We start from the raw sequence: 56,075 nt of genomic DNA, 5'->3' as shown, positions 1-56,075 counted from the left end.
CGCGGCAGGCCCGTCACGTCGCCGATTTCATCCGGTACGTTAATCCCGTCAAAGTCCGAGCCGAACGCCACGCGGTCTTCCCCCAACTTTTCCAGCAGGTAATCAAGGTGTTGCACCATCACGCTGAGCGGCGTATTGCCGTCACGTTTACCGTCACTGCGCAGGAACGAGGTGCCGAAGTTCAGCCCGACCAGCCCGTCGCTTTCTTTAATCGCCGCCAGCTGGCTATCCGTCAGGTTGCGCGGCTGCGGGCACAGCGCATGGACGTTAGAATGGCTGGCCACCAGCGGCGCGTCGCTAAGCTCGGCGGTCTGCCAGAAGGTTTTCTCATTCATATGCGACAGGTCGATCATCAGCCGGTGCTGGTTGCAGGCGCGGATCAGCCGCTTACCGGCCTCGGTCATCCCTTCCCCGGTATCCGGTGAGCCGGGAAACGTACCGTTAATGCCGAAGCCAAAGCGGTTAGGGATATTCCAGAACGGCCCGATGCTGCGCAGCCCGGCAGCGGCCCAGCCTTCCAGCTGGCTCAGATCCTCATCCAGCCCTTCGGCGCCTTCAATGTGCAGCACCATCGCCAGCACGCCCTGCGCCATGCACTGCTCAATATCGCTGACGCTGCGGCAGATGCGCGCCTGTCCCGCCGACTGCTGGGCGATCTGTTGGAAAATGGCAATTTGCTGCTCGGTGATCGCCAGCGGATCGTGGCGCAGCGCTTCCTGCTCCGCATCGCGCTTGAAGAATTTCGCCACATACTCCGCAGGCGGCACAAACACGGCGAACAGCCCCCCGGCAAAGCCACCCTGCCGCATGCGCGCCAGGTCAAGGTGGCCGCCAAGACGCTGCTGGAGAAAGGCCTCGGCCGGGCGTTCAGGATGATGCAGCCACAGGTGCAACAGTACGTCGTTATGGCCGTCAAAAATTGATTGGGGGGTATCGCTCATTCACACTGCCTTTGTCGCGCGGGTAACACCAAAGCATAACGCAGTTTTCGCCGTTGTCAGAAGTGCCAGTCAGATGGTTTCGCCCATAAAGATTTGATAGCTGAGGTCCACCGAGTCGGCGGTAAAGCTTTCATCGCTGATTTTTTTCAGCAGCAGCTCTGCGGCGGTGTAGCCGATCGCATAGCGCGGGGTGATCACGCTGGCCATGGTCGGGTACATTTCCCGGCTGATATCCAGCCCGTGGAAACCGGCAATGGCAATGCGGCCCGGCACCGCAATCCCCTGCCGCTGGCAGAAGAGCAGCGCACCGAGCGCCAGGTCATCATTGGTGCAGAATACCGCATCCAGATCGGGGTACTGCTCCAGCGCGGTGGTGAGCATCGCCGCGCCCAGCTTCTGCGAGGAGATGGCTTTCGGGTTAATCCGCCGCCCTTCTCCGCCTCGCTCGCTCATCGCCTGGCAGTAGCCGCGATAGCGAAACTCATCGCGACGGTCATCCTGTGAGCCAAAATAGATAATGCTTTTCCGCCCCTGATCGAGCAGCGTGCGCGTCATATCGTAGCCCGCGCTGTAGTTGTTAAAGCCGACCTGCATATCCAGACACGCGCCCTGGGTATCCATCACCTCCACAATCGGGATTTTCGCCGAGCGCAGATACTTCACCGCCCGCAGGGTGTGGTCTTTTTCGCTGAGCAGAATGCCGTCGATATTGTAGGACAGCAGATTGATGATCTGTTCCTCTTCCACCTGCTTATCGTAGTTGTAGTTGGCGATCAGCGTCTGATAGCGCCCCTCTTTGGTCGCCGCTTCAATACCGCTGAGCAGGTCGGCGAATATCTGGTTTTTAAACGACGGGATCAGCACGCCCAGCGTATAGCTCTTCGCGTTGAGCAGCATCTCCGGCGCGCGGTTGGGAATGTAGTTAATCTCTTCAATGATCTGGGCAATTTTCGCCCGGGTTTCCGGCGCAACGCGTTCTGGCGTCCGCAGATAGCGGCTTACCGTCATCCGGGTTACGCCAGCCAGCGTGGCGATGTCCTGTAACGATATGCGGTGCGATCTCATAAGCTTCCATGGAATCAAATAAAAGTAAAAAGGGCCAGGCAAGCCTGGCCCCTTACGGGACGACGACGGAAGTAACCGGCCGTCTGACAGATTAGTGAATAATGGCGTTCAGAATCAAGACGCCCGCCAGGCCGAGGAAGGAAATCAGCGTTTCCATCACCGTCCAGGTCTTCAGCGTTTCAATCACGCTGAGGTTGAAGTAGCCCTTGAACAGCCAGAAGCCAGGGTCGTTAACGTGTGACGCGATCACGCTACCGGACCCCACTGCCAGCACCATCAGCGCCGGGTCGGCGTGGGTGATAGCAATAATTGGCGTGACGATACCGGCGGTGGTGATCGCCGCGACGGTCGCAGAACCCAGCGCGATACGCAGCATGGCTGCCACGGTCCAGCACATCAGCAGCGGAGACAGCGACGAGCCTTTCATCATATTCGCGATGTAGTCACCCACGCCGCTGTCCACCAGCACCTGCTTAAAGGCACCGCCACCGGCGATAATGAACACGATCATCGCAATCGCGCCAATGGAGGAGCTGCACATCTCCATCACCTCGTCCATCTTACGGCCGTTGCGCAGGCCCAGGGTGAACACCGCAATCACTACCGAGATAAACAGCGCCACTGCCGGGTTACCGACAAATTCAAAGAACTGGCGCAGCACGTTCTCTTTCGGCGTGGTCAGCTCAAATACCGCCGCTACCGCCATCAGGATTACCGGGATAACCGCCGCGAAAATGCTGGTCCAGAAGCCCGGCATTTCATGGTCTTCAAACACTTTCGGGTTATACAGCCCTTCCGGCGGTGATTTTTCAAAGTTTTTCAGGAATTTCGAGAACACCGGTCCGGCAATAATGACCGTCGGGATAGTGATGATCATGCCGTACAGCAGCGTGGTACCGAGGTTAGCACCAAAGATAATGGCGATAGCGGTCGGGCCCGGGTGCGGCGGCAGGAAGCAGTGGGTCACCGACAGCGCGGCCACCATCGGCACGCCGACGTACAGCAGCGGCAGGCGAGCGGCAGCCACCACGGTAAACACCAGCGGCAGCAGCAGCACGAAGCCGATTTCATAGAACATCGCCAGGCCAACCACCAGGCCGGTGACCATCAGCGCCCACTGCACGCGCTGTTTACCGAAGGCGGCAATCAGCGTGGTCGCCACGCGCTGCGCGGCCCCGGTGTCGGACACCAGCTTGCCGAGCATGGCACCAAAGCCGAGGATCAGCGCCAGCCCACCGAGCGTGCCGCCAACCCCTTTCTGGATCGAAGCGATAACCGCCAGCGGCGTCATCCCTTCGGCCACGCCGACTACGGCAGAGACAAAAATCAGAGCGATGAAGCCGTTGACCTTAAATACGATCATCAGCACCAGAAGCAGAATGACCCCAAAGGCTATTATTGTAATGGGCATAGAAATTCCTGTGTTTTAAAAGGTCCGGTGTCTTAAGGTGTAGCCGCTTACACTGCTACGCGCATCCCGCCGTCGACAAAAAGCAGGTGCCCGTTCACAAAATCAGAGGCTTTTGAAGCAAGGAACACCGCAGCACCGATCAGCTCTTCCGGGTTGCCCCAGCGCGCGGCCGGTGTGCGTTTACACAACCATGAGGTGAAGGCTTCATCATCCGCCAGCGCCTGGGTCATTTCGGTTTTAAAGTAGCCCGGCGCAATGCCGTTTACCTGAATGTTGTAGCGCGCCAGCTCAACGCACATACCGCGCGTCAGCATGGTCACCGCGCCTTTTGACGCAGCGTATGGGGTGATGGTGTCGCGGCCCAGCTCGCTCTGCATCGAGCCGATATTGATGATTTTACCCTGCTTGCGGGTCACCATCTGGCGTGCCACCGCCTGAGAAACCAGGAATACCGCAGTCTGGTTGACGGCGATAACGTCGTTCCAGTCCTGCTCCGGGAACTCCAGGAACGGGCGACGGCGCTGAATACCGGCGTTGTTCACCAGCACGTCGATCGGCCCGATCTCGCTTTCAATTTTTTCCACTGCCGCATTCACTGCCGCTGATTGAGTCACGTCAAACGCTACCGCGTGTGCCTTAAAGCCCTGCTGCTGCAGCGCAGCGGCGGCTTTATCCGCACCTTCCTGCGTCGTGGCGTTGATGATCACTTCGGCACCGGCCTCGGCCAGCCCTTTTGCCATCAGAAAACCAATACCGCGGCCGGAACCGGTGATCAGTACACGTTTGTTAGCGAGTGAGAAAAGCGTTGTCATGATTTGTCCTTAAAAAGTCAGCTGCACTTTGGCGGCTTTTTGTTTATCACCGGCAAACACCAGTGCAGCATCGATATTCTGATAGTCGTATTCACCGCTGAACAGCGGCAGCGGGTTCACCGTACCGTTGCCCAGCCACTCCACCGCCGTGTTGAATTCGGTGGTAAAGCGGAAGGAACCGACCAGTTTTATTTCTTTGGCGATCAGCATCATGATCGGGAAGCCCGGCACGTCGCCGCCCATACCGACCTGCACCAGCGTGCCTTTTGCACGGGTCACTTCCAGGCAGCGGGTCAGAGAAGAAGGATGACCGGAGGCTTCAAACGACACGTCGAAATAGCCTTTCTCCGCCAGATAAGGGGTGAAGTCGCCGTTGGCCGCGTGAATGGTGTCGGTGGCACCCATCGCCACCGCCATCGCCAGCGAGCGCTCGCTGATATCGGCACAGACCACTTCCGCCGCGCCCTTGGCTTTAGCCGCCGCGGCGATCAGGCAGCCGATAGGACCCACACCGGAGATAAAGACTTTTTTGCCCTGCAAATCGCCGCCCTGATTGGCCGCGTGGATGCACACCGCCAGCGGTTCGGCAAACACCATCACCTTCTCATCGGCCTGGTTGTCGAAAGGAATGCACTGGCTGCTGTCGACCACTTTGTACTGAGTGAAGCCGCCGTCAACGTGTGGGAAGTACATCGCGCTGCCGAAGAAACGCATGCCGGTACACTGGTTCTCTTCCTGCGCTTCGCAGTACTTGCAGTGGCCGCAGGGCTTGGACGGGTTCACCGCCACTTTTTGATTCTCTTTCAGCGCCGGGTTATCACTTTTCACCACGTAGCCAATCACTTCATGACCGAGGATCATCGGCATTTTCACCGCAAAGTTGCCGACCTTGCCGTGCTGATAGTAGTGCAGATCGGAACCGCAAATGCCGCCGCGCGTGATGCGCACCAGCGTGCCTTCGCCCTGGTAATCCACCTGCTGGCTGACAACCTCGACCTGCTCTTTACCGTTGATCATGCAGGACTGCGTGGTAGTACTCATGAGAAACCTCTAATACGTATTCATTGAGGCGCCTATGAGAACGATTTTACAGATGCAAAACTGTGAACAAGATCACTAAAAATCATGTTACTAAACTCATGTTACGCATAACGTGACGCTGCTACCTTTTCGGAGAAACCTTAATCAGTGGCATACATCACAAAGCCAATAACTGCACTTTCGTTGCGGTAATATGATCGCTACAGTTAACTCATCCGACCACTTCCGGGATTTACGATGAGCGTGTCACTGTTCTCTCCGCTGGACCTGGGTTTTACCCAGCTCAAAAACCGTTTTCTGATGGGTTCGATGCATACCGGGCTGGAAGAGCATCCGCAGGGTGCAGAACGGCTGGCTGCATTTTACGCCGAGCGCGCGCGGGCCGGAGTGGCGCTGATTGTCACCGGCGGCATCGCCCCCACGCCGGAGGGCGTGGTCAGCCCCGGTGCATCGGTGCTGAACGATGAGTCGCAGCTGGCACACCACCGCCGGGTCACCGACGCCGTGCATCAGGCCGGCGGCAAAATTGCTATGCAAATCCTGCACACCGGCCGCTATAGCTATCAGCCCGGCCTGGTTGCCCCTTCGGCGATTCAGGCTCCCATCAATCCCTTTACCCCACGTGCGCTCAGCCACGAAGAGATCCTGGCGCTGATCGCCGCCTATGCCCACTGCGCGCGTCTGGCACAACGGGCCGGTTACGACGGCGTAGAGATCATGGCGTCCGAAGGCTATCTGATTAACCAGTTTCTGGTGACCCACACCAATCAGCGCGACGATGAATGGGGTGGCGATGACGTGCGCCGCCGCCGCTTCGCGCTGGATATTCTGCGCGCGGTACGGGCGGCGGTAGGCGACGAATTTATTATTATTTTCCGCCTGTCGATGCTGGACCTGGTGGACCAGGGCGGCACGCTGGAGCAAACCATCACTCTGGCGAAAGAGGTGGAACAGGCCGGTGCCACGCTGATCAATACCGGTATTGGCTGGCACGAGGCGCGTATTCCGACCATTGCCACTGCCGTGCCGCGCGCCGCTTTTGCCTGGGTGACGCAGGCGCTGAAGCAGCATCTGCGCATCCCGCTGATCACCACCAATCGCATCAATCACCCGGATGTGGCGCAGGCGGTGCTGGATGACGGCTGCGCCGATATGGTGTCGATGGCGCGACCGTTCCTTGCCGACGCCGAATTTGTGCTGAAGGCGCAGCAGGGGCGCAGCGATGAGATCAACACCTGCATCGGTTGTAATCAGGCCTGTCTGGATCAGATTTTTGTCGGCAAGCTCACCTCCTGCCTGGTCAATCCCCGCGCCTGCCACGAAACCACCCTGCCACTGATCCCCGCAGCCGTGCGGAAAAACCTCGCGGTGGTCGGTGCCGGGCCAGCCGGTCTGGCGTTCGCGGTGAATGCCGCCGCGCGCGGGCATCAGGTGACGCTGTTTGACGCGCTGCCTGAAGTGGGCGGGCAGTTCAATATCGCCCGGCAGATCCCGGGGAAAGCGGAGTTCAGCGAAACCCTGCGCTATTTCCGCCGTCAGCTGGATATCCACGGCGTGAACCTGCGGCTCAATCAGTACGTCAGCGCCGCGCAGCTTGCAGACTTTGATGAAGTGGTGCTGGCAACCGGTATTGAGCCCCGCACCCCGGCCATCCCGGGCATCGATCACCCTTCGGTTCTCAGCTATCTGGACGTGATCCGCGATAAAAAACCGGTCGGCCTGCGGGTGGCGATTATCGGCGCGGGCGGCATCGGTTTTGATACCGCAGAATATCTGGTGCAGCCTGAAACATCAGAGCCGCAGGATATCGCCAACTTCTGCGAAGAATGGGGCATCGACCGCACGCTGACCCGGCCCGGAGGCCTGACGCGCCCGGTCGCGCCTCACAGCGCCCGCCAGGTCTGGCTGCTGCAGCGCAAACCCGGTAAGCCCGGTGCAGGGCTGGCGAAAACCACCGGCTGGATACATCGTGCCAGCCTGCAAATGCACGGCGTGCAGATGTGGGGCAGCGTTGAATATCAGCGAATTGATGATGACGGGCTGCATATTCTGCGCGATGGCGAAGCGCAGCTGCTGGCGGTGGATAATATTATTATCTGCGCCGGACAGGAGCCAAGGCGGGAACTGGAAACGCAGCTCCTCGCCCAGGGCAAGCCGCTGCATATTATCGGTGGCGCAGATATAGCCCAGGAGCTGGATGCCCGCCGGGCTATTGCGCAGGGAACTAAACTGGGGCTGGGGATTTAGCCTCAGCGCCCGGCGGAGGTGGCAAGGCGCTCCTCGGCATCCCGGGCGCGGGTTATGCGGTTACGCAGGTCGCGGCGGAATATTTCAATCGTCCACATCCAGAGGATATGGCCGAAGGTTTCGGACAGGATTTCATCGGCGGGCAGATCCCACAGGGCCGGTGCCCAACCCGCAGCCGGTAAAACCACGCCGTGAAAAATTACGGTGATGACCAGCGCAAATGCCACGCCCTGCCATAGCTTAATCGACGGGAAGATCTCCGCCAACCAGCAGTAGAGCATGGCGAAAAAAACCGAAAACAGGTGGTGAACGCCCGCCACACCCCAGTTCACCACGTGCCCGGACCAGTGATAGATCATCGCTTCGGTGTTCAGGCCCAGATCGTTGAGCATTTCAACAGGCGGAATCGCCCGATCGGCCGTGCGCGGCGGGAAGGGGTTCTCACTGCCCCACTTAACGAAGCTGGCAACATTACCCCCTGCAAAGCCCGCCAGCAGTGCGGCAGAATAACGGCGATACGATTTATTGGTCATGCGGTAAAGCTCTCCATGCAAAAAAATCCTTTAAGTTCCCGGAAATACCGTTCCGGTGGTGCAGCATAACCTTTTTTGTACTCGGAAGATTGTTATTGCAGGCGGCAAGCTAAACCCGCAGCATCAATCCATGCACGGCCAGCGAAAAATATTTTGGCAAAATGTCGTAAAACGTTAGCCTCGAAGGCGTATAAAAAATCTGTCGCCCGTCCCTTAAGGAGCATTTTGATGTCGTATTCCTGGCGTTCTGCGCTACTTTCCCGCTTCGACTGGCTCGATCACGCCTTTTTACCCGCCGGAGAACGGCCCCCGGTAGAGACGATTTACAACCAGCAGCGCCACAGCGCCCGCGTGGTGCCGAGCGCAACGGCGCTACCGGTAAAAAGCGTGGAGGCCGACGGGCTGATCGCCAGCGATAATCGCCCCGTTGCGGTCTACACCGCGGACTGTCTGCCGATCCTGCTGACAGACGCTAAACAACACCAGGTGGCAGCGGTGCACGGTGGGCTGAAGGGCATCCTCGGCGGCGTGCTGGCTAATGCCATCCGCCAGCTGTGCCAGAACGGCAGCGCGCCGGAGGAGCTGTTTATCGCTATCGGTCCGTCGATTGGCCCCTGCTGCTACGAACTGGGAAAGGACCTGATTGCCCGCGCGGAGCAGGACGATCCGCACCATCTGGCACCGTTAATGGCATGGTCTGAGCAGCCGTCGACAAATCCGGCGGCAGTCCGCCCGCAGGCACAGGGAACGACCGATGGCGTGTGGTTCGATTTGCCGCTGTTAGCAAAACGCATCGCGCTGAGAGAGGGGGTTCCGGAGGGGCAAATTGAGCTCAGCGGGATCTGCACCTACTGCATGGCGGAAGAGCAGGCCAGCTACCGGCGCAACACGCACCGCCAGCACGGCTACCAGCAGCGTTTTTCGTGGATTCGCGTAAAAAATTAACGCGCGGCGGTAAGCATCGCAGCCCATCGATCACAGCTGCGGAGTGGTATGCACGCAGGGTGCGGCATGGCTGCCGCACCGCTGGCGATCAGCGCATTTTCACCGAACGCAGGATCACAAACTTCTGATTGGTGGCGACGGTGGTGCAGTTGCCAAACAGCTTCTTCATTTTGTGGTAGTAATCCAGGTGGCGGTTGCCGACGATGCGCAGTTCGCCGCCGTACTGCAGGCAGCGGCGGGCATCGCGAAACATCTGCCAGGCAATATGATCGGTGACCGCGTTCTGCTGATGGAACGGCGGATTGCACAGTACCGCGTGCAGACGGTCGGACGGATAGCCCGCCAGCACGTTATTTACGCGAAACTCGCAGCGCGCTAAGTCGTCCGGGCAGTTTGACTCCACGTTCAGGCGGCTGGATGCCACTGCCATATAGGACTCGTCCACAAAGTGAACCTGCGCCAGCGGGTTCTGCCGCAGCGCCGTCAGGCCAATCACGCCGTTGCCGCAGCCGAGGTCAACGATCTCACCGTCAATATCTTCCGGCAGATTTTCCATAAAGAAGCGCGCGCCGATATCCAGCCCGCCGCGAGCGAATACGTTGGCATGGTTGTGAATCAGGTAATCGGTGCCGTCCAGCGGCCACGTGGCGATCACATCGCTGTCCGCCAGCTTCGGAGCGCTGAAAGTGGTGTAAATCAACCGTGCCTTTTTCCATGCCAGCGAGGTGGTGGTTGGACCAAGAATTTTCTCAAACAGCTGTAGCGTGGAAGTATGGATATCCTTCGCCTTGCCGGCGGCGATAATCTGCGTCTGTGGCGTGACGACTTTACGCAGCGCACGCAGCTGCTGCTCTAATAACGCCAGAGTTTTCGGCACCTTAATCAGCACCCGCGTTGGAGCCGCGGGAAGCGGTGCCAGGCTGTCCAGCAGCTGCACATCACACTCGTCCAGCTCGTTCAGTGCCAGGTTTTGCCGGGTCGCCTGCTGGTTAAGCCAGGAATCGCTGATGCTGTAGACGCCCTCGCCCGCGACCGCACAGGCCAGAGCCCCAAAGGTGTCATTGAAAATCAGCGTGGGTCCGCCGGTCACCTCATCGCCGATGTGTTTCAGCAGATATTCATCGGCCGAATCCCAGGCCTGCAACGGGCTTTCTTCGCGCATTTGGGGAAAACGATGCAGCGTCAGCATACGGTTGCTTAGTTCAAGTTGGCTCATGGGAACACCTTAGTGGTAAAATTTCCGCGTTTTATCCCCTAAAATGAGCGAACAGTAAACGTTTTTCTTAAAATTACCCGTAATGGATATCGCGTATCGGGTAACACAGCGCAAATTAATTAGAGAGTTATGACAACATTACGCTATCTCAATGGCTATCCCACTGAACTGATTGCCCGCGTGCAGCAGCTGTCCGATCGCGGCCAGCTGGCAACATGGGTAGAGAAGAAGTATCCCGGCCAGCACAGTATTCAGGACGATAAATCGCTTTATCAGTACGTCGGCGGGCTGAAGCAGCGCTATCTGAAGAACGCCCCAGCGCTGTCGAAAGTGATGTTTGATAATAAGCAGAACCCGGTGAAGGGCACGCTGGGCACAAACACCTTCGTTTCCCGCGTGCAGGGCGGCAAGCTGAAAAGTAATAACGAAATCCGCATCGCCACGCTGTTTCGCGACGGGCCGGAAGAGTTCCTCAAAATGATCGTCGTGCACGAGCTGGCGCATCTGAAAGAGAAGGATCACAACAAAGCGTTCTACCAGCTGTGCTGCCATATGGAACCGGACTATCACCAGCTGGAGTTTGATATGCGCATCTGGCTGAACTTCCGCGATCTGAAATAGCCCCGAAGCCAAAAAACTGGCTAATTTTTTGGCTGAAAATAGTTAATTAACGTGATATTTACGCTGATTTATTAAGCGAAATAGTGCGAAGCAGATCAAATAAACATTCCAAAAAGCTCCATATCGGAAAATAAATTCTATAAGTTGCATTGACGACTTTACCGATAACATGATCTCTGGAGCTGGCTATGCCTGTATTAATTGTCGCGATAGGAATCGCAATATTACTGATACTCATCATGGCGTTAAAATGGAATACCTTTGTATCGCTGGTCATCGTTTCGTTTCTGGTGGCGCTGTTTCTGGGAATGGACCCGACGCAAATTGCGCTAACGATTGAGAAAGGGATTGGCGCACAGCTGGGCCACCTGGCGCTGGTGTTTGGTTTTGGTGCCATGCTGGGCCGCCTGGTGGCCGATGCCGGAGGCGGCTACCGCATTGCCGCCACGCTGATCGCCGTCTTTGGCAAAAAGAACACTCAGGTGGCCGTGGTGATTGCCTCGTTTACCGTGGGTATCGCGCTGTTCTTCGAAGTGGGTCTGATCCTGCTGCTGCCAATTATTTACGCCATCGCCCGCGAGCTGAAGCTGCCGTTTCTGTATCTTGGCATTCCGATGGCCGCCGCGCTGAACGTCACCCACGGTTTCCTGCCGCCTCACCCGGCCCCCACGGCGATCTCGCTGGCCTATAGCGCCGATATCGGTCACGTGCTGCTGCTCGGTATTGCGGTCGGCATCCCTACCACCATTGTTTGTGGGCCGCTGTTTAATAAGGTGCTTTATCGTCTGGCTCCGGCGGTGTACCAGGGGCAGAGCGACCTCAGCGCCTTCGGCGAGCAGAAAAGCTATCGCCTGGAAGAGACGCCGGGGTTCCTCTCCAGCGTGCTGACTTCGCTGGCACCGGTGCTGTTTATGGCGCTGGCGACGGTGGTCGACCTGCTGTTCCCCGGCAGTGATGCTGCGGCAGTGAAAGCGGTGAAGTTTGTCGGCACACCGGCGATGGCAATGCTGATTTCGCTGATTATCGCCTTCTGGACCATGGGCTTTGCCCGCGGCCGCAGCGCGGAAGAGATTGGCAAAACGCTAACCAGCGCCATTGCGCAAATTTCCATGATGCTGCTGATTATCGGCGGCGGCGGTGCCTTTAAGCAGGTGATCGTTGACGGCGGCGTGGGCGATTATGTCGCCGGGCTGTTTGCCGCCTCCACCCTGTCACCGCTGATTATCGCCTGGTCGATTGCCGCGATGCTGCGCGTCTGCCTGGGTTCGGCCACCGTGGCCGCGCTGACGACCTCCGGCATTGTGGCGCCGATGCTGCCGATGTTTCACATCGACCCGGCGCTGATTGTGCTGGCGACGGGCGCAGGCAGCGTGATTGCCTGCCACGTTAACGATGCCGGATTCTGGATGGTGAAAGAGAGCTTCGGCCTGACCATGAAGCAAACCTTCTGTACCTGGACGGTGCTGACTACCGTGCTGTCGGTTTCCGGGCTGATCTTTATTCTGATTGCGGAAAGGCTGTTCTACTGAGGCAGCCGTTCGTCTGAAGAACATGCTGAGGGATTGTGCTGCAGGCCAACCGGCCTGCAGCGGGTGCTGAACATCACGGCAGCGCGTAAGCCACCGGGGTGATCGCATTACGGTCGAGGTTTTTACTCAATGCTTTCACGGTGGAACGCAGCGGGCACAGCGTACCCACGTCGGTTACCCGGCAGTCCGGCTGACGCCACTCCTCACGCAACAGCGGATGTTTGCCATCCACCTGCTGTAAATTGCGCAGGTCGTCCAGGCTCTGCCCCTGGAAGTAGACATGCAGGAAACGCTCTCCGGTTTTGCTGTCACGCCAGCGCTCCAGCACCAGGCTGCTGCCCGGCGGGATATTGCCGCGCGTGTAGCCGGGCAGCGTCCAGCTGAAATCCATCAGCGTGCGCACCATCGCGATGTTGGTATCATGTGCCACCAGCAGCAGCCAGCGCGTATCCGGCATGTTATCCGTCGGCTTATTTACACCCTGCTCAACGCCCTGCAGCATGGCGTTAAGCAGGATGGAGCCGCGCTTCTGCGCGGTATAAAGCACGTCGTTGCTGAGATCGTAATTAGCCGTTAACAGCGGCAAAACGGCGGTGATCTGCGCCGATGAGGTGATATTGCCCCAGGCCAGCTGGGCCACCGGCAGATTCTCGTTCCAGCCAAGCCGCAGCGTTTCCACCATATTGGCCAGCACGCTCAGGCCATCAACGGAGGCTTTGCCGCTTTTACTCTGTTTAATCTGCCAGGGCTTATCAAAGAAGGTGCAGGAGGCATCGTCCCGGCACACCGCTTTTTTCAGCGCCTGCACCGCAGGCTGTAACGCCTGCTGACGGGCCGCCAGATCGCCCGCCGCCTCTTTCACCTTCGCCAGCTGCGTTGCCGGATCGGTGTTGGTCGCCGGGAACGCTTCGGTCTGGAACAGCGGATCGTGGTCGCCCTCAACCCGATGAACGGCTACGCCGCAGCCGGGAAATGCACCGTCCACCAGCGCAGCGGCGGTTGCCCGGGTGCGCTGTAGCGGGCTGGCCCGCACATAGACGTCCTGCGGCTGCGGGCAGCCCGCAGTGAGCAGCCCCAGCTGACGATAGTGCTCGCCCTGCCAGCGCCCTTTGTTCACCACCGCCGCATAGCCGTGGCCGGTCAGCTCGCCGTCGGCGGTATTCCACTGCGTCCACGGACGGTTGGTTGCGGCCTCAATATCCGTGCGGTTACCGGGCGTCGGCGGCCGGATGCCGTGGCGGCTAAGCTCCACCACTTTTTCCAGCTCATAGGTGGCCTCCGCATGTGCCTGAGCGGCGCTGAACCACAGCGTTCCGGCGATAAACAGGCGTGCAGCAGCCTGATGTCTTTTTGCCATCATTGTGTCTTCCTTCTGTTGAGGTAATTAAGATGAAAACAGGGTGCGGCGCTCGCTGGCGTTGCGTCTTGCCACCATCACGGCGGTGACAAAGCACAACAGCGCAGAGATAAGACCGGCTGCCACCCAGAACTGGGACAACGTGTGGAAATCGTAGAGTTTGGTGCCATTTTCCATCACCGACGTTTTATCGATGATGATGCCCGTCAGGAATTCACCGAATCCGGCCCCGGCGTAGCTGACAATGCCGATGGTTCCGAGCGCCGCCCCGGCCGCTTTCCGCGAGGAGATATCCACCGCCAGCAGGCCACCGAGGAAACAGGTCAGTGCGCCGATAGTCGCGCCGAAGATAACCATCGACAGAATATCGGTGTAGTAATTGCGCGGCAGCCACAGCATCAGCGCGAATCCGGCAGTATTCAGCAGGCTGATAAATCCGGCCATAATACTGCGATTGCGCGAGAAGAAGCGGTCGGAGAGCATGCCCGCCACGATGGTGCCAACAATCCCGGCAACGGCATTCACGCCGATAATCGCCGAGGCTTCAACCGTGCTGTAGCCCTTACCCTGCTGCAAAAAGAAAATGCCCCAGGAATTCACGCCGTAGCGGTCGATGTACATAAACGCCGAGGCCAGCGCCAGCGTCCACAGCGCCGGGTTGCGCAGCGCCATCAGCTGATTGCTAAACACCGAGCCTTTGGCCTCTTCTTCTTCCTGCGGTTCGTTGCTGATGTCATGAATCGACGGGAAGCCGCTGCTCTGCGGTGAGTCGCGCATAAACAGCAGCATCAGCACCACGCCCGCCGCGCCCAGCGCTGCGGTGGAGAGGTAGCCCATATGCCAACCGTAGCCCGCAATCACCGCCGCGATCACGATGTAGGTCAGCGCCTCGCCGATGTTATGCGCCGTCGACCAGATGGAATAGAAGGTGCCGCGCTCTTTGGTGCCGTACCAGCGCGCAAGGGAAACCGCACATGGCCCCACCCCCATCGACTGCGCCCAGCCGTTGATGCCCCAGAAAATGGCCAGCATCATCGCGTTGGTGGTCATGCCCATCATCAGGTTCATCCCCGCGCTGAGCAGCAGCCCAAGACTCATAAAGCGCACCACGTTGGCGTGATCGGCCAAAAATCCGTTAACCAGTTTGCCGATGGCGTAGCTGAAAAACAGCGCCGAGCCGATCATCCCCAGCTCAGAGGGCGAAATACCCAGCTCCACCAGCGCGGTTTTCGCCACGGTGAACGAGAGCCGACAGACGTAAAACGTTACGTAGGCCAGCGTCATCGCCAGAAACGTTTGCCAGCGCACGCTGCGGAAGCGCTGTTCATTGAATACGGCGGTAGTTTTCGCCGGGCTGGCCCGGAAAAAACGGATTAATCCAGACATCATCTTGTCTCCGTAGGGCGGAGGCGGTGCTGATTGATTTTGTCTTCGTCCCTGAAGGCTGTTTCCGTGTTATGTAGAGTACGCAATCAGATGCCAGACCCGTGCAGGTTAGTTTAAGGGTTGAACAACCCATTGTTTTAAGTGTGGATAGAGCGTTTTACTGGCCAACAGCACCGGATTGCCTTGCGCAATGCCGTCCGCCGCCAGGTAATCGTTGGTGGCCCCGCCCGCTTCGCGCATCAGCACGATCCCCGGCAGGCCATCCCACGGATTCATATGCGGTTCGTAATAGCCAATCAGGCGACCGGCGGCGGCCCAGGCGCTCATCAGCGCGCCGGAACCGTTGCGGACAAACATCCCGCCGTGCTGCAGCAGCTGGTCGAGAAACGGCAGGAAATCAGCCGCCGTCACGCGATGCGAGGTCCCCACGCCCATCACGCCACCGGCGACCGTTTCTGCCGGATGCGGCGCGATTCTCCGATCGTTGAGCCAGGCCCCTTCCCCTTTCAGGGCATGGAAGAGCTCCTGGTGATTGGGGTCATACACCACGCCAATCACCGGTTCACCGTCAACCACCACCGCCAGCGACAGGCACCAGGTGTGCAGACCGTTGAGGAAACAGCTGGTGCCATCGATCGGGTCAACGACCCACAGCACGCGCTGGTGTGCATCGGACGTGCCGCTCTCCTCGCCCAGAAATCCGTCTTCCGGGAACGCCTCTGCGATGCGTGATTTGACAAAGGACTCCACCTCGCGGTCGGCCAGGCTAACCACATCCTGCGCATCGCTGCCCTTGTGTTCGACCCGCAGGCTGTCGCGCTGCTGATAGAAGCCATAAGCCAGTTTTCCCCCGGACTCAGCAAGACTGCAGGCGAAGCGGTAGCGCGCCAAAAGCGAATCGTTTTCTCGGGTTGTCATAACATCTCCTGAAAATGCACACGTGTGCATTTGTTAACAAAAAATAAGCCCCGTAGGGCAAAAGAGAGTGTGACGGCAGTTCACAGAATAATCTGTGAGCTACCGCATAAAATTAATTTTTCATTACGCGCTCTGGCGAATGATTAATTTCACCGGCACGGCGCGATGGCGGGAAGGAAGGTCGAACTGGGCAATGCGGGTCATCAAAAGATCCACCGCCTGCTGCGCCAGACCTTCAGTATCCTGTTGAATTGTCGTCAAATGATAGGGGTCCCAGTCCGCCTGGGGAATATCATCAAAGCCCATGACGGCGGGTAGCGGATTGTCGCCGTTGAGCGTTCGCAGGCCGTCGATCGCGCCTAATGCCAGCATATCCGTGGCGCAAAGCAGCACCTGGCTGGAACGTAATTCAAGCGCCGCCGCCTTGCCGGCCGCATAGCCGCCGCCGGGGATAAACCGCGTGGCAATAGTCAGGTCCGGGGCGCAGGCCAGCAGCGCCTGATAGCGATCTTCCGTACTGAAATTACGCCGCTCTTCGCCGATAAACCCAACGTGTTTCCAGCCGCGCTGGCGGCAGTAATCCGCCATCAGCTGCATACCCTGCGCGTTATCGCTGGCGACACGATCGCAGCCTGCCAGATCGGCATCCCGGTTGATTAAGGTCACCGGGATCTTACGCTCCAGATACTCTTCGGCCAGCGACAGCGGCGGCGCGCCGGAAGTGATAATCACCCCGGCCACGTGGTAGCTGAGCAGCTGTTTCAGTGAGGGAGCCAGCTGTTCCGGATCGTCGGCATTCATCAGCAGCGGCATAAAACCGTGCAGCGCCAGCTGATGAACCAGCGGCGACAGCAGCTTGCTGCGGAAGGGGTTATCGAAACCGGCGGTGACGATACCGATAAAGTTGCTGCTGCCGGTGATCATCGTGCGGGCGATGATATTGACCTGGTAGCCCAGCGTTTCCGCTGCGGCGAGGACTTTTTTCCGCGTTTTTTCCGCCACGGAGGCACCCGGGGTAAACGTGCGGGAAACCGCAGAGCGTGATACCCCTGCCAGGCGGGCGACATCTTCGGCATTGACCCAGTTTTTTTTCTTCTCGCTCATGCTCACTCTGCGCGGGTTACGGTGTGCGTGAGCCTATGTTAACCTCCCCGCACCGATCCGCGCCACACCACATCCGCCTGGTACACCAGGCTGTCGTGCTGCTGCTCGCTCTGCGGCGTAAAGCCGCTTTCCGCCTGCTCGGTCTGGATCAGCCACTGTACCGCGTCGCGGGCAAAGCGCTCTACCGGCTGGGCGAAAGTGGTCAGATTGAAGGATGACCACCCGGCCTGCACGATATTATCGAATCCTATCAGACAGATATCCTCCGGCACGCTAACCGCAAAGCGGTGCCGTGCTTCATCCATAAAGCCGCAGGCCACCAGATCGGTGACGCAAAATACCGCATCCGGGCGCTGCTGGCGGGTCAGCAGGCGGTGCGCCAGAATCTGACCGCTTTCATAGGACGTGGAACCAAAACGCTCGACCGTCACCGCTAATCCGGCCTGTTCCGCCACCGCGACAAACGCGGCTTCGCGCTTCATCAGGCTGGGCGTTCCGGCCAGTGAGTTGGCAAACGCCAGATGCCGACAGCCCGCGCGCTGAAAGGCCATCACCGCCGTTTCGGCCGCCGATTGTGCATCCAGATTAATACTCAGCGATCCGGGCAGCGACTCATCGCGGTTAATCAGAATAATGCGCTGTCCGTGCTTATAGCACTGGCGGGTGATGGCGCGGTCCGGCATGCCCGAGAGGATAATCGAAGCGTCGGCGCGGAAATTAATCGCCTGCTGCAGCGCCGCCGAGACGCTGTTGTCCGAGCGGTCGGTGTTGATAAGCATCGCCACTTTCCCCGCCTCCTGCAAAAACTGGGTCAGCCAGCGCACCAGCATCGCGCGGTAGGGGGTAGCGATTTCAGACACCACCAGGCAGACAATCCCGCTGCGGTTGCGCACCAGCCCACGCGCCAGATGATTGACGTGATAGCCCAGTTCCTCTGCCGCTTTCATCACCCGCGCACGGGTCGTTTCCGACACGCTGGCCCCCGGCGTATAGGTCCGCGACACCGCAGAACGCGAAACCCCTGCGCGATCGGCCACGTCCTGCGCACTCACCACTGCTTTCTCATTTTGCATGCTGCTCTCCATCAAAATCCCGGCTGAGATTGAGTCTGCCTCAGATTGCAAAGCTGTGCAAACTGACCAACATCACAATTGTTATATTTTTGTGACAAGGGCTGCTAATTCAGCTGCAAGCCATTTGACAGTTTATTTCTTGTTCATTATTACTTTGCACACACGTGCAAAAACAGGTGCCAGTGAAGCACCAACCCTACAAACCAAGGAGATCATCATGCGATATACCTCAATGGCCATCGCGCTATCCCTCTGTTGCACTGCATTACCGTTTACCGCCTCGGCGGCGGGCAATCTGAATATGGTCTGCTCGGCGGATGTGGTGGTGTGCGAGCATATGACGCGTATTTTTAGCCAGTCTCATCCCGATATTAAAGTCAGCATGGTCCGCCTGTCGGCGGGCGAGGCCTATGCGCGGCTGCGCAGCGAGGCGCGCAATCCGCGCACCGATATCTGGTGGGCGGGCACCGGCGATCCGCATATGCAGGCGGCGGATGAAGGGCTGACCCAGGTGTATAAATCACCGCTGCTGACCGAACAGCAGGACTGGGCGCAGAAGCAGGCTGAAAACTCCGGCTATCGCACGGTCGGCATCTACGCCGGAGCGCTCGGCTGGGGTTACAACACCAAACTGCTGGCCGACAAAAAACTGAAGGAGCCGACCTGCTGGGCCGATCTGCTCGATCCGGGCTTTAAGGGTGAGATCCAAATCGCCAACCCGAACTCGTCCGGCACCGCCTACAACACCCTGGCCACGCTGGTGCAGATCATGGGCGAAGATAAAGCCTTCGATTATCTGAAAAAGCTCAACGCCAATGTTTCCCAGTACACCAAGTCCGGTTCCGCACCGGTGAAATCCGCCGCGCGCGGGGAAACCACGGTCGGTATCGTGTTTATGCACGATGCCGTGGCGATGCAGGTGGATGGCTTCCCGATCAAGACCGTTGCGCCGTGTGAAGGCACCGGCTACGAAATTGGCTCAATGTCGATCGTCAAAGGCGCGCGTAACCTCGCCAATGCCAAAGTCTGGTACGACTGGGCGCTGAGCGCGGAAGCTCAGTCACATATGAAAGAGGCCAAATCCTTCCAGCTGCCGTCCAACCGCAACGCCGAGATTTCCGAATATGCGCCGCGCTTTGAGAACATCAAGCTGATCGACTACGACTTCAAAACCTACGGCGATTCCGCCAAACGCAAAGCGCTGCTGAGCCGCTGGGACAAAGAGATCGGTGCCAGCGCGCAGTAATCCCCGCCGTTTTGTGATGCTGATACGCGGTGGCTTCGGCCTGATGTCCGCTTCAGCCTGGTTTTCAGGTCGAGGTATGTCATGAATGCAAATAATCGTCGTCTGACCGGCGCGCTGATAATGGGCGCGGCGGCTTTGCTGCTGCTGCCGTGGTACAGCCTTGAGGCCGGTTTTTTTGACGGCGGCTGGCTGATAAGCCTGTGGAGCGATGCCGCGACGGCCCCGGCGCTCTGGCAGCTGGGCGAACATCCGTGGCTGGCAATAGCGGTGGCGCTGTTTGCGCTGTGCGGCGGCTGCGGCCTGCTGCCGTCTGGCGCGCGCAGCCGGTTGCTGCTGCTGTTCAGCGCCCTCGGCGTACTGTTTTTAATCATTGAAGGCCATGCGATTGGCTACAGCGGCTGGAGCTGGCTGTGGCTGGAAAACCGCTTTGGCGCGCTGGAATCCGGCCAGCCGGCGATGGGTGCCGGTGCGCTGCTGCTGCTGACCACCTTTCTGCTGCTGTTCTCCTTCGCGCTGGCCGAACGCGGCGTGATGAAGGGCGATGCCTTTGTGGTGGCCTCGCTGGTGCTACTGACGGCGCTGGTCAGCATCTTTGTGCTTTATCCGGTGCTGAGCATGTTCGTGGTGTCGGTGCAGGATGTGGACGGCAGCTTCCAGCCCGCGGGCTTAATCAGCAATATTCAGGACCCGGCCATCTGGAGCCTCTCCTGCTTAAACGGCGGCACCTGCGGCACGGCATGGCGCACGCTGTGGCTGGCGCTGATGACCGCCACGGGATCGACACTGCTGGGGCTGGCGTTTGCCCTTGCCGCCACGCGTACCCCGCTGCCGTGCAAAAAAGCGCTGCGGATGCTGACCATCCTGCCGATCATTACCCCGCCGTTTGTGATCGGCCTGGCGCTGATCCTGCTGTTTGGTCGCTCCGGCGTGGTAACCGAGCATCTGGCGGCGCTGTTTGGCATCGAGCCGGGCCGCTGGCTGTATGGTTTAACCGGCATCTGGATTGCTCAGGTGCTGTCGTTTACGCCGATCGCCTTCCTGGTGCTGATTGGCGTGGTGGAGGGGGTTAGTCCTTCGCTCGAGGAAGCTTCGCAGACGCTGCGCGCCAACCGCTGGCGCACCTTCAGCCGCGTGTCGCTACCGCTGATGGCCCCCGGGCTGGCTAACGCCTTCCTGATTAGCTTTATCGAAAGTATGGCCGACTTCGGCAACCCGATGGTACTCGGCGGCAGCCACGGCGTGCTGTCTACCGAGATCTTCTTCTCGGTGGTCGGGGCGCAAAACGATCCGAGCCGCGCTGCGGTGCTGGCGATGATCCTGCTGTGCTTTACTCTGGCGGCGTTTATCCTCCAGCGGCTGTGGCTGGGCGGCAAGAACTTCGCCACGGTCACCGGTAAAGGCGATGGCGGCCAGCACGGCCAGCTGCCTCGCGCGCTGCGTTTTGGCGTGTACGGCATGGTGATCCCCTGGGGCCTGTTCACCCTGGTGATCTACGGCATGATTGTGGTGGGCGGCTTTGTGCAGTCGTGGGGGCTGGACAGTTCCCTGACCATCAATCACTACGTCCGTGCCTTCGGCATCAGCTTTAGCGAGGGCCATCTGCTGTGGAGCGGTGTGGCGTGGAACTCGTTCTGGACCACGCTGGAGATTGCACTGATCGCCGCGCCGCTGACGGCAATCGTCGGGCTGCTCACCGCCTGGCTGATCGTGCGGCAGAAGTTTGCCGGTCGCCAGACCTTTGAGTTCCTGCTGATGCTCAGCTTCGCCATTCCCGGCACGGTAATCGGCGTCAGCTACGTAATGGCCTACAACCTGCCGCCGCTGGAGATTACCGGCACCGCGCTGATTCTGGTGGCCTGCTTTGTCTTCCGTAATATGCCGGTGGGCGTTCGCGGCGGCATCGCGGCGATGAGCCAGCTGGATAAAAGCCTGGATGAAGCCTCTCTGACTCTCGGCGCTAACAGCTTCCGCACGCTGCGTAAGGTGGTGCTGCCGCTGCTGAAACCGGCGATCAGCGCCGCACTGGTATATGCCTTTGTACGCGCGATCACCTCGATCAGCGCGGTGATCTTCCTTGTGAGCGCGCAGTACAACATGGCGACGTCCTACATCGTCGGACTGGTAGAAAACGGCGAATACGGCGTGGCGATCGCCTACTCCACAGTGCTGATCGTGGTGATGCTGCTGATTATCGGCGCATTCCAGTGGCTGGTCGGGGAACGGCGGCTGCGTCGCGTTGCCCGTCCGGTAGATGTGCCTGCACCGCCCGCTTCCACCTCTTTAACCCAGGAGAATGCCGTATGACAACTCTGAATGCCGGTTCCGTGGTGTTTGAGCACGTTTCAAAACGCTTCGCGGGCTTTAACGCCCTGCCCGACCTGTCGCTGACGGTGGAGCCGGGTACGCTGGTCACGCTGCTTGGCCCGTCCGGCTGCGGTAAAACCACCACGCTGCGGCTGCTGGCCGGGCTGGAGCACCCGACATCCGGGCGCATTCTGATTGGCGGTAAAGACGTCACTCACCTGCCGGCCAACGAACGCGATGTGGCGATGGTGTTTCAGTCCTACGCGCTGTTTCCGCATATGAGCGCGCTCGATAATATTATGTACGGCCTGCAATCCTCCGGCATCAGCAAGCGCGAAGCGCAGGACCGCGCGCGCGAGGGGCTGAAGCTGGTGGGGTTAGAGAACCAGGGCCAGCGGCTGCCGTCCGAGCTGTCCGGCGGCCAGCAGCAGCGTATCGCCGTGGCGCGCGCGCTGGTGCTGGAACCGCAGGTGCTGCTGCTGGATGAGCCGCTGTCCAATCTTGATGAGCGCCTGCGCCGCCGCGTGCGTACCGATATCCGCGACCTGCAACAGCGGCTCGGCTTCACTGCGGTGTATGTCACCCACGATCAGGAAGAAGCGCTGGCGGTGTCCGATAAGATTATCGTGATGAAAGAAGGCAATATCGCCCAGCAGGGCGCGCCGGAAAGCCTCTATCGCGCGCCAAATTCGGTGTTTATCGCCGACTTTATGGGCGAGGCCAATATTCTGCCGTGCGAAGTGGAGCAGATTGAGGGCGCAGAGGCGCTGGTACGGCTCGGCAACCAGCGCTATCGCGTGCGCGGCAACGGCGTGAAAACCGGCGCGGCTCAGCTCTCCGTCAGGCCGCAGTTCATCACTTTGCGCGATGATGGCGTTGGTGCGCTGCCGGGGGAAGTGACGCACAGCACCTGGCTGGGCGATCACATTGAGTATGAGGTGGCGACCGAACTGGGGCCGCTGTTTATTGTCGATGCGCAGATGGAACAGCAGCGGCCGCTGGCCTCACGCGTGGCGATTGATTTTAAACCGCAGGGCCTGGCCCTGATTGCTGGCTAATTTAAGGATAGATAATGAGTGAATCAGTAAACCATGATGCACTGCTGGCGCGGCTGGCGCTGGCGGAAAAAGTGGCGCGTGCCGGGGGAGAAAAGGCGCTGGCGTATTTCCATCAGCGCGACAGCCTGGTGGTGGAAACCAAACATGATTTGCAGGACGTGGTGTCCAAAGCGGATCGGGAAGTTGAGCAGATGATCGACCAGCAGATCCGCGCCCAGTACCCGGACGACGGTTTTCTGGGGGAAGAGTATGGCCTGCAGGCGGGGTCGTCGGGCTATACCTGGGTGGTCGATCCGATTGACGGCACCAGCCCGTTCCTCAACGGCATGCCCAACTGGTGCGTGTCGGTAGCGGTGCTGCAGGACGGCGTGCCGGTGATTGGGGTGATTTATGCCCCTTACTATCAGGAGTGCTACGTCGCCGCGCTGGGACACGGAGCCACGCTGAACGGCAAGCGTTTACAGGTTGACCCTGCCCGCACGCTGCAAAACCACGTCACCGGTTTTGGTGCCAACAGCTACGTCAGCCCGGATGAAGTGGGGAAAATTCTGGCCTCGCTGCTGGATGCGGGCGGCAACTTTATCCGCATCGGTTCCGGCGCGCTGATGTTGGCCTGGGTGGCCGCGGGCCGCGTGGTGGGCTACTACGAACCTTATATGCACGCCTGGGACTGTCTGGCCGGTTATTGTCTGGTCAAAGAGGCGGGCGGCTGGTATCACCCGTTTAATACCGAAGGCGATCGCCTGCTGAAAGGCGCGCAGGTGCTGGCGGTAGCCCCGGGTGCGGAAGCGGATCTGCGGCGCATTGCCGGGCTGTAGCTCCGGGCGCAGCGTGGACCTGAAGCGCATTGCCAGACCGTAACGCAGGCGAAAAACCAGCAAGCCACAGACTCTACACCTACTTAATACAGACCAAACGCCTTACCTGCCTCCGGCGGGTAAGGCCCCTTTAGCTATTGTCATGCTGACGAAACACCTGGTCAGCCACACAGCAGATACCCTCAGTTCACCCATGTTCTCAATGCTGCATGACGAATGTTTTCCGCCTGCCTTTTATCAGATAAAGTCCTTTGCCTTCTGGATCAGGCTGGTTTTGGTCAGCGCACCAACGTATTTGCGCTCCTGCGGATTATTCAGCACCGGCAGGCGCTCCAGCGTGATGCGGGCAAACGCCTCCCAGCCTTCCCGAATGGTCTGGTTTTCAAAGATGGTCGGGAAGCTGGAATCCATCACGCAGCTCACCGGCGAGGTCAGAGTGATCTCCTTATCCAGCACCTTGTGCGAGATATCGTGAATCGAAACCGCGCCGAGGAAGGTGCCTTTGTGGTCGATGACGTAAACAAAGCGCTCGCGCTTTAGCGAACTGACCGCCAGCGCTTTACCCACCGAATCCTCCGGCGTCAGCGCCGCGCCGGAGACGATAAACTGCGAGATAATGCCGTTATCAAAATCGAATTTGGCATCAGAACGGCTGAAGTGGCTGTTGACCACAGAATAGGTGCTGCCCGACTGCAGGCGATAGGCCAGCATCGACGCCAGCACGCAGGCGATCATGGTGGGGAACAGCAGGCTGCTGTTGAGCGTCATTTCCAGCACCATCAGCATCGCCATCAGCGGTGCCTGGCTTACCGAGGACAGCACAGCGCCCATGCCGACGGCGGCAAACACTTCGGCGTTGCTGACCGGCACTCCGGCCATGATGGCCACCAGCGCCACCAGCTGCCCCATCAGCGCGCCAATCAGCAGCGCCGGGGTGAACAGACCGCCTACCGCACTGGAGCCGACCGAGATCGCCGTTGCCAACATTTTTAGCAGCAGCAGGGCCGCCAGCATCGGCAGCAGGAAGCTGCCCGCCATAATGCGCACGATCACCTCATAGCCGTTGCCGAGGATCTGCGTGCTGCCGATCGCCAGCGCGCCCACCAGCACGCCGCCCAGCCCCAGCCGCAGCGGCAGGCTGCCGATACGGCCGAACTGCCGCTTGCTCTGACCAATCAGCCAGATCATCGCCCAGCCAAACAGCCCGGCCAGCAGACCAATCCCCACCGTCAGCAGGATGCTTTCCGGCGTCAGCTCAAACTGCGCGTGGGAAAAGGGATAAATCGCCGAACGGTAGCCCAGCGACCACATGGTCAGCACCGCAACGCCGGAGGAGATTATCAGCGGAATCAGCCGCTGCATGGCCGAAATGCCGAAGGCGATTTCCGCCACGAAGATCGCCGACGCCAACGGCGCATGATAAACCGACGACAGACCGGCGGCGGCGGCCATCGCTACCACGTCGCTGTTTTTCAGCGGCAGGGATTTAAACAGCCAGCGCCCCATCAGGCTGCCGCTCAGCGCAGATAATTGCACCATCGGCCCTTCCCGGCCGATGGAGGCACCGCTGCTGATACTGGCCAGCGAGGAGAGGCCGCGAAACAGCGAGGTGCGGGTCGGCACGCTATCCAGCCGGGCGTTGATCACGTCCAGATAGTCGGTGCGAATAGTATCCTTTTGTTCTAATGCCGTGGCGTAGCGCAGAAAAAATCCGGCAATAAGCCCGCCGATGCCGACGATGAGCGGCCAAAAATACCAGGGGTAAACGTGCATGGCTTCGGTGATGTCCTGCTCCCCACTGAATACCAGCAGGTCGATCAGCTCGATCAGTTTACGAAAACCCAACGTGACCAGCGACGCCACCAGCCCGACCGGGATCGCCACCAGAATGCTGGTCCAGTTAAGTGCATGTTTAGTGCCAATCGACATCTTTTTACCCCGAAATTCTTTTCTCTATCGTGCGAGAGCCGCTGCGAAAAATCAAATCGTGACCGCTGCGGCGACAGGGCGTTTTTAGCCATTGCGCCAGCGTCATCGCATGTTAATCTGCTTTTTCCCTTTTTGGCCGCTACCGCCCCGGTGCGCCCGGCCAGCCCAGAGAACGGACTATACTATGATTCGCTTTGCCGTCGTTGGAACCAACTGGATCACCCGTCAGTTTGTCGATGCCGCTCATGAAACGGGTAAATTTAAGCTGACCGCGGTTTACTCCCGCACGCTGGAACAGGCGCAGACTTTCGCCAACGATTATCCGGTAGAACAACTTTTTGACTCGCTGGAAGCGATGGCCCAGTCCGATCTGATCGATGCCGTTTATATTGCCAGCCCGAACGCCCTGCACTGCCCGCAGTCGCTGCTGTTCCTGCGTCATCGTAAGCACGTCATCTGCGAAAAACCGCTGGCGTCAAACCTGCGTGAAGTGGAAGAGATGGTCGCCTGCGCGCGTGAGCATCAGGTGGTGCTGTTCGAGGCGTTTAAAACCGCCAGCCTGCCGAACTTCCAGGTGTTACAGCAGTCGCTGCCGAAGATCGGCGTGCTGCGTAAGGCGCTGATTAACTACTGCCAGTATTCATCCCGCTACCAGCGCTACCTTGACGGTGAAAACCCGAATACCTTTAATCCGCACTGGTCCAACGGTTCAATTATGGATATTGGCTACTACTGCCTGGGCACCGCGGTCAGCCTGTGGGGAGAGCCGCAGAAGGTCACCGCCAGCGCCACGCTGCTGGACAGCGGCGTGGACGGTGCAGGCACCGTGCTGCTGGACTACGGCAGCTTTGACGTGACCGTGCAGCATTCCAAAATCAGCCAGTCGGTGCTGCCGAGTGAAATCCAGGGCGAAGCCGGTTCGCTGGTCATCGAGCACGTTTCTGAATGCCAGAACGTCAGTTTCGTGGCGCGCGGCGCGAAGCCGCAGGACCTCACTCAGCCGCAGCATATCAATACCATGCTGTATGAGGCGGAAACCTTTGCCCGCCTGATAGAGACCAATGAGATTAATCATCCTGGATTAACCTACTCGTTAAGCGTGGCGCGTCTGCTGACGGAAATCCGCCGCCAGACCGGCGTGGTATTCCCGGCCGATGCTCAGGAACCCGCGTCAGACCACTAATCTTGCCAATTGCTCAATGCTGCGGACCTCTCCTGCCGCAGCACTGCTTTATGCCGATCGATAGCGGCTAATTCCGAATTTTCGCTTCCCCTGACAGAACATTTCCTTATACTTCCCTGCGCAAACACACATAAGCCGCCGCAATGTAGTGCCGTGCGGCAGAACTATAGATAACGACAGTGATTTAAAATTATGAGTAGAGAAAACAGCGGGCGCGGAGTCATCCAGCGCCTGATGCAGGGAAGCCTGGTAACACAAATCATGATCGGACTGCTGGCGGGTATCGCGCTGGCCTGGTTCTCAAAAAGCAATGCGCTGGCCGTGGGCCTGCTGGGCGAGCTGTTCGTTAGCGCCCTGAAAGCGGTCGCGCCCATTCTGGTGCTGGTACTGGTTATCGCGTCAATTGCCAGCCATCAGCAGGGGCAGAAAACCAATATTCGCCCGATCGTGATGCTGTATCTGCTCAGCACCTTCTGCGCCGCCGTAGTGGCAGTAATCGCCAGCCACCTGCTGCCGCAGAGCCTGACGCTGCGCGCGGCGAGTACCGAAATCACCCCGCCTTCCGGCATTCTGGAAGTGCTCGACGGCCTGCTGATGAGCATGGTGGCCAACCCGATTGAAGCGCTGATGAAAGCCAACTACATCGGCATTCTGGTATGGGGTATCGGCCTGGGCCTGGCGTTCCGCCACAGCAGCGCCACCACCCGCGCCTTCCTCAGCGACGCGTCTGATGCCGTGACCCGCCTGGTACGCGTAGTGATACGCTTTGCGCCAATCGGTATCTTCGGCCTGGTCGGTTCGATTCTGGCCTCAACCGGCTTTGAAGCGCTGTGGGATTACGCACATCTGCTGGGCCTGCTGCTGGGCTGTATGCTGCTGATGGCGCTGGTATTTAACCCGATTCTGGTGTGGTGGCAGATCCGCCGCAACCCGTATCCGCTGGTGTTTACCTGCCTGCGTGAAAGCGGCGTGACCGCCTTCTTTACCCGCAGCTCGGCGGCGAATATCCCGGTGAATATGGCGCTGGCGAAAAAACTGAATCTGGATGAAGACACCTACTCCGTCTCGATCCCGATCGGGGCCAATATCAGTATGGCCGGGGCATCAATTACCATTACCGTGCTGACGCTGGCGGCGGTGAATACGCTGGGGATTCATGTCGATGTCGGCACGGCCATTCTGCTGAGCCTGGTGGCGTCGATCTGCGCCTGCGGTGCATCCGGCGTGGCCGGCGGCTCGCTGCTGTTGATCCCGGTGGCCTGTAATATGTTCGGTATTCCGAATGAGGTTGCGATGCAGGTGGTGGCGGTCGGCTTTATTATCGGCGTGCTGCAGGATTCTGCGGAAACCGCGCTGAACTCATCGGCGGATATTCTGTTTACAGCAGCGGCCTGTATGGCGGAAGATCGCCGCGCTGGCGTGGTGAAATCACAGACTCAAGATTGATCCCGACTGGCCTGGTTTCCCTCTCTGTGGGAAACCAGGCCGTAACGCCCGCAACAGGCGGCGTACAAGTTTAATCGGCTATCAATGCTGAACTCGCCGCAGACCGTCAATGCCTCCTGCCACAGTCCGCAGCATCCCTCCTTCAGCCTTATAGCGTCACACCACTTTTAAAGATCGCCAGCTCGCGGAACTCGTTTACCTCGTTGCGCGCCGGTCGCCCGTTAGCAATCTCAACGATGGTATCCACAAAGCTCGCCAGCAGTTCCGGCATTTCGGTACCGTGAATCAGCTGACCGGCATCGAAGTCGATCCAGTGCGGCTTCTTCTTCGCCAGCTCGCTGTTAGTAGCCAGTTTTACCGTCGGTACAAATCCGCCGTACGGCGTGCCGCGCCCGGTACTGAACAGCACCATATGGCAGCCCGCACCGGCCAGCGCGCTGGTCGCCACCGCATCGTTACCCGGGGCGCTCAGCAGGTTCAGGCCCGGCTCCTTCAGCCGCTCGCCGTACTTCAGCACGTCCACCACCTGGCTCTGCCCGGCTTTTTGCGTGCAGCCCAGCGACTTCTCTTCCAGCGTGGTGATACCGCCCGCTTTGTTGCCCGGTGACGGGTTTTCATAGATCGGCTGGTTGTGGGCGATAAAGTATTTCTTAAAGTCGTTGACCATGCTGACGGTTTTGTCGAAGGTCGCTTCATCGCGGCAGCGGCTCATCAGAATACGCTCCGCGCCGAACATTTCCGGCACCTCGGTCAGCACCGTGGTGCCGCCGTTGGCGATCATCTGGTCCGAGAAGCGGCCCAGCAGCGGGTTGGCGGTGATGCCGGACAGGCCGTCCGAGCCGCCGCACTCCAGGCCGAACTTCAGCTCGCTGAGTTTGCCCGGCTGGCGCTGGTCGTGCCGCATCATTTCGTACAGCGCGTGCAGCTGCTCCAGCCCCGCTTCCACTTCATCGTCCTGCTGCTGGCAAATCATGTAGCGCACGCGGCTGTCGTCATACGCGCCCAGCGTCTGGCGGAACTCATCCACCTGGTTATTTTCGCAGCCGAGGCCGATCACCAGCACCGCACCGGCGTTCGGATGGCGCACCATGTTTTGCAGCATGGTTCGGGTGTTTTCATGGTCCTGCCCCAGCTGTGAACAACCAAAGGTATGGCTGAACAGATGCACGCCGTCGATGCCTTCCGCCTGGTTGGTCTCCTTCAGGAAGCGCTGCAGGATCTGCCGGGCGATACCGTTGACGCAGCCAACCGTTGGCAGTATCCACAGCTCGTTGCGGATGCCGACATCACCATTATCACGTCGGAAGATCTGCACCTCGCGGTCAGCAGCCTGCGGCGGCACGGTAGCGAAGTCGGGCAGATATTCATATTCATCCAGATCGCTCAAATTCGTACGCGCGTTCTGTGAGTGGATGATTTCGCCGGGCGCAACGGGGCGGGTAGCGTGCCCGATCGGCAGGCCATACTTCATCACCAGATCGCCGGTTTCCAGCGGCTGAAGGGCAAATTTGTGCCCGCGCCCCACCGGCTGGGCCAGCACGACGGAATGCTGGCCGATAGTGACCTGCTCACCCTCTTCCAGGTCGCGCAGCGCGACGGCAACATTATCCAGATCGTGAATTTTTATCAGACTTTGCATCGCGAATACCTTACTTAATCTGCGCCAGCGCGGCGCGCATACCAACGGTAATAATCTGCTCCAGCTGAGCGGTCACGCTCGCCGTCAGGCCCGGAAGACGGTTCAGATCCTGCCCCCAGTGGACTGCATCAGCCAGCACGTCGCTGACCAGCTGGCTGAGGGGAATATCGTGTGCCTCCGCCAGCTGCCACAGCGTAGTGAAGCGCTCCAGCCAGTGGGCGTCGTCCTGTAACGCGTAGCGGGTGCCGCTGCGCTCGCCGCGGTAGTACGCCAGCAGGGCTGCAAAGGCAAAGCTCAGGCGCGGAGACGGAGCGCCCTGCTGTTCAACCTGCGTCAGCAGCGCGGGCAGTAGTCGGGTGCGGAACTTCGTCATGCCGTTTAACGCAATCGCGCTGAGCTGATGGCGGATAAACGGGTTACGGAAACGGTTGAGCACCGCATCGGCAAAGGCATTCAGCTCTTCCGGGGACTGCTCCAGCGTTGGGATAATCTCCTGGCGCAGCGTGGCATCAATAAAGGCGGCCACCTCAGCGTCGTCCATCGCTTCACCGACGGTATCCAGTCCGGCGAGAAACGCGACCGGCACCATCGCTGTGTGTGCGCCGTTGAGGATCGCCACTTTGCGCGCCTTATACGGGGCAATATCGTCAACCATGCGAATATTCAGCGGCAGCTGGTCCAGGTGCAATGCCTGGGCCACCCATTCCGGCCCTTCAATAATCAGCTGGTAGTAAACTTCACCCGCCGCCAGATAGTCGTCGCGATAGCCCAGCTCAGCGTGCAGATCGGCAGCATTATCGGGGTAGCCGGTCACGATGCGGTCCACCAGCGTCGAGCAGAAGGTGTTGCTCTGCTCGATCCACTGAGCAAACGCCGCCGGCAGCTGCCATTCGCGGGCCAGCCGCAGCACCAGCTCACGCAGCGCGGCACCGTTATCGTCAATCAGTTCGCAGGGCAGGATCACCCAACCTTTATCCGCCGCGCCATCAAAATGCTGCCAGCGCTCCAGCAGCAGCCGCGTCAGTTTGGCCGGGAAGCTGACCGGGGGAGCGCTGTCCCGCGTGTCGGCAGCATCCAGGCTGATGCCCGCTTCAGTGGTATTGGAGAAGACAAATTTCATCTCCGGGTTACGCGCCAGCGCCAGAAACCCTTCGTAATCTTCTACGGGATGAATCTCGCGATTAACCGAGCGGATCAGTCGACTTTCGCTGACCACTTTCCCTTCATCGTTAATACCGCGGATCAGCGTGGTATATAGCCCCTGCTGGCTGTTCAGGCTGCGCTTAGCCGCGCTGTTACGCGGCCTGACCACCACCACGCCAGCATCAAGGCCGGTATGCTCGTTTAACAGGTCTAACTGCCAGTCGATAAAGGCGCGAAGAAAATTGCCCTCACCAAACTGGATTACGCGTTCGGCATCCTGGCGGCCGGGAAAATTATCACGGTTCAGCGTCTGCATCTGGTATCCCCTGGAAAGTTCTGTGTTTCAATACCAGCAAAGTTATCATACCAATTATGTCGAGTGCTGAATAAATAGTGAGAAACAGATCACAAAAAACACTATCAACTGCGGGTGATTAGCGTCATCTAATCAAAAAATTAAATTTAACTATATGTTTTATATGCAAATGTAAGAATGTTGATGATTGCTTCATTCTCAGTATCGCGGTCTTAATCTCAGATAAAAAGGTATAACATCTTTATAACCCGTTCAGCACCATGCAGGGTAATCGGGGATTCAAGACCTTAACGAGCGTCTGTTTTTTTAGCACGGGGAAAGTGGTATAACAGGTTTCAGCAAATCATTGTGTATCGGAGCGTGAACCATGCAACAGATCGACTCACGTCGTCTCTATCAGCAGCTGGCAGCTGAGTTAAAACTGCGCCTTGAACAGGGCCAGTATCAGATTGGCGAAAAGCTGCCCGCCGAGCGCTTTATTGCGGAAGAGATGAGCGTCAGCCGGACCGTGGTGCGCGAGGCGATCATCATGCTGGAAGTGGAAGGCTATGTAGAAGTGCGTAAAGGTTCCGGCATACATGTGGTGTCACAGCAGCAAAAGAAAAGCGTAACCACCAATAGCCAGCTGGAGTTTGCCAGCTTCGGTCCCTTTGAGTTGCTGCAGGCCCGGCAGCTGATTGAAAGCAACGTTGCTGAATTTGCCGCCACCCAGGTGACCCGGCAGGATATCGTGCAACTGATGTCTATTCAGGAGCAGGCGCGGCAGGAAGATCGCTTCCGTGACTCCGAGTGGGATATGAAATTCCACGTGCAGATTGCGCTCTCTACGCAGAACAGCGCGCTGGCGGCAATTGTTGAAAAAATGTGGTTGCATCGGTTGTACAACCCGTACTGGCTAAAACTGCATGAACATATCGACGAGCGCTCGATAGAGAGCTGGTGCGAAGATCACGATAACATCCTCAAGGCGCTGATCCGCAAGGACCCGGCAGGGAGCAAGCTGGCAATGTGGCAGCACCTGGAGAATACCCGCCAGATGCTGTTCAACGCCACGACAGATGACTTTGAATTTAACGTAGACCGCTACATGTTTGCTGAAAATCCGGTTATCGCTCTGGATAGCATCGCCAACGACGAAAAGTAGGTCTTTCTTAGTAGATTGAGTCAGCTTTCGTTCACTTATGTCAGCCAGTGTAAAACTCCTTCACGCCGGACCGCTGCAACGGTAAAACATCCCTGGTCCGGTGTTTCTTCCTGTCCAGACCTGCTTAACTTTGTTACAGTTATCTTCTTTTTTTACCCTTTGTAAAAAGCTTTAAGCTTTCGATGCTTTTTCTGGCCACGCTGTTCAGCCGCCCGCAGCATCTGCATCACTAAAACGATGAATTCAGCATGTAGAATTGCGTTAAATCGGGCCAACTATGATGTTCAGGACTATTGATGGATATTTTTAAAGATTTAATCCACGCCTTATGGCAGCAAGATTACGTCACGCTGGCCGACCCGACGCTGGTCTGGGCGCTTTACTTCATCCTGTTTATGATTCTGTTTCTGGAAAATGGCCTGCTTCCGGCGGCTTTCCTGCCCGGTGACAGCCTGCTGATTCTGGTCGGCGTGCTGATAGCGAAAGGCACGATGAATTTTCCGCTCACACTGTTTATCCTTACCACCGCCGCCAGCCTGGGCTGCTGGGTCAGCTATATTCAGGGCAAGTGGCTCGGCAATACGCCGCTGGTACAAAAATGGCTTTCGCATCTACCCGCGCAGTACCATCAGCGGGCGCACCAGCTGTTTCACCGCCACGGCCTGTCGGCGCTGCTCATTGGGCGATTTATCGCGTTTGTTCGCACGCTGTTACCCACCATCGCCGGGCTTTCCGGCCTGAGCAATGCCCGCTTCCAGTTCTTTAACTGGATGAGCGGCCTGCTGTGGGTGCTGATTCTGACCGTGATGGGCTTTGCGCTGGGCAAAACGCCGCTGTTCCGTAAATATGAAGATCAGCTGATGTTCTGCCTGATGCTGCTGCCGCTGGTGCTGCTGGTCTTCGGCCTCTGTGGCTCTTTATACGTACTGTGGCGGAAAAAAACGTCGCAGGGAGGCCAGTAACCATGTCCTCTCTGTTCAAACTTCCGGCCAGACTCCTGCGCATCGTGCCCTGGATTGGGCTGTTGGCCGCTTCGCTGCTGACGCTGACGCTGGTCGTTACGCTGCTGCCCGCGCTGTTTCGCAGCGAAGCCGCACTGCAGATCCGCACTCTGCGCCAGGGCAACAGCCTGCCCGACGGCTTTTATGTCTATCAGTCGCTCACCGCCCAGGGGATTCGCATTAAAAGTATCACCCCGGACCACGATTCACTGGTAATTAGGTTCGATTCACAGGAACAAAGCGACGCGGCGGAAAAAGTACTGCGTGAACTGCTGCCTTATGGCTTCGATATTGCCCGTCAGGAAGGCCACGGCGCGGCAAACTGGGTGAATCGCATCAGTCTGCGAACGTAACTGCCCCTCGCCCCCTCAGAGAGGCGAGGGGAAATTCCCGTTCTGTTTTGAGCTTTTCCAGTTTTCTGTCTATGCTTAAAAATCCCTACGCCGCCCTGTGTTCAGGAAATCGATAGCCCTAACCGGCTGTCATTGCAAAGGAAGGTCACCATCATATGAAATACCGCTTAACGCTTGCTATCAGCCTGCTGGCTGCGACATCACTGGCACAGGCCGGGCCGCTTTGTCAGCAGAAAGAGCAGGCTATTCAGAAAGAAATCGATTTCGCCCGCCAGCACAATAACCAGCGCCAGATTAATGGCCTGGAGCGTGCGCTGACCGAAACGCGTGCTAACTGCTCGGATGAAAACGTCCGCAAAGCCCATCAGGAAAAGATTCAGCAGCATCAGAAAAAAGTGACCGAGCGGGAACAGGAACTGCAGCAGGAGCGAAACGAGGGTGGCGACAGCAAGAAAATCGCCAAACGGGAAAAGAAACTGGCTGACGCTCAACGTGAGCTGAAGGAAGTGCAGGCTGCGCCCTATTAAGGTCGGCAATCTGCCATGACATTAATCATAAGTAAGGAGTCTTCCATGTCTAAAGATACCACGTCAGAACATCTGCGCGCCGAGCTGAAAACCCTGGCCGATACGCTGGAAGAAGTGCTCAGTACCTCCAGTGAAAAATCTAAAACCGAGCTGGAAAAACTGCACAATAAAGCGCAAAGCGCCCTGAAAAATACTCGCGCACGCCTGGGTGATTCCGGTGAGCGTATTGCACAAACCACCCGTGAGGCGGCGGACCGTGCCGATGTTTACGTCCGTGATAATCCGTGGACCAGCGTAGGGATTGGCGCAGCGGTCGGTGTGGTACTGGGCGTTCTGCTGACCCGTCGTTAATATGGCAGATAATCAGCAAAATCATGGCCCCGGTAAAGGGGTCATTAATATCGGACAGCGGATCATCACCACGCTGGTGGGCATTGTTGAAACCCGCGTGCGTCTGGCGGTAGTTGAGCTGGAAGCGGAAAAAGCCAACCTGATTCAGATGATGATCATGGTAGGGCTGACCCTACTGTTCACTGCATTTGGTCTGATGAGCCTGATGGTACTGGTTATCTGGGCCGTTGATGCGCAATACCGCCTGATGGCAATGGCAATCACGACCGGGGTCCTGTTTGCGCTGGCGCTGATTTTCGGCCTGTGGACGCTGGCAAAATCGCGGCGTTCTACCCTTCTCAGCGCCACCCGTAAGGAACTTGCCAGCGATCGCCAGCTGCTGGAGGATGATTGATGAGCCGCCGCGACCGTGAAAAACGTACCGCCGATCTGCTGCGGCTTATTCAACAGCAGCGTCTGGATTTAAGCGCCGGGCGCAAAGAGTGGCTGGAAGCCACAGATCGTTACGATCGGGGCTGGCTGAGCCTGGTTAATGCCAAACGCTATCTGGCAATTGGCAGCGGCGTTTTTGCCATCTGGTCGGTGCGTAATCCACGCTTTCTGACCCGCTGGGCGAAACGCGGTATTGGAGCCTGGAGCACCTGGCGCATGGTGCGTAACGCCCTGCCAAAACGCTAAATTATGGCCGCATCGCCCTTTGCGGCCATCCTTTCCAATTTTCTTGAACAACTTCGACAGATTATCTCGCTTACAATAGCCAGACTCCCCGTCTATTATCTCCAGCAACGAACGGCACTGAGCGCTAAAGCAGCGCCAGGCCACAGTAAAACAGGGTCCGCCTGATAGCACGGCCCATAAAATTCTTGTTGGGGATGATTATGAAAAAATTAGAAGATACCGGTTTCTTAGTGGCTCGCATCCTGATGCCAATTCTGTTTATCGTTGCAGGCTGGGGAAAAATCACCGGTTACGCCGGTACGCAGCAGTATATGGAAGCAATGGGCGTGCCGGGCTTCTTCCTGCCGCTGACCATTCTGCTTGAGTTCGGCGGCGGCCTGGCCATTCTGTTCGGCTTCCTGACCCGCTTCACCGCGCTGTTCACCGCAGCCTTTACGCTGCTGACGGCGTTTATCTTCCACACCAACTTTGCGGAAGGCCCGAACTCCATTATGTTTATGAAAAACCTGTCAATCTCCGGTGGCTACCTGCTGCTGGGCCTGGTAGGACCTGGCGCATACAGCATCGACCGTCTGCTGGGTAAAAAGTGGTAATTCCACTACACTTACAACAGTGAAGAATCCGGGGCGAGGAGCATATCCTCGCCCTTTCATTTTTAGGGAGGAAAGATGGGACAGCTAATTGATGGCGTATGGCACGATAACTGGTACGACACCAAGTCTACCGGCGGCCGCTTTAAACGTTCAGAAGCGGTATTTCGCAACTGGGTGACGGCCGACGGCAGCGCCGGTCCACACGGCAAAGGTGGCTTCCGCGCCGAAGCCGACCGCTACCATTTGTATGTGTCCCTCGCCTGCCCGTGGGCACACCGCACGCTGATTATGCGCCAGCTGAAAGGGCTGGAGTCGATGATTTCAGTTTCGGTTGTTCATCCACTGATGCTGGAGAACGGCTGGACGTTTGACGAAGATTTCCCCGATGTCACCGGCGACAGCCTGTATCAGAACGAATATCTCTATCAGCTGTATCTGCATGCCGACCCAACCTACACCGGCCGCGTTACGGTGCCGGTGCTGTGGGACAAACATCAGCACACCATCGTCAGTAATGAATCCGCCGACATTATTCGCATGTTTAACAGCGCATTTGACGGTGTTGGTGCCCGCGCCGGGGATTATTACCCGGCTGAACTGCGCGATGAGATCGATGAACTGAACGGTTGGATCTACGATACGGTAAACAACGGCGTGTATAAGTCGGGTTTTGCCACCAGTCAGCCGGCCTATGATGAAGCGGTGACGGCGCTTTTCAGCTCGCTGGACCGTCTGGAGCAGATTCTGGGGCAGCGGCGCTATCTGACCGGCAATCGTCTGACCGAAGCCGATTTACGCCTGTGGACCACGCTGGTACGCTTCGATCCGGTGTATGTCACGCATTTCAAATGCGATAAGCACCGCATTGGCGACTACCTCAATCTGAGCGGCTTCCTGCGCGAGATTTATCAGCTGCCGGGCATTGCGGGTACGGTGAATCTGCCGCATATTCGCCATCACTACTACCGCAGCCATAAAACCATCAACCCGAGCGGGGTGATTTCGGTAGGCCCGGCATTTAACTGGGACGAACCGCACGGGCGCGACGAACGCTTTCCCTGATCCTGCCCGTTAACATTCGGGGCGATTTTCTTTTCGCCCCGGACGTTCAACACCCTTTATTGATCTGGAACAAATTCTCCCAATTCGCACTTACGTATCTTTACTGATGTGAACGCAAATGCGGATTAACCGGAAGCCAACTTCCTGGAGTTGAACCATGATCAAGACTGTCTCTTTCTGCCTCGCCGTCGTGATGCTGTGCTACGTTGCTTTCGTGGGCCACTACTACTACGAAACGTTCTCAACGTTTAACGGCATCGAACACTCTCAGGAAAGCTCGGCTAACCCAGCGCCGTAAAGGAATACCGTGCCTGCGGGCTTTATCCCTGACGCTTCGCCAGCAGTTTCGGGATTTCCCGCAGGCACCAGGCCTTGGCTTCCCCCATACTGTCGCGCCGCCAGGCCATAATAATATCCACTTCCCGCGTATACTCAGGGCTGACCACACGCAGACGCCCTTCGGCAATATCCTGCTCAACCATACTGTATGGCATGGTGCCAACGCCCAGGCCCGCCAGTAAAGCACGGTGTTTGTCTTCAATGGTACTGACGGTCAGGCGCTGCTGTTTATCCAGCAGGGTTACGGTTAATACCGGCCTTTCACGCGCGGTATCCGCCACCGCAATACCGCGATATTTCACCCGGGTGGTTTCGGAAAGCGGCTCCGGCTCCTGATGAATCGGATGATCGGGGCTGGCAACGTAGACGCTCATCAGTGAATAAAGCTTGCGGGTGTTGATCTCGGAAGAGGCGCGAAAATGCATATCGGGCGCAATCACAATATCGGCGCGGCCCTGCTCCAGCCGTTCCCACGCCCCGGCGAGCACCTCGGTCATCAGCGAAACCTGAGTGTTGGCTTTATCTGCCAGTTTTTCCACCAGCGGGAATAGCAGCTCGGTGGAAACCAGCGCTTCGGTGGCAATCGTCAGATGCGTTTCCCAGCCGCGAGCCAGCGCTTCCGCATCGGTAGTCAGCTTGTCGGCGGCTTCCAGCAGCACGCGCCCGCGTTCAAGCAGCATCCTCCCAACGTTGGTAAATTTGGTGCGATGACCGGATCGGTCAAACAACACCACGTCCAGCTCCTCTTCCAGTTTCTGCATGGTGTAGCTTAACGCAGAGGGGACGCGGCCCAGCTCATCTGCTGCGGCAGCAAAACTGCCGCGGCGATCGATGGCATCCATTACACGTAGCGCTTCAAGCGTCAGAGCACGATCTTTAGCCATAGCTTTTCTCTGTCAGGAAATTTGAATATGCCGAGCAGATTAACTGGCTGGCATTCACCAGTCCAGAAACTTACCATAACCGAATAATAAATGGTCGGGCCAGCCCCGATTTACATAAGGAGAACAGCATGATCGTTAGTCGTACAGCGCAACAGTGTGGCAAAGCCGATTACGGCTGGCTTCAGGCTCGCTATACCTTCTCCTTCGGTCACTATTTCGATCCTAAACTACTGGGGTACGCTTCACTTCGCGTACTTAATCAGGAAGTGCTGGCACCAGGGGCTTCCTTTCAACCCAGAGCCTATCCGAAAGTCGATGTGCTGAACCTGATATTGCAGGGTGAAGCAGAATATCGCGACAGCGAAGGCAATCACGAAACGGCGCGTGCCGGTGAGGCGTTGCTGCTGGCTACCCAGCCGGGGATCAGCTACAGCGAACATAACATCAGCAAAGAGAGCAGCCTGACGCGGCTTCAGCTGTGGCTGGATGCCTGCCCGGAAAGAGAAAATAATCGCGTACAGCGGATTGCGGTACCGGAAGATAAAACCTGCACCCTGCTGGCTTCCCCCGACGGTAGCGAAGGCAGCCTGCAGCTCCGGCAGCAGGTGTGGATTCACCAGGTGGTATTACAGCCGGGTGAACGCTATCAGGTTCCCCTGCACGGGCCGCGCGCGTATTTGCAGTCGATCCACGGCGCATTTACGGCAGTTACCCACTCGCACGAGCAGGAAGCCCTCACCTGCGGCGATGGCGCATTTCTGCGGGAAGAAGAGAGCGTTCTGCTGACGGCAGAAACGCCGCTGCGGGCGCTGGTGATTGATCTACCGATATAAATTCTGCCGGGCAGTTCGCCGCCCGGCCGAGTTCCTAGCGCGTTACTACCGGCTGGACAATCGTCGTTGAATCCTGCGGATACCATCCCCAGCCATACGGATAACCCGGGGTATCCCAGCCGTTGTCCCAGTATGGCCCTACGCCATAATCCCAATAGCCCGTGGTGATCAGCCGATCGCTAACATGCCATATCTGGTATCCGATCAGGTCCATCTGCAGAAAGCGAGTATTAGCAGAACCAATTTTACCGCTCGTGGTGCCGGTTACTGTACCAAGCAGAGTGACCAACCGGTTACGGAATGAAAGCGGTTCGAGGTAGCCTGGATAGCGTGCAATGACTCGCCCGAGGTAGGGTTTATCGAGTTCAGGTTTAGCCGATGAATCCAGCGACTGCACGGCGACTTCCAGCAGCGTTTCTCGTTCGTGATTAATCACATTGACCACCATCCCACCAAACCGAACCTGCTGGCCTTTATACAGCGCAGGATCGTTCATGACCTTCGTCCAGGTCATGGTGCTTAATTGGGGATCGTTGCCCCTGATCGCATGGGGGATATCCGCACAGCCGGTGATGGTAAACAAAAACCCCACACCCAAAAATGCGCTATAGATCGTTTTGAGCTTCATCATTTGCAGCTTCCTTTTGCTAAAAAAATCCTGAAGTTATCGACTATGGGGCGATTATAGAGCGATGGCATAATCTGTAAGGGTGAAATCCTGCGGCGGTTGGGAGGTGCCATCAAGTGTTGAGAAGGGTTTTATCGAATGAGTCGAAGCTGACCGTTAAGCCGCGTTCTTTTCATAGAGAGGGTCGTGGACAGTCATTCATCTGCCGCAAAGCAAAAAACCCGCCGAAGCGGGTTTTTTATCGAAGAAGTTGAAGCTGACCGTTAAGCCGGGTTCTGTCGTGGACAGTCATTCATCTAGGCCAGCAATCGCTCACTGGCTCAAGCAGCCTACCCGGGTTCAGTACGGGCCGTACCTTATGAACCCCTATTTGGCCTTGCTCCGGGTGGAGTTTACCGTGCCGCGAACTGTTACCAGCCGCGCGGTGCGCTCTTACCGCACCCTTTCACCCTTACCTGATCCCACTTGCGTGGGCCATCGGCGGTTTGCTCTCTGTTGCACTGGTCGTGGGCTTGCGCCCCCCAGGCGTTACCTGGCACCCTGCCCTATGGAGCCCGGACTTTCCTCCCCTCTGTCTGTCTCCCCCGAGGGGGGACGGCAACAAAGCGGCGACTGTCTGGTCAGCTTCGGCGCGCAGTGTATAGCGTTTTCTATGAGTTGTCACTCACCCTGCTGCTCAAGGGCGTACTTATACAGGGCATTTTTTTTCACCCCGTGAATTTCGGCGGTCAGCGCTGCGGCTTTTTTCAGCGGCAGTTCGGCCTGCAACAGCGCCAACGTGCGCAGCGCTTCCGGCGGCAGTGCATCCTCTTCGGCGTGATAACCTTCCACGATCAGCACCATTTCGCCCTTGCGGCGGTTCTCATCTTCCAGCACCCACGCCAGTAGTTCGCCCACCGGCGCGCCCTGAATCGACTCCCAGGTTTTGGTGATTTCACGCGCCAGCACCACATAGCGGTCCGGCCCCAGTACCGTCACCATATCCTGCAAACTGTCGATCAAGCGGTGGGTGGATTCATAAAAAATCAGCGTGCGCGGCTCCTGCTCCAGATCGCGCAGGGTATCGCAGCGGCCTTTGCTTTTGGCGGGCAGAAAACCTTCGTAACAGAATCGATCGGACGGTAACCCCGCAGCACTTAATGCTGTTACCGCTGCACAGGCTCCCGGCAGCGGCACTACGCGAATCCCCGCTTCGCGGCATAAACGTACCAGGTGATAGCCCGGATCGTTGATCAGCGGCGTGCCGGCGTCGGAAACTAAAGCTATGCTTTGTCCCTCACGGAGCTTCGCCAACAGCGATTCTGCTTTCTGCTGTTCGTTATGGTCGTGCAATGCGAAGAGCCGCGCATTGATGGCGAAATGTTGTAGCAACAGTCCGGTATGACGTGTATCTTCCGCAGCGATCAGATCGACGCTCGCAAGCACCGTCAGTGCCCGCTGGGTGATATCGCCCAGGTTACCAATCGGTGTTGGAACGATATAGAGCGTGCTGGCAGAAATATCTGCCCGATCGTGTTGTTTCATTGTTTGATCCGAATAGCCGATTTAATATTGAGCATCTTGAAAAAAACATCACTGGATACAGTATGCTTCCTTCGAAAGTAGTTCGTAGCAAAGCCGGGCGTAGCCTGCCGCTTCTGCTGGCCGCCCTGATTTTTGCCGGATGTACCGGCCAGGCACCGCAAACGCCACCGGCGAATGTCCAGGGCGCTGCCACCGGCACCTCTGACTATTATCTGCAGCAGATGCAGCAAAGCTCAGATGATAACAAGGTTGGCTGGCAATTACTCGCAATCAGAGCACTGTTGAATGAAGGCAAACTGCCGCAGGCTAATCAGCAGCTCTCCCAGCTGCCGCAGCAGCTTGATGCCACCCAGAGCCAGGAACAGCTGCTGTTGCAGGCGCAGCTGCACGTGATTGAGCAGAATTTCCCGCTGGCGGCCGACAGGCTGAAGCAGGTTGATGTCGCATCGCTCTCGAAAGATCAGCAGGCCCGCTACTACCAGTTACAGATCGCTATTGGCCAGGGCCGCCCGACGCTGGACGTGCTGCGTGCCTATATTGCTCAGGAACCGCTGCTCGCCAACCCGGCTGAGAAGCAGGCAAATATCGATGCCACCTGGCAGGCACTGAGCCAGATGACGCAGGATCAGCTGAACAACGTGACCATCAATGCAAACGAGAACGTGCTGCAAGGGTGGCTGGATCTGCTGGGCGTGTATAAAGCCAACAGCAACGATCCTGATATGCTGAAGGCCGGTATCAGTGACTGGCAGAACCGCTATCCGTACAACCCGGCAGCAAAAATGCTGCCGTCGGCGCTGAGCCAGGTAAAGAACTTCCAGCAGGGTTCTACCGGTAAAATCGCTCTGCTGCTGCCGCTGAGCGGCCAGGCGCAGGTCTTCGCCAACGCCATTCAGCAGGGTTTTAACGACGCGAAGAACGGTACGCTGATGCAGTCCGCTGCGCCTGCGGCTCCGATTCAGGCACCTGATGCCACAGCCAATCCTGACGCTGCGGCAACCGATGCCAATGCGGTGGTCAGTCCGTCAGCCGCACCGACGGACGGCACGGCTCAACCGGATGCCGCACAGCCACAGCCGGTGGCGTCCAGCAACGTGGAAACAGCAGCCCCGTCAGGCAACACCCAGGTTCAGGTTTATGACACCAGCACCCAGCCGGTGGATCAGCTGCTGACCCTGGCACAGAACGACGGTGCCACGCTGGTTGTGGGTCCGCTGCTGAAAAATCAGGTTGAGCAGGTGGTCGCCAGCCCGACAGCGCTTAACGTGCTGGCGCTTAACGAGCCGGAAACGATCCAGAACCGTCCGAATATTTGCTACTTTGCGCTTTCTCCTGAAGACGAAGCGCGCGATGCCGCGCATCATATGTGGGATCAGGGCAAACGCTCTCCGCTGCTGCTGGTGCCACGCAGCTCGCTGGGCGACCGCGTCATCAAAGCCTTCGCTACGGAGTGGCAGCAGCTGGGTGGTGGCACTGTACTGCAGCAGCAGTTTGGTTCTACCGCTGAACTGAAGCAGGGCATCAACAGCGGCGCGGGTATTCGCCTGAGCGGAACCCCGGTTAACGTGCAGCCAGCCCAGCCTCAGGGCGTGACCATTGCCGGTCTGAATATTCCGGCTCCGGTGAGCGATGCCCCGGCTGCGGATACCGCCAGCTCCGGCGGCAGCGTGGACTCTGTCTATATTATCGCTACGCAGAGCGAGCTGACGCTGATTAAGCCAATGATCGCGATGCGCGTCAGCAGCCGTGATAACGTCAGCCTGTACGCGAGTTCGCGCAGCAACCAGGCCGGTGCCGGCCCGGACTATCGTCTGGAGCTGGACGGCCTGCAGTTCAGCGATGTTCCGCTGCTCTCCGGCGCAAACACCGCGCTGATGCAGCAGGCGGCGAAGAAGTTTAACAATGACTACTCACTGGTTCGTCTGTATGCGATGGGCATTGATGCCTGGTCTCTGGCCAACCACTTCAGTGAAATGCGCCAGCTGCCGGGCTTCCAGCTGAAAGGCAATACCGGCAATCTGAGCGCAACACAGGACTGCGTGATTAACAGGAAGTTAGCATGGAGCCAGTATCGTCAGGGGCAAATCGTTCCGGCATCCTGAGTCGACAGCAGCAGGGGGCGATGCGTGAAAAACAGGCGCGCCGCCTGCTGGAAACAGCCGGTCTGCGCTTTGTCGCCGCGAATGTTCGCTACCGATCGGGGGAACTCGATCTGATTATGCGTGACCGGCAAATATGGGTTTTTGTTGAGGTTCGCTATCGCCGTTCTGACCATTTTGGTGGGGCAGTAGCCAGCGTCACCCGCAGTAAACAACAAAAACTATTGCGAGCGGCAGCACTTTGGCTGCATAGCCGTGGTCAAAGCTTTGACACTGTTGACTGCCGTTTTGATGTGGTCGCCATCACCGGAGAACAGGTGGAATGGCTGCCCAATGCGTTTACCGCTGAGTAACGGCGCTGAATGACAGGTCGAAGACCGCGAAAACTAACCAGGTGAATGACGTGCTGGAAAGAATTAAAGTCTGTTTTACTGAGAGTATTCAAACACAAATCGCCGCAGCGGAAGCGCTTCCCGATGCGATTTCCCGCGCTGCGATGACCATCGTGCAGTCGCTGTTGAATGGGAACAAAATCCTGAGTTGTGGCAACGGAACCTCCAGTGCCAATGCCCAGCATTTTGCTGCCAGTATGATCAACCGTTTTGAGACCGAACGCCCGAGCCTGCCTGCAATTGCCCTCAGCGCCGATAATGTGCTGCTGACGGCGATTGGTAACGATCGTCTGCACGACGAGATTTACGCCAAGCAGGTTCGTGCACTGGGCCATGCAGGAGATATCCTGCTGGCCATTTCAACCCGCGGCAACAGCCGCGATATCGTGAAAGCAGTAGAAGCCGCGGTAACGCGCGATATGACTATCATCGCGCTTACCGGTTACGATGGCGGAGAGCTCGCCGGTTTACTGGGCCCGCAGGATGTGGAGATCCGTATTCCCTCGCATCGCAGCGCCAGGATTCAGGAGATGCATATGCTGACCGTGAATTGCCTGTGCGATTTGATAGATAACACTTTATTTCCCCACCAGGATGTCTAAAGGAGCTTAAATGAAGGCATTATCTGCAACGGCAGTTATTCTCACCGCATTGATGTTACAGGGCTGCGTCGCCGCAGTCGTGGGTAGCGCCGCCGTCGCGACGAAGAGCGCCACGGACCCGCGTACCGTTGGTACTCAGGTGGATGACGGCACGCTGGAACTGCGCGTCAGCAATGCGCTGTCGAAAGATGAACAGATCAAACAGAACACCCATATCGTAGCCACCGCTTACCAGGGCAAAGTGCTGCTGACCGGCCAGTCGCCGAACGCAGAGCTGGCCACGCGGGCTAAACAGATCGCCGTGGGCGTTGATGGCGCAACCGAGGTCTATAACGAGATCCGCACCGCCAGTAAAGTCAGCTTTGGCACCGCCTCTTCCGATACCTGGATCACCACCAAAGTGCGCTCTCAGCTACTGGGCAGCGACCAGGTTAAGTCATCTAACGTGAAGGTGACCACCGAGAACGGCGAGGTGTTCCTGCTGGGTCTGGTGACGAACGAAGAAGCAAAAGCGGCAGCGGATATCGCCAGCCGGGTCAGCGGCGTTAAGCACGTCACCACGGCGTTTACGATTCTGAAGTAAAGTCCGTATTGAGAGCGTGATTGAAGGCGGGAAGGAACCCGCCTGCAGTTTTCACAGCACGACTCTGGAACCCACCGGGCTCTGCCGTTCAGCGGATTCAGCGTGACAATCTGTCGTTCACCCGCTGGCGGGTGGCAAATTCCTGCCCTTCCTGCTTTTTCTACAGCCGACTCAAACAGTCCATCGCCACCGCTTTAAAACTGTCAAAATCCTTGCTGTCCCGCAGCCGCGTCATCGCCCGTTCACGCATAAACGTCACGAACAGATCGTAGATCGCCATCGCCTCTTCATACTCACTTTTGCTGATCGCCAGCAGGAAAATGACATAGGCGGTTTCATCGCCCCATTTAATCCCCTGTGGGGCCAGCACCGTATAAACGCAGGTCTTCTTCGATAGCAGGCCAAGAGAGTGCGGCAGCGCAATCCCCTCGCCCAGCATGGTGCTGACAATCGCCTCGCGCTCCTCGACAGACGGGTAAAATGTCTCGTCTACGATCCCTTCCTGTTCCAGCCGATCGCACAGCTGGCGGAACAGCTCGGAACGATCGATCTCACGATCGATAATGCAGAAGTGGCTGGCGTCAAAAAACTTCTCCAGCATGTAAGGACGGGTGCGATCCAGCAGCACCTGCTTGCCCAGCTGTTCGAGCTGAAAATCGGTAGGGAACGGCGACATCACCACCACCGGCTTATCTTTATCGCTGAGCCGCGCGGTGGAAATCACGAAGTCTTCTTCCACCGCCGCCAGCTGTTCGTATTCACGCAGGGAAATGATGCGGCGCACTTCAATCTGCGGGTATTTACGCATCAGCATCGCCTGGATCATCCGTACCGTCGAATTGCCGGTATCGCAGACCAGCAGCACCAGCGGATAGCGCTGATAGCCAACGTTATAGTGGCGCTCCAGCCCGACGCCGATATGCAGCACCAGGAATCCCACTTCGTTTTCGCTGATGGCATAGGGGGTATATTTACCCCAGCTGGAGACCGCCGCCAGCGTGACGTCGTACGCCATCGGATAGTGCTGTTTGATATTCGCCAGCAGCGGATTGGGGATATTAATCTGGTAACGCACCCGGGTAATCATGGTTTTAATATGCGTCAGCAGATCGGCACGCAGCTGCGGGTCGTTTTGCAGATTAAAACCGTAATGGCTGTTGATGTAGTTGAGAATGTAATCCACCAGCGATTCGCCATCGTCCGGGCTGATGGCGCTGGGTGCGGATTCTTCAATGCGCCTGGCGGCAATATGCACCTGTAGCCAGGCCTCTTCCGCCGGAGAGATACTTTTACCGGTAATCGGTCGCATCAGGTTAATAATGTGGCGAGCCGCATCACGCACGTCGTCGGCGACGTCTGCGGCAATAAAATCAGACAGCGGATAACCCTCGGCGATGCGGCGCACCGCCACCGCGCAGTAGAGACGCAGATACAGCTCGGCATCGTCGGCCAGGCGGATATTAAAGCGCGACAGGCAATCCAGCAGCATCGGCTGCAGCGTGGCCAGCATACCCCGGTTCAGCGCTTCCAGCTTGAGCAGCGGGCTGTCGGCATCCTCCTGCGCCAGCTGATAGAGCAGATCGGTCAGGCAGGTGCGCATCGCCGCTTCACTGCCGAACAGCTTCATGCCGTAACGTGGCCGGGTTTCAATCTCCAGGCCGTAACGGCTTAGCCATTCTCTCACCTCTGCCATATCACCTTGCAGCGTGGTGCGGCTGACAAACCATTCATCTGCCAGGTCTTCCAGCTTGAGGGAAAAAGCCGAGGTAAGAAAACGGGTTAACAGGTAATGGACCCGTTCCGTTGAGGTTCGCGGCACACGAAGGCTCGACGTTGACTGTTGCAGCAGGCGGTCATAGCGCCCGGCATCATCAATCTTTAACTGGTAGCCTTCGCCGCGGCTAAGGACAAAACTGGCGCCGTGGTCGGCCAGCAGTTCATTGAGGGCGGTAACGTCGGTGCGTACAGTGCGGGTGGAAACGGCCAGTCGGCGCGCCAGTTCATCCTGCGGCAGGATTTCATTTTGCAGAAGGTCAAACAGCTGTGCCAGTCGTTGGTTGGGGAATCTCACGGGGTACCATTATCATCAAATTGAAGCGTTTTATGGGGTGTTTTTATACTCAGCCTACCTTTATTCGCGCCGAAAAAATAGCGTAGCAGCCTCTGCAAATTTTCATTTGACAGATATCGCAATTTATTCAAAAAGTGCGAGATTTTGTTTCGGAAAGAATAGATTTTTCCCCGCCGTTGTAAGATCAAAAACGATCGTCCAACGGCGGGAAATCCGGCTTACGCCATCACTTTGCGGGTGATCGCCATCAGCGTGGCGACATCCGCCGGACGGGTCAGCCCGGTGGCTTTATCAATGATCGAGCTGTAGATGTGCGGAATAATTTTGCTTACCCCGGCATCCAGCGCAATGCGCAGGATCGTCTCGTAGTTGTTCAGATCGATGCCGCCGGTTGGCTCCAGCCAGAAGTCGTTCGCGGCGCAGGCTTCGGCCAGCGCGCGGAACTCGTTAATATCCACCATCTTATCCATCGGGAAGAACTTGACCGAGCTGCCGCCCATATCTTTCAGCATCGCGATCGCCGTAGCGACCGGCACAATGCCGTCTTCCTCTTTGCAGCTCAGCGGACCGGTAGAGATTTTCACCATGCCGGGACGCCCGGTAGGTGATGCCAGACCGTTGACCACCGTTTCCGTCTGGCCCAGCAGTGCGCGGCTGGTGCCCACGCCGGTGAACACCTGGTTCACGTGCTGCGGCTGAACCTGTGCCGAAATCGCACTAACCATCGCTGACTGGTTCGGATCGCCCGCGCCCAGCCCGACGGAAAGCGCGTTGTCGATCAGCGCCGCATACTCGCGCATATCTTTTACCGCGCTGTCCACGCTGTCGTAGTTTTTAGACAGGACGCCGACCAGCACGTGGCCTTCAGCGGCTTCCCAGATATCTCTGGCGTTCTGTTTAGAACCGGCCAGGACGTTAAGACATACACGATCGCGATAGAATTTTGGTGTCAGTTTCATGCCTGTTTTCCCCTGGCTAATAAATCCTGAATAGCGGTAAAAATCTGGTGCAGCTGCCCGGCGGAGACGCTGCGTACGTCAACTTCAACAATACCTTCGTTGGCCTTGTAGCCACGGAAATAGATCGCCTGCTCGCCGGTCTTCAGCGCCTGTACCATCTCGCCGGTGCTCATGCCGATGCACGACTCATCGAAGTGGATCTCCGCACGAGCGATATCGCGCCCGGCGGCATCCCACACCACGCGCGCCTGAATGCCGTTCAGGCCGTTGAGATTGGTGATAAACGGCGTCATTTTCTCAACCATCTGCGCGCCGCTGGTTTTTTCCTGCACCAGATAGTTTTCAATCGCCTGGGTAAGGCCAAGAATGCCCTCTTTACCCACCTTCATCGCCCGGCCAATGCCCAGCGACTGGCGCTTAACCCACTCAACCTGCTGCTTTTTGCCGATCACCAGCCCGCTGGTTGGGCCTTCGATAGCTTTAGCACCGCTGTAGATCACCAGATCCGCACCCAGCGCGGTGTAGGCCAGCAGATCCTCTTCCGCTGCGGCATCCACAATCAGTGGAACATCGTGCTTGCGTGCCACGGCCACCGCCTGCTCCACGCTAAGGTGGCTTTTCTGCACGCTGTGGTGGGATTTGATATAGAGGATCGCCGCCGTGTCTGGCGTGACCGCCGCCGACAGCTGCTCCGGTGAGCATTCATTGGCGTAGCCCGCTTCAACCAGACGGCCGCCGCCCAGCGTCACCATAGTGCCGACCGGCGCGCCGAAGTTCACGTTGTGCCCTTTTGGCAACACGATATCGTGCGGCACGGTCAGCGGCGCGGCGTGCAGGTTTTCCAGCAGCCAGTCGTTGTCCTTAACGATCACGCCAGCCACGGACTGTGCAATACCGGCGGAGGCGCAGGAAACCACTACCGCCGCTTCGCAGTTCAGCAGCCCGGCGATGTACGCGCCGGTTTTGTTGACCAGGTCTTTCATCTCAAAGTAGTGGTTAAGACCGTATTTTACCGTCTCCACCACGTCTGCCGCCGGGGTGGAAACACCCAGAATGGTCATGCGGCCCGAGGCGTTAATCACCTGTTTCAGGCCATATTTCTCATAAACTGAAGTCATTACGTTTTTTCCCTTCATCGGTGAGGAATCCCTGCCCGCCCACCATCGCGGCAAGCGGTACCAGCTGCGTTTCACCAGCCAGCGTGTGGCCGTCAGAATCGGTAAACACGCACGGCTGCTGCTGCAGGTCAAAAATGGTCAGATCGGCCTCGTATCCCACCTCCAGACGACCTTTGCCCTGAAGCTTCAGTCCGTCTGCGGCGTGAACGGTCACGCAGTCGATCACCTGCGACAGCGTCATGCCGACGTGCAGGAACTTCGACATCACGTGCGCCAGGCTGTGTACCGGACCGTTAATGCGGTTACGACAGTAAATATCGGAACTGATGGTCTGCGGCAGAATGCCCTGAGCAATTGCTACCCGCGCCACCTCAAAGTTGAAGCTGGCGGTGCCGTGTCCCACATCCAGCCGCACGCCGCGCTGGATCGCCCGGCTGACCGACGCACGCAGCTGGCCTTCCGGCGTCAGGATGCGGTTTGGCTTGCCGTTGTAGCAGTGGGTGATGATGTCGCCGGAGGTCAGCAGATCGGCGATTTCATCCAGATTCGGTGGGTTATTGCCGATGTGAACCATCAGTGGCAGACCGCCGTTCTCTTTCTGCAGCGCTTTGGCCCGCTCCAGCGGTTTAATGCCGTTTTGCTCAACGACGCTGCTGCTGATGCGCGCCTTCAGGCCGACGATAAAGTCCGGACGGCGCTGTAACGCTGCTTTCAGCGCGGGGCCATCGATCCTCGCCATATCGCCCAGCTCGTTCTGGGTCAGAATGCCGCTGCGGGCGATATTCATCAGCGCATAAACCCGGGTGGTGCAGTCGCGCGTAAGCTGCCAGAAATCATCCACGTCGTCGGCACCGGTGCTGCCCGCATCGATCACCGTGGTGACACCGGTATCAACGCCGATGCGATCGGCTTCATCGTGGTAGATCGGTGATTTGGGATAGCAGTGGACGTGTGAATCAATCCAGCCCGCGCTCAGCCAGTAGCGCCCGGCCAGATCCCACTCCCGCGCTGCCGGGCCGGTGACGGCACCCACTGCGGCAATTTTCCCCGCCTGTAACGCCACATCGCTTAACGAACCATCGCTGAGGCGGGCATTGCGGATAATCAGGTCATACATGGTGAACCTCCGGATCGTGGCGGCGCTGGCCGCCACGTTGAGTGATTACAGGGCGATCGGGAAGATGGCACCCAGCACCATCGCACCGAGAATAGCCCCGCCGGTAATCGGTTTACCCCAAAGGTAAAACAGCAGTGAACCCACCAGCGAACCCAGACCAATCGGAATCGATGCGGTCATCGCGGAGAGGATAATCAACGGCCCGAGGAAGCGGCCTGAGGTATTACCCGCGCCCATCATCACATCCGCACCGTAGGTGGAGTCGCTGTTATTGATGGTGAATTTACGTGCCAGAATAATGATGTAGCCCACCGCCAGCCCGAGCACCATGCCGGTAACCAGCGACGCGGCAAAGTTCGCCACGGGGAAAACGAAGCCCGCGCCCAGCAGCAACGCGGGAACGCCCAGGCCGATACCGGTCTGGATAGCGCCGCCGATATCAAGAATCCCCACCAGCGAGCCTTCAATGATGCGGGCAAACAGGAAGCTGGCACCGAAGGCCGCTACCGCACCATAAACGCCGGTTTCCATGCCCGAACGCAGCATCGAAACAAAGGCCACTTCGTTAAAGGCACCCAGGCCATAGACGTAATACATGTGTGTACCGGCGAACACCCCGGCAGAAAGCAGGCCGACAAAGATCGGGAATGACCAGTCGTCGTACCAAAAACCGCGTTTTGACTCTTCCATTTCCATCGTCCTCTTATTTGCCGCTCAGGGAGTTGTGGATCATCTCCAGCCAGCCCGGTACGCCGAGCTGGAAGGATTCCAGCATCTTCATATCGAAACCACGGAAGAAACCGCTCAGCACGAACAGCAGCACAATGGCGACCATCATCACTTTGGTGACGCGATTCCAGCCCGCTTCTTCCACACCCTTACCAATCAGGATGCCCAGTACCAGGCCCGGTACGGCGTTGCCCATGATCAACTGCGCCAGGCCGCCGAAAATGGTTGCCCAGAAACCGGATTTCTTACCGGCATCGATTGCCGCCAGCCAGAAGATCACCGGCATGACGGTATTCACCAGCAGGTTTGCGGCCGGAACCAGTACTTTAACCGCCGTGACCTGTAGCGCTGCCGGTACGGCTGAGGCGGTAGAGTTGAGGAAAGCGACGACGATCATGCCGATGATGCCGCAGGCAATCGCCATCTTTTTCGGGTTATGCAGCGTTTCCGCCACGTTGCGGTTCTTCACCATCAGCGCGGCCGCACCCCAGTTCGGGATAATGCGGTGATCAACGTCCTGGGTGAAGGAGCCGGCGGCAACCGATGACGCCCAGGCGTTAAAGAAGAAGCCCAGTCCGAACGAGAAGTGAGAGGCCGGATCGCCTTCACAGGAGTTCAGCTCACCCAGTGTACGAAATGCGCCCATTCCCTGAGACGTCGGGGCGTGAAACATGCGGGCGGCACCGGCGCCAACGCCGACCCCAACCAGCCCGCCGATAATCAGCGATTTAAATAAAATGATTAAAAACATTAGCTTTTCCTTTAGTTTTATTGCCCAACGTTTTTAGCTTTTCGAGGAGAAATCCACCTGCTCGGCATCAACCACCGAGACATTGACGGTAATCGCCAGATCCACGCTGTACAGCCGTCGTTCGCGCGCGAGGAAGAAGAACAAAAACTTCTCGGTTTTAACGCTCTGCGTGGCCCGCAGCACCTGAACATCAACCGGTTCAATGCGCAGCAGGATTTTGCTGGTGGATTTCAGTACCGTGTTTTGTACCCGGCTGAGGGCATCAGCAAAGGCTTTGCCCTTGCTGTCGCCTTTACCGCTGACGGTCACCGTCGTGGTGAATTGCTCTTTCATCAGCCGTGCTTCTTCTGCCAGGCCAGAACCAGACGCTCGCCCAGCTCTTCTTTATCCATAAAGCCGAAGCCCAGCACGTTCGCCCCCTCGTTGATGGCGGTAACGCCCTCATCGACGGAACGCATGCCGTATTTCGCTTTATAGCCATACTTGGTCTGCGCGGTGATCGCACCGGCACCGCCGCTGCCGCAGAACGAGATGCCGAAGGTGGCATTTTCCGCTTTCATCACATCGCCCAGCTTCATATCTGCCGCTACGCCCGGTACCACAATGGCTTTACCGCCAGCTTTCTCGACGCCCGCAGCAACTTTCTGGCCTTTACCTAAACGATCGCCGATCACTACAATAATTTGAGACATGCTGTGTTCCTTAAATTGAATGAGTTACTACGCGTAACCTCGGTGGTGCTGTCAGTTTCCCAACCCCAAAATGACAAGCTAACCGGGCTAATCAGGCGTTTTCTTTCGCCACTTCAAAATGTACGGAGAGGAGCCAGGCTTCCTCTTTGGGCAGGTTGCCAAACAGATCCACCACCTGCTGCGCCAACGTCATCGACGCTGCTGAAATATCTTCAAACAGTTCTGCCTCCACCTCCGGCAGCGGTTCGCCGGTGAGCGATCGCAGTGCCATCGCCTTAACGTGCGAAGTCAGCATCTGTTGCTGAACCGCGTTAGGCACAATGGCTCGTTCTGCAAACAGTCCGGCAATTTGCGCCATCACCTGCTCTGCCAAAGCCTGAATTTCGTCGCTGCGTTCTGTGGCCGACAACGTTCCATTACTCACATCGATCCCCCTGTGTTACGTTTCGGCTAATACCAGAAACCTTTTTGCTGATGCGAATAAAGTACCGCCGGAGCGCTTTTCTGTGGAGAACGACTTTTTCCACTTCGAAACGGAAATAATGCCAACAAGAGCGATCCGGCTCGCAAAAACGTTAATTCGTGCATTTTTAATTTAACTATGAAAATTACGGCGCATTATCAGTAATCCGCTGCGCAATCCATGCGTTACAGGAATAAAAGCGACACGTTCGTGAGAAGACTTTAATGGAAGAAGAAGAAAAACTTATGGCGGAAAAAGGGCCCACTGCGGGGCCCTGTCTTTATTTATGATGGTGAATAACGCCAGCGATTAGCGAAATTTCTTATGGCCTTCGTCACGAGTTGCGGCAAATTGCTTCGCCTGTTCCTTTGCTCCGGCTAAATCACCGGCATTCGCCAGCTTCAGGCTATCGTCAATCTGGCCAATCAGCTTATCCAGTTCAGCATGATAGTCCTTCACCTGCGCGCTGTCGGCGGGCTGGCCCTCCAGCTTGTCCGGCGTATGAGTTTTCGCATCGCTGGCAGCGGTGCGCATATCGCTTAAGGCGCGAACCATCTCTGCCTTATCATCGGTTTTCTGTACCGTCCGTAAGGCACCTTTCAAAACGTCCATGTCGCCTTCAAGATCCTGCGCCAGCAGCGGGGAGGCGGCGCACAACAGGGCAGAGCTCAACATTGCAATCAATAATTTACGCATATCAGATCCTATTTTTATAAACGGGTATCATGCTGCAAAAAAAAGGCGACTTTGCAGTCGCCTTCTATATTACGCGTAAATTGTTAAATTATTGTCCGGCAATATTCATTTCTGGTAACAAAACGGAACCGCACTGAATATTGCTGCGGGTTTCAATATCGCTACCGACGCTGACCATATTGCGCCACATATCTTTTAAATTACCGGCGATGGTAATTTCACTGACCGGATACTGAATCACGCCGTTTTCAACCCAGAAGCCCGAGGCACCGCGCGAGTAGTCGCCGGTGATGCCGCTCACCGCCTGCCCCATCAGCTCGGTTACCAGCAGACCGGTGCCCAGCTGCTTCAACATCTGCTCAAAATTGTGGCCCTGCCCGGCAATACGCCAGTTGTGAATACCGCCCGCATGGCCGGTGCTTTTCAGCCCCAGTTTGCGCGCGGAGTAACTGGTCAGCAGCCAGGTTTGCAGTACGCCGTCTTTGATGATGTCGCGCTGCTGAGTACGAATACCTTCGCTGTCGAACGGCGTGGAGGCCAGCCCTTTCAGCAAATGTGGCTGTTCCTGGATCGTCAGCCAGTCCGGCAGGATCTGCTGGCCAAGCGAGTCCAGCAGGAAGGTCGATTTACGGTAGACGCTGCCGCCGCTGATTGCCCCGACCAGGTGACCAAACAGGCCGGTCGCCACTTCGGCGGCGAACAGCACCGGCGCTTTCATGGTGGAAAGTTTGCGTGGAGACAGGCGCGACAGCGTACGGCGGGCGCACTCTTCACCGACGGACTCCGGTGAACTCAGATCGGTAATCGCCCGCCCGATGGTGTAAGCGTAATCACGCTCCATGTCGCCGTTCTCTTCTGCAATCACGCAGCTGGAAAGGGAGTGGCGGCTTGAGCAGTAGCCCTGCAGCATGCCGTGGCTGTTGCCAAAGACTTTGATGCCCACGTGGCTGTTGAAGCTGCCGCCTTCGGTATTGGTAATACGTTTGTCGACGTTCAGGGAAGCCTGTTCCGCTCGCGCGGCCAGCTCGATAGCGCGATCCGCATCGATCTCGGCGGGGTGGAACAGATCCAGATCCGGCGCCTCAAACGCCAGCAGATCGCGGTCGGCAACGCCCGCATACGGGTCCGCCGAAGTGTAACGGGCGATATCGATCGCCGCCTGAACGGTGCGTTTAATCGCTTCAGGGCTAAGGTCGGTCGATGAGGCGCTACCTTTGCAATTCTGATGATAAACGGTAATGCCCAGCGCACCGTCGCTGTTGAATTCAACGTTTTCCACTTCACCATAGCGCGTGCTCACGCTGATGCCGGTAGTTTTGCTTACCGCGACTTCCGCCCCATCAGAACCGGCTTTTGCCAGCTCGAGTGCCGTCGCGACCGCCTGTTCCAGGATTTTTCGCTGTTCTGCAACTTGGGAGAGTAATTTCATCGACCTGCCGTATAATTAACAGTGCGGTTTCCCTGTGGCCTAACTCGTTCATATCCTGAGCTTTAAACCACCTGCAAAACCGCGCATGGGTGATAAGGGTTAATTTGAGTCTAACAGACTCAGAGAACAATTTCGCAGTAGCCAGCGTTTCCTGATAGCATTAGCCTCTTTTTCTGGAGCCTAACCATGACCAAGCAGCCCGAAGACTGGCTCGATGACGTACCCGATAACGAAGAAGAAGAAGACGAAGAGATTATCTGGGTCAGTAAAAGTGAAATTAAACGCGACGCCGAAGAGCTGAAACGCCTCGGTGCCGAGCTGGTAGAGCTGGGGAAAAACTCCCTGGACCGTATCCCGCTGGATGAAGATCTGCGTGCCGCGATCGAGCTGGCGCAGAAGATCAAAAAAGAGGGCCGTCGCCGTCAGCTGCAGCTGATCGGCAAGATGCTGCGCTCACGTGATGAAGAACCGATCCGCACCGCGCTGGACAAGCTGAAAAATCGCCACAACCAGCAGGTTGCGCTGTTCCATAAACTGGAAGTGCTGCGCGATCGTCTGGTTGAACTGGGCGATGATGCCGTACCGGATGTGCTGAATCTGTACCCGGATGCAGACCGCCAGCAGCTGCGCACGATGATTCGTAACGCGCAGAAAGAGAAAGCGGATAACAAGCCGCCTAAAGCCTATCGTCAAATCTTCCAGTATTTGCGCGAGCTGGCCGAAGCGTAATCGGTTTGGACAGGGCTGCAACTCTTGCACCCTGTCCTGATATCTCCGGGCACTGCATTTTCCGCCCCGATCAATCAATCCCATTCAGGCCGTGCTTCGCGATTTAACTCAGAGGCACCGGTGTCCCGCTGATTAATAAGACACGGGTTACGAACGCATTTACGGACACCGGCCCGTTGCTTTCGCAATGCGACCGTCCCCCTGGGTTACTTTTCCACTTTAGCCAGACGATCCAGCAGCTTCTGGTGAATGCCACCAAACCCGCCGTTGCTCATGACCAGGATGTAGTCGCCCGGCTGAGCTTTTTTGGCAATCATCTCAACCAGCGTATCGACATCCGCGCTCCACTGCGCAGGCTGCACGCAGGCTTCGGCGACTTCAACTACCTGCCACGGAATGTGGTGCGGCTGGAAGAGGAACACTTCGTCGGCGCGGCCCAGCGCCGGA

Annotated in this window: 56 protein-coding genes and 1 other RNA gene (2 of these 57 only partly in view); 26 read left to right on the top strand and 31 right to left on the bottom strand. The window is 57.7% G+C overall.

Annotated features, from left to right (window positions below; translation table 11 throughout):
• From JOE09_RS11590 to idnD, 5 genes are all read right to left on the bottom strand, one after another.
• Positions 1-941, bottom strand: partial view of a dipeptidase gene (locus JOE09_RS11590; protein WP_205065870.1) — the 5' portion only. 103 nt of this gene lie to the left of the window's left edge; 941 of the gene's 1,044 nt are visible here — the first part of the coding sequence; the start codon lies at positions 939-941; the stop codon falls past the left edge of the window.
• A 69-nt stretch (positions 942-1,010) separates the two neighbouring features.
• On the bottom strand, positions 1,011-2,006 hold the full coding sequence (idnR, locus tag JOE09_RS11585; RefSeq protein ID WP_205065869.1) for a DNA-binding transcriptional regulator IdnR: 996 nt from the start codon (positions 2,004-2,006) through the stop codon (positions 1,011-1,013).
• Positions 2,007-2,097: 91 nt separating this feature from the next.
• On the bottom strand, positions 2,098-3,417 hold the full coding sequence (locus JOE09_RS11580; RefSeq protein ID WP_200543469.1) for a gluconate:H+ symporter: 1,320 nt from the start codon (positions 3,415-3,417) through the stop codon (positions 2,098-2,100).
• 47 nt (positions 3,418-3,464) lie between these two features.
• On the bottom strand, positions 3,465-4,229 hold the full coding sequence (gene idnO / locus JOE09_RS11575; RefSeq protein ID WP_105592571.1) for a gluconate 5-dehydrogenase: 765 nt from the start codon (positions 4,227-4,229) through the stop codon (positions 3,465-3,467).
• A 9-nt stretch (positions 4,230-4,238) separates the two neighbouring features.
• The gene (idnD, locus tag JOE09_RS11570; protein WP_105592572.1) at positions 4,239-5,270 is read right to left on the bottom strand and encodes an L-idonate 5-dehydrogenase; all 1,032 of its coding nucleotides are present in this window, start codon (positions 5,268-5,270) and stop codon (positions 4,239-4,241) included.
• A gap of 237 nt (positions 5,271-5,507) precedes the next feature.
• Between idnD and JOE09_RS11565 the strand changes: the two genes are divergently transcribed.
• Positions 5,508-7,517, top strand: coding sequence for an NADPH-dependent 2,4-dienoyl-CoA reductase (locus tag JOE09_RS11565; RefSeq protein ID WP_205065868.1), 2,010 nt, complete (start codon positions 5,508-5,510; stop codon positions 7,515-7,517).
• Positions 7,518-7,519: 2 nt separating this feature from the next.
• Here JOE09_RS11565 and JOE09_RS11560 read toward each other — a convergent pair whose 3' ends face one another.
• On the bottom strand, positions 7,520-8,050 hold the full coding sequence (locus tag JOE09_RS11560) for a YagU family protein (RefSeq protein ID WP_105592574.1): 531 nt from the start codon (positions 8,048-8,050) through the stop codon (positions 7,520-7,522).
• A gap of 228 nt (positions 8,051-8,278) precedes the next feature.
• On the opposite strand from JOE09_RS11560, the gene JOE09_RS11555 reads away from it, so the two are divergent.
• Positions 8,279-8,995 carry a purine nucleoside phosphorylase YfiH/LACC1 family protein gene (locus JOE09_RS11555; protein ID WP_205065867.1) on the top strand — a complete coding sequence of 239 codons (717 nt, stop codon included), beginning with the start codon at positions 8,279-8,281 and terminating at the stop codon, positions 8,993-8,995.
• A gap of 88 nt (positions 8,996-9,083) precedes the next feature.
• Here the strand turns inward: JOE09_RS11555 and rlmG are convergent, their stop codons facing one another.
• Positions 9,084-10,211, bottom strand: a complete 1,128-nt coding sequence (gene rlmG / locus JOE09_RS11550; protein ID WP_205065866.1) for a 23S rRNA (guanine(1835)-N(2))-methyltransferase RlmG — start codon at positions 10,209-10,211, stop codon at positions 9,084-9,086.
• 129 nt (positions 10,212-10,340) lie between these two features.
• Here rlmG and JOE09_RS11545 point away from each other — a divergent pair, with 129 nt between their 5' ends.
• Entirely contained in the window at positions 10,341-10,832 is a 492-nt protein-coding gene (locus JOE09_RS11545) for a M48 metallopeptidase family protein (protein ID WP_105592578.1), read from the top strand.
• A gap of 188 nt (positions 10,833-11,020) precedes the next feature.
• Positions 11,021-12,361 (top strand): gluconate:H+ symporter, encoded by a 1,341-nt coding sequence (locus JOE09_RS11540; protein ID WP_205065865.1) that lies wholly within the window; start codon positions 11,021-11,023, stop codon positions 12,359-12,361.
• 73 nt (positions 12,362-12,434) lie between these two features.
• Here JOE09_RS11540 and JOE09_RS11535 read toward each other — a convergent pair whose 3' ends face one another.
• The 5 genes from JOE09_RS11535 to JOE09_RS11515 form a co-directional block, all read right to left on the bottom strand.
• Positions 12,435-13,721 (bottom strand): histidine-type phosphatase, encoded by a 1,287-nt coding sequence (locus JOE09_RS11535; RefSeq protein ID WP_205065864.1) that lies wholly within the window; start codon positions 13,719-13,721, stop codon positions 12,435-12,437.
• 24 nt (positions 13,722-13,745) lie between these two features.
• Positions 13,746-15,104: an MFS transporter gene (locus JOE09_RS11530; RefSeq protein WP_200560276.1), complete on the bottom strand. Its 1,359-nt coding sequence runs from the start codon at positions 15,102-15,104 to the stop codon at positions 13,746-13,748.
• Positions 15,105-15,212: 108 nt separating this feature from the next.
• Entirely contained in the window at positions 15,213-16,022 is an 810-nt protein-coding gene (locus JOE09_RS11525) for an inositol monophosphatase family protein (protein ID WP_205065863.1), read from the bottom strand.
• Positions 16,023-16,145: 123 nt separating this feature from the next.
• On the bottom strand, positions 16,146-17,126 hold the full coding sequence (locus tag JOE09_RS11520; protein ID WP_205065862.1) for a LacI family DNA-binding transcriptional regulator: 981 nt from the start codon (positions 17,124-17,126) through the stop codon (positions 16,146-16,148).
• A 38-nt stretch (positions 17,127-17,164) separates the two neighbouring features.
• Positions 17,165-18,199 (bottom strand): LacI family DNA-binding transcriptional regulator, encoded by a 1,035-nt coding sequence (locus tag JOE09_RS11515; protein WP_205065861.1) that lies wholly within the window; start codon positions 18,197-18,199, stop codon positions 17,165-17,167.
• 217 nt (positions 18,200-18,416) lie between these two features.
• Here JOE09_RS11515 and JOE09_RS11510 point away from each other — a divergent pair, with 217 nt between their 5' ends.
• From JOE09_RS11510 to JOE09_RS11495, 4 genes are all read left to right on the top strand, one after another.
• On the top strand, positions 18,417-19,445 hold the full coding sequence (locus tag JOE09_RS11510; RefSeq protein WP_205065860.1) for an ABC transporter substrate-binding protein: 1,029 nt from the start codon (positions 18,417-18,419) through the stop codon (positions 19,443-19,445).
• 81 nt (positions 19,446-19,526) lie between these two features.
• A complete protein-coding gene (locus tag JOE09_RS11505; RefSeq protein WP_205065859.1) occupies positions 19,527-21,749 on the top strand; it encodes an ABC transporter permease in 2,223 nt (740 codons plus the stop codon).
• Entirely contained in the window at positions 21,746-22,807 is a 1,062-nt protein-coding gene (locus JOE09_RS11500) for an ABC transporter ATP-binding protein (protein ID WP_200543449.1), read from the top strand. The genes JOE09_RS11505 and JOE09_RS11500 overlap by 4 nt, the downstream gene beginning before the upstream one ends.
• A gap of 14 nt (positions 22,808-22,821) precedes the next feature.
• Positions 22,822-23,625: an inositol monophosphatase family protein gene (locus tag JOE09_RS11495; RefSeq protein ID WP_205065858.1), complete on the top strand. Its 804-nt coding sequence runs from the start codon at positions 22,822-22,824 to the stop codon at positions 23,623-23,625.
• 237 nt (positions 23,626-23,862) lie between these two features.
• Here JOE09_RS11495 and JOE09_RS11490 read toward each other — a convergent pair whose 3' ends face one another.
• Complete coding sequence (locus tag JOE09_RS11490) at positions 23,863-25,554, bottom strand: chloride channel protein (RefSeq protein ID WP_105592588.1); 1,692 nt, start codon at positions 25,552-25,554, stop codon at positions 23,863-23,865.
• A gap of 184 nt (positions 25,555-25,738) precedes the next feature.
• Here JOE09_RS11490 and JOE09_RS11485 point away from each other — a divergent pair, with 184 nt between their 5' ends.
• Positions 25,739-26,737 (top strand): Gfo/Idh/MocA family protein, encoded by a 999-nt coding sequence (locus tag JOE09_RS11485; RefSeq protein WP_205065857.1) that lies wholly within the window; start codon positions 25,739-25,741, stop codon positions 26,735-26,737.
• Positions 26,738-26,929: 192 nt separating this feature from the next.
• On the top strand, positions 26,930-28,183 hold the full coding sequence (gene sstT / locus JOE09_RS11480; protein WP_205065856.1) for a serine/threonine transporter SstT: 1,254 nt from the start codon (positions 26,930-26,932) through the stop codon (positions 28,181-28,183).
• Positions 28,184-28,331: 148 nt separating this feature from the next.
• Here sstT and JOE09_RS11475 read toward each other — a convergent pair whose 3' ends face one another.
• Both JOE09_RS11475 and JOE09_RS11470 read right to left on the bottom strand, forming a co-directional pair.
• Entirely contained in the window at positions 28,332-29,822 is a 1,491-nt protein-coding gene (locus JOE09_RS11475; RefSeq protein WP_200560256.1) for a UxaA family hydrolase, read from the bottom strand.
• Between the two features lie 10 nt (positions 29,823-29,832).
• Positions 29,833-31,281: a tagaturonate reductase gene (locus JOE09_RS11470; protein WP_205065855.1), complete on the bottom strand. Its 1,449-nt coding sequence runs from the start codon at positions 31,279-31,281 to the stop codon at positions 29,833-29,835.
• Between the two features lie 367 nt (positions 31,282-31,648).
• On the opposite strand from JOE09_RS11470, the gene exuR reads away from it, so the two are divergent.
• From exuR to JOE09_RS11420, 10 genes are all read left to right on the top strand, one after another.
• Positions 31,649-32,425, top strand: a complete 777-nt coding sequence (gene exuR, locus JOE09_RS11465) for a transcriptional regulator ExuR (protein WP_205065854.1) — start codon at positions 31,649-31,651, stop codon at positions 32,423-32,425.
• A gap of 296 nt (positions 32,426-32,721) precedes the next feature.
• Complete coding sequence (locus JOE09_RS11460; protein ID WP_205065853.1) at positions 32,722-33,387, top strand: DedA family protein; 666 nt, start codon at positions 32,722-32,724, stop codon at positions 33,385-33,387.
• Between the two features lie 2 nt (positions 33,388-33,389).
• Positions 33,390-33,779 carry an EnvZ/OmpR regulon moderator MzrA gene (gene mzrA, locus JOE09_RS11455; RefSeq protein WP_105592038.1) on the top strand — a complete coding sequence of 130 codons (390 nt, stop codon included), beginning with the start codon at positions 33,390-33,392 and terminating at the stop codon, positions 33,777-33,779.
• Positions 33,780-33,934: 155 nt separating this feature from the next.
• Entirely contained in the window at positions 33,935-34,306 is a 372-nt protein-coding gene (locus tag JOE09_RS11450) for a DUF1090 domain-containing protein (protein ID WP_105592039.1), read from the top strand.
• 45 nt (positions 34,307-34,351) lie between these two features.
• A complete protein-coding gene (locus tag JOE09_RS11445) occupies positions 34,352-34,657 on the top strand; it encodes an ElaB/YgaM/YqjD family protein (RefSeq protein ID WP_105592040.1) in 306 nt (101 codons plus the stop codon).
• A 1-nt stretch (position 34,658) separates the two neighbouring features.
• On the top strand, positions 34,659-35,051 hold the full coding sequence (locus tag JOE09_RS11440) for a phage holin family protein (RefSeq protein WP_105592041.1): 393 nt from the start codon (positions 34,659-34,661) through the stop codon (positions 35,049-35,051).
• Entirely contained in the window at positions 35,051-35,335 is a 285-nt protein-coding gene (locus JOE09_RS11435; protein WP_200560260.1) for a YqjK-like family protein, read from the top strand. The genes JOE09_RS11440 and JOE09_RS11435 overlap by 1 nt, the downstream gene beginning before the upstream one ends.
• Positions 35,336-35,535: 200 nt before the next feature.
• Entirely contained in the window at positions 35,536-35,928 is a 393-nt protein-coding gene (locus tag JOE09_RS11430; protein WP_105592318.1) for a DoxX family protein, read from the top strand.
• Between the two features lie 75 nt (positions 35,929-36,003).
• Positions 36,004-36,990, top strand: a complete 987-nt coding sequence (locus JOE09_RS11425; RefSeq protein ID WP_205065852.1) for a glutathione S-transferase family protein — start codon at positions 36,004-36,006, stop codon at positions 36,988-36,990.
• Between the two features lie 157 nt (positions 36,991-37,147).
• On the top strand, positions 37,148-37,288 hold the full coding sequence (locus JOE09_RS11420) for a hypothetical protein (protein ID WP_205065851.1): 141 nt from the start codon (positions 37,148-37,150) through the stop codon (positions 37,286-37,288).
• Positions 37,289-37,310: 22 nt separating this feature from the next.
• Here the strand turns inward: JOE09_RS11420 and JOE09_RS11415 are convergent, their stop codons facing one another.
• The gene (locus tag JOE09_RS11415) at positions 37,311-38,213 is read right to left on the bottom strand and encodes a LysR family transcriptional regulator (RefSeq protein ID WP_105592044.1); all 903 of its coding nucleotides are present in this window, start codon (positions 38,211-38,213) and stop codon (positions 37,311-37,313) included.
• Between the two features lie 128 nt (positions 38,214-38,341).
• Between JOE09_RS11415 and JOE09_RS11410 the strand changes: the two genes are divergently transcribed.
• Entirely contained in the window at positions 38,342-39,046 is a 705-nt protein-coding gene (locus JOE09_RS11410) for a pirin family protein (RefSeq protein WP_205065850.1), read from the top strand.
• A gap of 34 nt (positions 39,047-39,080) precedes the next feature.
• Here JOE09_RS11410 and JOE09_RS11405 read toward each other — a convergent pair whose 3' ends face one another.
• The 3 genes from JOE09_RS11405 to rsmI all read right to left on the bottom strand — a co-directional run bounded on the left by JOE09_RS11405 (position 39,081) and on the right by rsmI (position 41,198).
• The gene (locus JOE09_RS11405; RefSeq protein ID WP_205065849.1) at positions 39,081-39,677 is read right to left on the bottom strand and encodes a Slp family lipoprotein; all 597 of its coding nucleotides are present in this window, start codon (positions 39,675-39,677) and stop codon (positions 39,081-39,083) included.
• A gap of 245 nt (positions 39,678-39,922) precedes the next feature.
• An RNA gene (gene rnpB / locus JOE09_RS11400) (RNase P RNA component class A) lies at positions 39,923-40,302 on the bottom strand.
• A 32-nt stretch (positions 40,303-40,334) separates the two neighbouring features.
• Positions 40,335-41,198, bottom strand: a complete 864-nt coding sequence (gene rsmI / locus JOE09_RS11395; protein WP_105592048.1) for a 16S rRNA (cytidine(1402)-2'-O)-methyltransferase — start codon at positions 41,196-41,198, stop codon at positions 40,335-40,337.
• A gap of 62 nt (positions 41,199-41,260) precedes the next feature.
• Here rsmI and JOE09_RS11390 point away from each other — a divergent pair, with 62 nt between their 5' ends.
• From JOE09_RS11390 to dolP, 4 genes are read left to right on the top strand one after another with little or no spacing between them, the layout of a single operon-like run.
• The gene (locus JOE09_RS11390; RefSeq protein ID WP_205065848.1) at positions 41,261-43,300 is read left to right on the top strand and encodes a penicillin-binding protein activator; all 2,040 of its coding nucleotides are present in this window, start codon (positions 41,261-41,263) and stop codon (positions 43,298-43,300) included.
• On the top strand, positions 43,258-43,650 hold the full coding sequence (locus tag JOE09_RS11385) for a YraN family protein (protein WP_205065847.1): 393 nt from the start codon (positions 43,258-43,260) through the stop codon (positions 43,648-43,650). The genes JOE09_RS11390 and JOE09_RS11385 overlap by 43 nt, the downstream gene beginning before the upstream one ends.
• Positions 43,651-43,700: 50 nt before the next feature.
• Positions 43,701-44,291, top strand: a complete 591-nt coding sequence (diaA, locus tag JOE09_RS11380) for a DnaA initiator-associating protein DiaA (protein ID WP_105592050.1) — start codon at positions 43,701-43,703, stop codon at positions 44,289-44,291.
• Positions 44,292-44,301: 10 nt separating this feature from the next.
• Positions 44,302-44,874, top strand: coding sequence for a division/outer membrane stress-associated lipid-binding lipoprotein (gene dolP / locus JOE09_RS11375; RefSeq protein ID WP_105592051.1), 573 nt, complete (start codon positions 44,302-44,304; stop codon positions 44,872-44,874).
• 160 nt (positions 44,875-45,034) lie between these two features.
• On the opposite strand, the gene JOE09_RS11370 is transcribed toward dolP, so the two are convergent.
• The 11 genes from JOE09_RS11370 to pmbA form a co-directional block, all read right to left on the bottom strand.
• A complete protein-coding gene (locus JOE09_RS11370) occupies positions 45,035-46,945 on the bottom strand; it encodes a PRD domain-containing protein (RefSeq protein WP_205065846.1) in 1,911 nt (636 codons plus the stop codon).
• A 218-nt stretch (positions 46,946-47,163) separates the two neighbouring features.
• Positions 47,164-47,904, bottom strand: coding sequence for a 2-dehydro-3-deoxy-phosphogluconate aldolase (gene dagF, locus JOE09_RS11365; RefSeq protein ID WP_205065845.1), 741 nt, complete (start codon positions 47,902-47,904; stop codon positions 47,164-47,166).
• On the bottom strand, positions 47,901-49,022 hold the full coding sequence (locus JOE09_RS11360) for a DgaE family pyridoxal phosphate-dependent ammonia lyase (RefSeq protein ID WP_205065844.1): 1,122 nt from the start codon (positions 49,020-49,022) through the stop codon (positions 47,901-47,903). The genes dagF and JOE09_RS11360 overlap by 4 nt, the downstream gene beginning before the upstream one ends.
• Positions 49,006-50,139: an amidohydrolase/deacetylase family metallohydrolase gene (locus JOE09_RS11355; RefSeq protein WP_205065843.1), complete on the bottom strand. Its 1,134-nt coding sequence runs from the start codon at positions 50,137-50,139 to the stop codon at positions 49,006-49,008. The genes JOE09_RS11360 and JOE09_RS11355 overlap by 17 nt, the downstream gene beginning before the upstream one ends.
• 45 nt (positions 50,140-50,184) lie before the next feature.
• Positions 50,185-50,829 (bottom strand): DUF4310 family protein, encoded by a 645-nt coding sequence (locus JOE09_RS11350; RefSeq protein WP_205065842.1) that lies wholly within the window; start codon positions 50,827-50,829, stop codon positions 50,185-50,187.
• 13 nt (positions 50,830-50,842) lie between these two features.
• Positions 50,843-51,619 (bottom strand): DUF4311 domain-containing protein, encoded by a 777-nt coding sequence (locus JOE09_RS11345; RefSeq protein WP_105592056.1) that lies wholly within the window; start codon positions 51,617-51,619, stop codon positions 50,843-50,845.
• Positions 51,620-51,652: 33 nt separating this feature from the next.
• Positions 51,653-51,952, bottom strand: coding sequence for a DUF4312 family protein (locus JOE09_RS11340; protein ID WP_205065841.1), 300 nt, complete (start codon positions 51,950-51,952; stop codon positions 51,653-51,655).
• Complete coding sequence (locus JOE09_RS11335) at positions 51,952-52,311, bottom strand: SFCGS family glycine-rich protein (RefSeq protein WP_200543400.1); 360 nt, start codon at positions 52,309-52,311, stop codon at positions 51,952-51,954. Before JOE09_RS11335 ends, JOE09_RS11340 begins: the two co-directional genes overlap by 1 nt.
• A 91-nt stretch (positions 52,312-52,402) precedes the next feature.
• Positions 52,403-52,735, bottom strand: a complete 333-nt coding sequence (locus JOE09_RS11330) for a glycine dehydrogenase (protein WP_338049336.1) — start codon at positions 52,733-52,735, stop codon at positions 52,403-52,405.
• 348 nt (positions 52,736-53,083) lie between these two features.
• A complete protein-coding gene (cybC, locus tag JOE09_RS11325; RefSeq protein ID WP_205065840.1) occupies positions 53,084-53,470 on the bottom strand; it encodes a cytochrome b562 in 387 nt (128 codons plus the stop codon).
• A gap of 88 nt (positions 53,471-53,558) precedes the next feature.
• On the bottom strand, positions 53,559-54,899 hold the full coding sequence (gene pmbA, locus JOE09_RS11320; protein WP_200543396.1) for a metalloprotease PmbA: 1,341 nt from the start codon (positions 54,897-54,899) through the stop codon (positions 53,559-53,561).
• Between the two features lie 186 nt (positions 54,900-55,085).
• Here pmbA and yjgA point away from each other — a divergent pair, with 186 nt between their 5' ends.
• A complete protein-coding gene (gene yjgA / locus JOE09_RS11315; protein ID WP_105592062.1) occupies positions 55,086-55,628 on the top strand; it encodes a ribosome biogenesis factor YjgA in 543 nt (180 codons plus the stop codon).
• A 206-nt stretch (positions 55,629-55,834) separates the two neighbouring features.
• Here yjgA and mpl read toward each other — a convergent pair whose 3' ends face one another.
• Positions 55,835-56,075 carry the final stretch of a UDP-N-acetylmuramate:L-alanyl-gamma-D-glutamyl-meso-diaminopimelate ligase gene (gene mpl, locus JOE09_RS11310; protein ID WP_105592063.1) on the bottom strand. 1,124 nt of this gene lie beyond the right edge of the window, so the window shows 241 of its 1,365 coding nt (coding positions 1,125-1,365); the start codon falls outside the window, past its right edge — the gene reads right to left on this strand; its stop codon occupies positions 55,835-55,837.

The organism is Pantoea coffeiphila (genome assembly GCF_016909495.1).
In the GTDB taxonomy this organism is placed as follows: Bacteria; Pseudomonadota; Gammaproteobacteria; order Enterobacterales; family Enterobacteriaceae; genus Erwinia; species Erwinia coffeiphila.
This window is presented reverse-complemented; position numbering and strand designations above follow the sequence as displayed.

What these genes read in the sequence shown, in the direction of transcription:
- idnR (WP_205065869.1), bottom strand. Translation starts at nt 2,006, where the DNA reads ATGAGATCGCACCGCATATCGTTACAGGACATCGCCACGCTGGCTGGC.
- JOE09_RS11580 (WP_200543469.1), bottom strand. Translation starts at nt 3,417, where the DNA reads ATGCCCATTACAATAATAGCCTTTGGGGTCATTCTGCTTCTGGTGCTG.
- idnO (WP_105592571.1), bottom strand. Translation starts at nt 4,229, where the DNA reads ATGACAACGCTTTTCTCACTCGCTAACAAACGTGTACTGATCACCGGT.
- idnD (WP_105592572.1), bottom strand. Translation starts at nt 5,270, where the DNA reads ATGAGTACTACCACGCAGTCCTGCATGATCAACGGTAAAGAGCAGGTC.
- JOE09_RS11565 (WP_205065868.1), top strand. Translation starts at nt 5,508, where the DNA reads ATGAGCGTGTCACTGTTCTCTCCGCTGGACCTGGGTTTTACCCAGCTC.
- JOE09_RS11560 (WP_105592574.1), bottom strand. Translation starts at nt 8,050, where the DNA reads ATGACCAATAAATCGTATCGCCGTTATTCTGCCGCACTGCTGGCGGGC.
- JOE09_RS11555 (WP_205065867.1), top strand. Translation starts at nt 8,279, where the DNA reads ATGTCGTATTCCTGGCGTTCTGCGCTACTTTCCCGCTTCGACTGGCTC.
- rlmG (WP_205065866.1), bottom strand. Translation starts at nt 10,211, where the DNA reads ATGAGCCAACTTGAACTAAGCAACCGTATGCTGACGCTGCATCGTTTT.
- JOE09_RS11545 (WP_105592578.1), top strand. Translation starts at nt 10,341, where the DNA reads ATGACAACATTACGCTATCTCAATGGCTATCCCACTGAACTGATTGCC.
- JOE09_RS11540 (WP_205065865.1), top strand. Translation starts at nt 11,021, where the DNA reads ATGCCTGTATTAATTGTCGCGATAGGAATCGCAATATTACTGATACTC.
- JOE09_RS11535 (WP_205065864.1), bottom strand. Translation starts at nt 13,721, where the DNA reads ATGATGGCAAAAAGACATCAGGCTGCTGCACGCCTGTTTATCGCCGGA.
- JOE09_RS11530 (WP_200560276.1), bottom strand. Translation starts at nt 15,104, where the DNA reads ATGTCTGGATTAATCCGTTTTTTCCGGGCCAGCCCGGCGAAAACTACC.
- JOE09_RS11525 (WP_205065863.1), bottom strand. Translation starts at nt 16,022, where the DNA reads ATGACAACCCGAGAAAACGATTCGCTTTTGGCGCGCTACCGCTTCGCC.
- JOE09_RS11520 (WP_205065862.1), bottom strand. Translation starts at nt 17,126, where the DNA reads ATGAGCGAGAAGAAAAAAAACTGGGTCAATGCCGAAGATGTCGCCCGC.
- JOE09_RS11515 (WP_205065861.1), bottom strand. Translation starts at nt 18,199, where the DNA reads ATGCAAAATGAGAAAGCAGTGGTGAGTGCGCAGGACGTGGCCGATCGC.
- JOE09_RS11510 (WP_205065860.1), top strand. Translation starts at nt 18,417, where the DNA reads ATGCGATATACCTCAATGGCCATCGCGCTATCCCTCTGTTGCACTGCA.
- JOE09_RS11505 (WP_205065859.1), top strand. Translation starts at nt 19,527, where the DNA reads ATGAATGCAAATAATCGTCGTCTGACCGGCGCGCTGATAATGGGCGCG.
- JOE09_RS11500 (WP_200543449.1), top strand. Translation starts at nt 21,746, where the DNA reads ATGACAACTCTGAATGCCGGTTCCGTGGTGTTTGAGCACGTTTCAAAA.
- JOE09_RS11495 (WP_205065858.1), top strand. Translation starts at nt 22,822, where the DNA reads ATGAGTGAATCAGTAAACCATGATGCACTGCTGGCGCGGCTGGCGCTG.
- JOE09_RS11490 (WP_105592588.1), bottom strand. Translation starts at nt 25,554, where the DNA reads ATGTCGATTGGCACTAAACATGCACTTAACTGGACCAGCATTCTGGTG.
- JOE09_RS11485 (WP_205065857.1), top strand. Translation starts at nt 25,739, where the DNA reads ATGATTCGCTTTGCCGTCGTTGGAACCAACTGGATCACCCGTCAGTTT.
- sstT (WP_205065856.1), top strand. Translation starts at nt 26,930, where the DNA reads ATGAGTAGAGAAAACAGCGGGCGCGGAGTCATCCAGCGCCTGATGCAG.
- JOE09_RS11475 (WP_200560256.1), bottom strand. Translation starts at nt 29,822, where the DNA reads ATGCAAAGTCTGATAAAAATTCACGATCTGGATAATGTTGCCGTCGCG.
- JOE09_RS11470 (WP_205065855.1), bottom strand. Translation starts at nt 31,281, where the DNA reads ATGCAGACGCTGAACCGTGATAATTTTCCCGGCCGCCAGGATGCCGAA.
- exuR (WP_205065854.1), top strand. Translation starts at nt 31,649, where the DNA reads ATGCAACAGATCGACTCACGTCGTCTCTATCAGCAGCTGGCAGCTGAG.
- JOE09_RS11460 (WP_205065853.1), top strand. Translation starts at nt 32,722, where the DNA reads ATGGATATTTTTAAAGATTTAATCCACGCCTTATGGCAGCAAGATTAC.
- mzrA (WP_105592038.1), top strand. Translation starts at nt 33,390, where the DNA reads ATGTCCTCTCTGTTCAAACTTCCGGCCAGACTCCTGCGCATCGTGCCC.
- JOE09_RS11450 (WP_105592039.1), top strand. Translation starts at nt 33,935, where the DNA reads ATGAAATACCGCTTAACGCTTGCTATCAGCCTGCTGGCTGCGACATCA.
- JOE09_RS11445 (WP_105592040.1), top strand. Translation starts at nt 34,352, where the DNA reads ATGTCTAAAGATACCACGTCAGAACATCTGCGCGCCGAGCTGAAAACC.
- JOE09_RS11440 (WP_105592041.1), top strand. Translation starts at nt 34,659, where the DNA reads ATGGCAGATAATCAGCAAAATCATGGCCCCGGTAAAGGGGTCATTAAT.
- JOE09_RS11435 (WP_200560260.1), top strand. Translation starts at nt 35,051, where the DNA reads ATGAGCCGCCGCGACCGTGAAAAACGTACCGCCGATCTGCTGCGGCTT.
- JOE09_RS11430 (WP_105592318.1), top strand. Translation starts at nt 35,536, where the DNA reads ATGAAAAAATTAGAAGATACCGGTTTCTTAGTGGCTCGCATCCTGATG.
- JOE09_RS11425 (WP_205065852.1), top strand. Translation starts at nt 36,004, where the DNA reads ATGGGACAGCTAATTGATGGCGTATGGCACGATAACTGGTACGACACC.
- JOE09_RS11420 (WP_205065851.1), top strand. Translation starts at nt 37,148, where the DNA reads ATGATCAAGACTGTCTCTTTCTGCCTCGCCGTCGTGATGCTGTGCTAC.
- JOE09_RS11415 (WP_105592044.1), bottom strand. Translation starts at nt 38,213, where the DNA reads ATGGCTAAAGATCGTGCTCTGACGCTTGAAGCGCTACGTGTAATGGAT.
- JOE09_RS11410 (WP_205065850.1), top strand. Translation starts at nt 38,342, where the DNA reads ATGATCGTTAGTCGTACAGCGCAACAGTGTGGCAAAGCCGATTACGGC.
- JOE09_RS11405 (WP_205065849.1), bottom strand. Translation starts at nt 39,677, where the DNA reads ATGATGAAGCTCAAAACGATCTATAGCGCATTTTTGGGTGTGGGGTTT.
- rsmI (WP_105592048.1), bottom strand. Translation starts at nt 41,198, where the DNA reads ATGAAACAACACGATCGGGCAGATATTTCTGCCAGCACGCTCTATATC.
- JOE09_RS11390 (WP_205065848.1), top strand. Translation starts at nt 41,261, where the DNA reads ATGCTTCCTTCGAAAGTAGTTCGTAGCAAAGCCGGGCGTAGCCTGCCG.
- JOE09_RS11385 (WP_205065847.1), top strand. Translation starts at nt 43,258, where the DNA reads ATGGAGCCAGTATCGTCAGGGGCAAATCGTTCCGGCATCCTGAGTCGA.
- dolP (WP_105592051.1), top strand. Translation starts at nt 44,302, where the DNA reads ATGAAGGCATTATCTGCAACGGCAGTTATTCTCACCGCATTGATGTTA.
- dagF (WP_205065845.1), bottom strand. Translation starts at nt 47,904, where the DNA reads ATGAAACTGACACCAAAATTCTATCGCGATCGTGTATGTCTTAACGTC.
- JOE09_RS11360 (WP_205065844.1), bottom strand. Translation starts at nt 49,022, where the DNA reads ATGACTTCAGTTTATGAGAAATATGGCCTGAAACAGGTGATTAACGCC.
- JOE09_RS11355 (WP_205065843.1), bottom strand. Translation starts at nt 50,139, where the DNA reads ATGTATGACCTGATTATCCGCAATGCCCGCCTCAGCGATGGTTCGTTA.
- JOE09_RS11350 (WP_205065842.1), bottom strand. Translation starts at nt 50,829, where the DNA reads ATGGAAGAGTCAAAACGCGGTTTTTGGTACGACGACTGGTCATTCCCG.
- JOE09_RS11345 (WP_105592056.1), bottom strand. Translation starts at nt 51,619, where the DNA reads ATGTTTTTAATCATTTTATTTAAATCGCTGATTATCGGCGGGCTGGTT.
- JOE09_RS11340 (WP_205065841.1), bottom strand. Translation starts at nt 51,952, where the DNA reads ATGAAAGAGCAATTCACCACGACGGTGACCGTCAGCGGTAAAGGCGAC.
- JOE09_RS11335 (WP_200543400.1), bottom strand. Translation starts at nt 52,311, where the DNA reads ATGTCTCAAATTATTGTAGTGATCGGCGATCGTTTAGGTAAAGGCCAG.
- cybC (WP_205065840.1), bottom strand. Translation starts at nt 53,470, where the DNA reads ATGCGTAAATTATTGATTGCAATGTTGAGCTCTGCCCTGTTGTGCGCC.
- pmbA (WP_200543396.1), bottom strand. Translation starts at nt 54,899, where the DNA reads ATGAAATTACTCTCCCAAGTTGCAGAACAGCGAAAAATCCTGGAACAG.
- yjgA (WP_105592062.1), top strand. Translation starts at nt 55,086, where the DNA reads ATGACCAAGCAGCCCGAAGACTGGCTCGATGACGTACCCGATAACGAA.